The following is a 56,301-nucleotide window of genomic DNA, read 5'->3' as shown; positions in this document are numbered from 1 at the left end:
GAACAATTTCCTGACTCAGGCCGAATCCCTGAAGAGATTTCGACTTTAAATTATCGAGAATTAGTCGTAAACCCTTGCCGCGTTTTCTACAAAGTTGATAAGGATTTAGTTTATATTCTTCACGTGTTAAGGCAAGAGCGAGATTTACGAAAGTTTTTACTATCTGGCGAAAATGAAAACTAACTAGCGTTCAACTGAACTTCACTTGTTAAAATAACAAAAGTAAAAGCCGGTAGCGACGAGCGGCAATAAAGCACACAACGGGGTCAGGTCTTGCATCGTGCATATTGGTGACTAATACCTAACTAAGCCCATATTTTTAAGTTGATTTATTGTTATTTTTGATAGCCTTTCACAAGGCGTGTGTATTCTGTCACGATCGCTAAGAATCGAATTTTTAGGTGCGTTATATCGCTTAACTTCCAGAGGTAATGCGCACAATGCAAGACCTGACCTTTAAGTTCCTTTGACTCTTAAGTTCCTTAATCCTTCAAGTCATCTTACTTGCAAAACTCCGTCAATGACGTATATTGGTTGTCATGTTTACTATCATCGAAACCCCTACATTCGAAGCGGATGCCAGAAAAATCTGGACCGAAGAAGAGCGAAGCGCCTTCTTCTCTTGGTTGGCAGCCAACCCAGAGATTGGCGACCCTATTCCTGGTAGCGGCGGGTGTCGAAAGGTTCGATGGTCGGTAGCGGGTTCAGGGAAGCGTGGTGGAGTGCGAGTCATCTACTTTACCAGGTTGGCTAATGGTGAGATCTGGTTATTGGTGATCTACAAAAAGGCCGTTAAGGAAAACATACCCGCGCATATCCTGAAGTCTATTCGTGAGGTACTGGAAAATGATTAACGAGACTCTGAGTGCAGAGGAACTTGGCAACAAGTTGCTCCAATCTGTTAAAGAAATGAAAGCCGGAAAAGCTGCACGAATTAGTCGTGTTGAGCCTAACGAGGTTGCAGAGGCCCGCGGCAAAACTGGCCTGACTCAGATAGAGTTTGCTGAGGTACTGCATATCTCTCCGCGTACTCTGCAGGAGTGGGAGCAAGGTCGACGTAAACCCTCTGGTCCAGCAAAAGCGCTGATCGAGATTGCCTTTCGCCATCCAGAGGTAATTCGGGAAGATCTTGAACTAAGAGGTTAACAAGCGGCTGTTGCCGGACGCGCCTACGCTGGCGCTTCGGCACACAGAAAAGCAACGAACGGGGTCAGGTCTTGCATCGTGCATATTGGTGACTAATACCTAACTAAGCCCATATTTTTTAAGTTGGTTTACTGTTGTTTTTGATAGACTTTCACAAGGCGTGTGCATTATGTCAGACCGCTAAGAATCGAATTTTTAGGTGCGTTATGTCGCTTAACTTCCAGAGGTAATACGGAGAATGCAAGACCTGACCCTTAAGTTCTGCTGCAACGCTGGGTTTGTGCTTTATGTAGCACAAAGTAACTACGTTACGGTAGCTAATTTGGGCGTTAGTTTTCTTTGAAACGGAGTGATACTATAGTGATACATTTTAATCTAAGGTGTTACTATGAGAACTGAAGTTGTCTCGACGTTAAAGCGGCAAGCAACAAAGCTGCTCGCTGATCTGCATGAGTCAAAAGAACCTATTCTTATAACTGAGCATGGTCAGCCATCAGCCTATTTGCTTGACGTAGCTGATTACGAGTTAATGGTAGAACGGATGAAAATCCTGGAAGGTATCGCGAAAGGTGAGCAGGCTATCCGTGAAGGTCGAACAGTGGATATGTCACAAGCCAAAGAGAAGATGAGTAAATGGCTCAAATAATTTGGACTGAGCCGGCACTAGATGATCTGAACCACATAGCTGAGTATATTGCAGTGAGTCATCCGTTCGCTGCGAGGCAATTAGTAGAAAAAGTTTTCAATAAGGTGGAAAGGCTCGAACAATTTCCTGACTCAGGCCGAATCCCTGAAGAGATTTCGACTTTAAATTATCGAGAATTAGTCGTAAACCCTTGCCGCGTTTTCTACAAAGTTGATAAGGATTTAGTTTATATTCTTCACGTGTTAAGGCAAGAGCGAGATTTACGAAAGTTTTTACTATCTGGCGAAAATGAAAACTAACTAGCGTTCAACTGAACTTCACTTGTTAAAATAACAAAAGTAAAAGCCGGTAGCGACGAGCAGCAATAAAAGATTATATATCCCAAACCTTTCCGTCATATTTCCTTTCTGTGTGCTTTACATATTAGCAATATATCAATTAGCGTTTGTCTAAATAGTCACTTATTAAGCTTGATAGTGAAACTTATGGATCGAATAGGGATCAACATTTTCATATAAAGCTCAAAGTGGTCAATAGTCTCTCTTTGTGAACTAAACCGTTAGATATTGTGCTTCCAACATCTTAAGCGTCGTGATTAGCGGCCCTTTTTAAGGTGTCTAGGTAGATAATGGCACCTGTATAGCTTTTATATCGAGCGATACGTTATTTTTAGACTTTAAATTTGGCACAATGCCTAGGCCGGTAAAATTAATAATAAGGTTATTGGCCATGGCGCTTTGATCTTTCTATTCGCACGGTATCTATATGCAGAAATGTATCGCATTTGTTGGCAATATTCCCAATCATGAAAAGCAGTCTTGGTTGGCTAAAATAGGTCCATTGTTAAAGAATACTCGTCTTATACCGTTTGAAGAGCTATCCGCAACGGAGTGCTTAACTATTGAGGTTGCTATTGTTGCTAACCCCAATCCAAAAGAACTTGCTGAGCTTCCTAACCTACGCTGGGTACAGAGTGTATGGGCGGGGGTAGAGCGACTTGTTGCTGAATTACCTAATGCTCATTTTGATATAGTGCGAATGATCGACCCTAACTTAGCTTCGACAATGGCAGAAGCTGTACTTGCGTGGACGCTTTATTTGCATCGTGATATGCCTAAATATCGGTGTCAGCAAGACCGGCAAGTGTGGATGCAGCATGATTTAGTGGAATTAAAAGATCGTAAGGTAGGCATATTAGGCTTAGGCCAATTAGGCAAAGCAGCGGCAGAAAAGTTGGTTTTAAATGGTTTTAATGTTGCCGGTTGGAGTCGGCGCTCAACTGAGCTTGAGGGTGTAAAGTGTTTTAGTGGTGCAGAGGGGTTTAACCAGCTGTTGGCGGAAACGGATATACTTATCTGCTTGTTGCCTTTAACTCAGGACACCCATCATTTATTAAATAATAAAAGCTTAGGTTTCTTACCTAAAGGTGCATCGATTATTAACTTTGCGCGTGGGCCAATAATTGATGAAAATGCGCTGCTGTCACATTTAGAAAGCGGCCACATAGAACATGCTGTTTTAGATGTTTTTAAAACTGAGCCCCTACCTACCGATAGTGCTTTATGGACGGCACCCAATGTAACGGTTCTTCCCCATATCTCTGCCCCTACCAATATTCGAACAGCATCAAAAATTGTTGCGACTAATATAGCGAGATACTTTGAGAGCGGTGAGATCCCCGAGGCTGTGATACGTACCCGTGGGTATTGAATTTGAATGGCGGAGGATTTAATGTGCCGTAGGTGTTTGACTTGGACGTATTAATTATGTGAAAGCCGCTCTAATTTCTATTTTAGTTCAACGACTTAACAATTATCACATAACGGCAACTTTACATAGAGGGAATTATAATGGACGTAGGTGTCTTTAATCGTACGGAAACGAATGATCAGTTAATCAGTGCTTCAATGTACAATTTGGTTATCGGGTTAACCTTAATTTGGGGCTTTGCTATCAACTGGTGGATGGTGCAAAACGTCCCCGTTGAGTTGATAAGCAGTATTAATCCAATCGTCTTTTTTATTGGTTATTTTGCCTCCTGCTTTTTTGGTATTTATCTTTTTAAAAAATCGGATAGCCCCACAGTGAGCTTTATTGGCTATAACTTTGTTGTGGTTCCCTTTGGATTCATTATTAACCTGGTTGTAAGTCAATATGATCCATCTATTGTATTAGAAGCGATCAGAGTTACCGGTATGGTAACCTTTGTTATGATGCTTTTAGGTTCTATGTATCCTGCTTTTTTTCAGAAAATAATAGGCGGACTTTCTATTGCGCTGTTGTGTGTCATCGTGGTCGAGTTAATTGAGGTATTCATCTTTAATACCCATCACGATATCTTAGATTGGATCGTTGCTATTATCTTTTGCGGTTATATTGGTTATGACTGGGCGCGCGCTAATGCTATCCCTAAAACTTATGATAATGCTGTAGATAGCGCAGCTGCCTTATATATGGATATTATCAACTTATTTTTACGCATACTCCGAATTTTGGGTAGAAAATAGCCGAGCAACAAAACCGGTGGCATTAATAGCTAAGGGGATGGGTGATGTTTAGAGCAACGGCGTTTGTATTTTTACTTTGTTTGCTGGGTTGCTCCGACGCATCATCCTCTGCTGATCAGGAAGTAGGGCCGAACGGTGAGCCACCTAAAGCCCTTAAGCTTATCTATCAAAAACAGTTTGTTGCCGAAGAGAAAAACTACGTTCTGGCTTTCGGGTTTATCCATGCTTTTCTGGTTGAGAGACAGTTTTCTGTTAAATATTCTCGCTGTTTTGATGATGTGCTCGATGTGAGAAAACGTGGCAAAGGTTTCACTTGTCTTGCTCTACAGGCGGAACAAGGCCCTCCCACTAAGACCTATGTTCGGGTGAAAGTGGAAGAGGTTCTGTTTAACCAGTTAGATGGCAATAATAGGTTGAGCTTTTCCGTTGAAATTTATGTGCTTGATGGGTATGTGAAAAATGGGAAAGGGGCGCTGTTGGTGGATGGATTTACCACTGATGTCGAAACAGAGTTGGTATCGCTTTATAAAGGTAGATGATCTATATGCTGATTTTCTATTGAGAATAAAGGTTATTTATAGGGTTATAGCTTACGGGGATATTGAGTGATTATTTGGCCTGCGGTGATTAAATATGAGGGAGAAGGTGAGCTGGCTTTTGTCCCAAATGAATCTGAGTGGATATCGAATAGTGATTTGTATCTAGCATCTTATGTTGATGGGGATCTGTTAATTGATGCTATGGGAGCGATATATAGTTTACATGATAAAGCGAATACCCAGATCATGCCCAATTTTACAGGTCTATATTTTGATAAAGCAAAGGTGAACCAGATAGTTAAAGAGCATATGTCTTGTCTTGACCAATGCTGTGTTGCTAAGTTTTCTATCGACTCAATAGCCGAGGGCTGGTTAGCGGTGGGGTTAACGGTTGTCGATAATGCGCCTTGATAAATTTGTTTGCAAAAGTACTGAGCTAACAAAAACTGAGGCGATCGCGCATATTCATTCAGGTGCCGTGCGTGTGAATGATATTGTTACAACGCAGGAGGCGACTCAGGTTCATGAAAATAATCAGGTTACGTTAAATGGTCGTCGACTGAAGGCTCGGGATTTCCGCTATATATTAATACATAAACCTGCAGGTACTATTTGCTCTAATATAGATGAGCTCTATCCCTCTATTTTTAACTATCTTGATGTTGATAAAGTATCCGAGTTGCATATTGTGGGCCGTTTGGATGTAGATACCACAGGCTTAGTGTTGATGACGGATGATGGCCGCTGGTCATTTAATATTACGCGACCCGCTAAAGGGTGTTGCAAGGTTTATCGTGTACACTTGGCCAAAGAGATCTCTATTGAGGTCGTCTCTAAATTTAAAAGTGGCGTAAACTTACAAGGGGAGCAACAGCCAACCCTACCTGCGTTATTAGAGATCATTACACCTAAAGAGGTGCTTTTGACGATTACTGAAGGCCGATTTCATCAGGTAAAACGTATGTTTGCGGCGGTAGGTAATCGTGTACGTTCACTCCATCGAGAACAGATTGGCGATATTCGTCTTGATGTAGATGTAGGTCAGTGGCGTTACTTGTGCCATGAAGAGATTCAATCTTTTAGTAAATAACCCCATCTGTTGTTGTACAGTCACAATGGGCTAGCCTACCCACCAACAGATCAACTCACTTAATTGTCCAGAGTTATTAAAGCGATACCATGACGAGAAAAATATTAAGTTTGAAGGTAAAAAAGAATAAAGACGTTAAGCCTCAGGTTGAGGATCTTTTTCCTAATGATCCAGAAAAACGTTTTTTAAATGGTGTTGCTATTCATCCATCCCCACGTATCTGCTTAGAATCAGGCTCGCAGCAACTGTCTATGAGGGCGATGGATTTGATCACGCCTATAGGTATGGGGCAACGAGGATTAATTGTCGCACCACCGGGGTCGGGTAAAACGACTACGTTAAAACATATTTGTCAGGCGGTAGGTACCGCTTATCCAGAGATCAAACTGTATGCACTGTTGATCGATGAGCGGCCGGAAGAGGTGACTGACTTTAAGCGTAACGTAACCGCCGAGGTGCATGCGTCCTCTTCTGATGAGAGCTATGCTCAACATGTTCGTGTGGCCAATGAGTTGCTTGCTAAAGCACGTAAAGAAGCGGGCGAAGGGCATGATGTGATGATTGTTATTGATTCACTAACACGCTTGTCACGGGTTCATAATGCGGAGCAGAGAAGTAGTGGTCGTACTATGTCCGGTGGCGTTGATGCCCGAGCATTAGAGATCCCTCGCAAATTATTTGGTGCGGCTAGGAAGATCGAGAACGGCGGTTCGCTTACCATACTTGCGACTATATTGGTGGACACCGGAAGCCGGATGGATCAAGTGATCTTTGAGGAATTTAAAGGCACAGGGAATATGGAAATTGTTTTATCACGGGATGCCGCCAATTATCGAATTTTTCCTGCGTTGGATATCGCTAAAAGTAGTACCCGCCGTGAAGAGTTGCTGATCGATTCGAAAGATATTGCAAAGGTTAGGGCATTACGTCGTTCGCTTACTCAGCTTAAGCCTATAGAGGGTGCGAGGCGGCTGGTTGAACTATTAGAAAAATACCCTACTAATGCTGAACTATTACAGGCTTTTGCCGCTGAATAGTTTGGTTTAGTTAGGCTTGCTGGTAGGGTTGTTTTCTTTAATAAAAAAGAGCGCATTAGCCGCTCTTTTTTATATGTTTTAACCCCAAATATCTTTGTTTTTTCTATCTTCCGTTTTATGGCTTGTGTGTTTTTTCGTGCTTTTGTTTCTCGGTTTGGGCGCAGGCGCTTTGCTTTTGCGAACATAGTTTAAGATGGAAACCGGTACAACTTTTCTGACGGGAAAGCCTTCAATCTCTTTACGCTCGATTATATGGTTTAAACGGCTTTCAATCGCACAGAGGTTTTTAAAGTCCCCCATTGCGACAAAAGATATAGCTTCACCGGTGGCTCCTGCACGGCCAGTTCGGCCAATACGGTGGATATATTCTTCTGGTTTGAAGGGGAGGTCGTAATTGACCACACGACTAAGTTCGCCAATATCTATACCACGGGCAGCAACGCCGGTAGCGACTAAGTATTTTAGTGCGCCTGACTTAAAATCCGCTAAGATCTTTTCACGCATGGCTTGGCTTCTATCGCCATGAATAGCTTCTGCTACAATCCCGCGTTTTGCTAATTGGTCGACCAGCTTGGCTGCGCCGTGTTTCTTTTCAATAAAAATCAGTGCTTGATCCCATTGCTGATCCTTAATTAAATGACTCAGGAGTGCAGATTTAGTGTCTTTATCAACAGTGATTAGCCACTGATTTATGGTTGTAGCCGTTTTGTTTTTTGGTGAAACTGAGATCTTAACGGCAGGTTTAGCTACTTTACTCGCAGAAAAATCATCTGCGATGGCGCGAACGCCATCGCTCATGGTGGCTGAGAATAGGAGGTTTTGACGGGCTTCAGGTAAACGCTCGATGATCTTGTGTATCTCATCGCCAAAGCCCATATCGACCATTCTATCAGCCTCATCTAGCACTAAGACTTCCAGCTCATCAAAATGTAATGCGCGCTGGTGGGCCAGATCTAATAATCGGCCGGGCGTTGCTACAAGAATATCTGCACCTTGAATTAAGCGCTTTTTTTGTGGCTCGCTATCTACGCCACCATAAACGGCCATTGAGCTTAGGTTTAGGTGTTTACTGTATTCTGCAACATTGCCCGCCACTTGCACGGCTAATTCTCGTGTTGGGGTGAGAATGAGTACCCGTATGCGCTTGCCTCGAAGAGTGCGTTCTTTGTTGAGCTTTTCGAGTATAGGTAGAACAAAAGCAGCGGTTTTACCTGTGCCTGTTTGGGCTGTCGCAATTAGATCTTTTCCCGCCAAAATAAGGGGAATAGCTTGTTTCTGAATTGGCGTTGGCGCGGTATAGCCCAGATCGTTAATTGCTTGTAAAAGAGGAGTAGATAAACCAAGGTTTGAGAATGGCATAAAGGCTCGGATAGATTGTCATAAGGAGAGTAGGACGAAGTATAGCGTAAAACTTACTAGGGTTGCCCGGAAGGTTTAAAAAACCTATAGGACAGCGTAGGTTGATCGCTGACTTGGGCTCTTGTTTTAGTCAATCTGAGAAGGGGAAGATCGAAGGCGTTTTGGCATAGATTCGGGTAAGATAAGTCCGTGTTCGCCAGCGGATGGTGCTAAGTATGAGAAGGATGCTCACACGTTATGTCAGTGTTTTTCTTTGGATTCATCAATTGCTTTGGATCATGGCGTATTGATCATCGTTAATCTCATGGGAAAATAATGAAGAAGTTAATATTAGTCTGTTTAATTGGGTTTGGTCTGTATTCATATGTTCAGGAAAACCCGCAAGTTGCTCGGTATGTAAGTGAAGTCATTAATACTGAGGGGTCATCAAATCGTGCAGACTATTCATCCAGTGATAAGGCGTTACAAAGGGCATTTGATCATAGACAGAGCGATTTACAGGTTGGAGGCTCTGGCACCGTGATAAAAATATTAGCAGACGATTTGCAAGGTAGTCGTCATCAAAAATTCATCCTTAAATTGTCGACTGGGCAAACCTTATTGGTTGCCCATAATATTGATTTGGCGCCACGCATTAATGCATTAAGGGTAGGTGATCGAGTTAAGTTTTTTGGTGAATATGAATGGAATGCTAGAGGAGGGGTGGTTCACTGGACGCACCATGATCCACGAGGACGTCATGAAGGAGGGTGGCTGCTACACAATGGGAATATATATCAGTAGGGATGCTTTGGCTCTTAGCTGAGTATTATACTCAATAGGTGCGTCACGCGTATCCTCTGTACAAGTCGGGCGCATAAAATTACACTGTGCTCTTGTATTATCTGTGAGAGCCCTATGAAAAATACCTTAAGAAAACTTTTTGCGCCTATCTTAAATATTTTCGAATCCGGTGGAGGTGAATATAGCTATAAAGCGTCTCATCGTAAGATTTTGATGTATATGGGGCTCTTGTTTTTTGTGCTTTCAACGTTGTCAGGTATTACAGCCATCGCTTCCGACCAGTTAGGCGGTCTTATCCCTATTCTGGTCTTTTTCGTAATTGGTTTTGTGTGTTTGATTGTTGGTTTTTTAGGAAGTGATCGCGCGGTTTCTAAAATCTGGGGCAGTCGATAGTTAGCATTTAAGAGAGAAAACAGGATGGTTATAACTGGTAACTACCCTTACCCAATCTTCTTAGTGTCAATTTGCCCTATATTTTTTTCATCTATTCAAAACAGACTCGACTAATTAGTAGGGGCTTTGCTGCTACTAGGTTAGATCTCAGTGGCTGCAGGAATTTCTGCAAAAACGCTATTATCCATCCAACTATTGACATTATTCGTGAGTGCTCTCGGTCCTATGAGTTGTAGCTTTTGTGCACGAATCGCTGCCTTATAAGTAGTGTAGCCCATCCAAATCTCGATCATTGTACGCAGATCGGTGTTAAACCAGATATCAATCTCTTTGCCTGGATCAACGGTACAAATATCGACATTTTCATTAGTGACCACAATCCACCATTTGGCCATCTGGTTTTGATCAGTAAAATTAAACGAGATAATCGTACTTTCACCGGGTAAATTTTCTGGGTTAATGCTGCGTTCTAGGTAGAGCATAAGCAGCTCTATATCAAGTTCGGAGTCGGGAAGTTGACTTCGCGTCCAGCGCATTCCCCATTCACCTATCTGTTGAATAATAGGCGCTAACTCTTTACCCGATTCAGAAAGAAAGTATTCATATCCCCGTTGACCAGAAATTTTCTTACGGATCACAAGCCCATTTTCTGTGAGTTCATTTAAACGTTTGGTTAACATGGTTGGCGAGATAGCTGCCGTGCCCCGTTGAAAATCATTAAAGCGTTTCCCACCCATTAATAGCTCCCTAATAATTAGTAGGGTCCATTTTTCGCACAAGATTTCTGAGGCTTTGGCGAGAGGGCAGAATTGTAAATATTGCATAGTTTCACTCAATCAGGTTTTCTAACTACATAATCTGTAGTTTAGTGCTACAGTTTACATAGCATTTTTAAGGGGCAATTGATTTTAGTATCAGTGTACTAGATAACAACAAAAACATTATATGGAGTTCTTATACATGCCTAAGTTCATTATTGAGAGAGATATTCCGGATATAGGTTTGGCTGATGATGCAGCGTTAAGTGCCGCGGCCGAAAAATCAAATGAAGTGCTATCTGCTATGCAGTCAGAGCAAAAAGATATCAGTTGGGAAAACAGCTACGTTGTTGGAGATAAAACCTTCTGTATCTATAACAGCGCGGATGAAGCGTTAATTCATGAACATGCGGAGCGAAGTGGATTTCCGGCTAATACCATCTCAGAAATTAAAAGTGAGATAGACCCTACGACCGCAGACGCCTAACTAGGTATTTTGTTAAGTGTACGATAGGTTGTGGTTTTGTTGCCCTCCCATAGCTTATCGTGCGCTTAGCCCTATTCGAATACTTTCCCTCCTTATTCCTCTTAATTACAAATCAAGTCTGAGTAAGCTTTCCTAAGCTTAAGATTTTTAAGCGCTTATTTAATAGCGGCCTCCCTATTATCAGCAATAAATTGTTGCTGTTTGTCATATTTTTGTCATCTCTCGGTAGTCTAATAACACGCATTCGGAATTAATATTTCCGTAGGAAAAGGACGTTCATTTTTTAATCACATGTTGTAATGGCGTACAAATCTATGAAAATCTCTTTGCTAACTAAGCTCACCTCACTTGCTCTTTTCCTTATCCTTGCTGTGCTTACTATCTCTATAGTGTGGTCGCTTGATCGTCTAAACGATGCCTATCAGACCAGTACGAGCTATTACGAATATGAAGCGAGTACCCGTCACGCAATTGAAAAGCCTATAAACACCTACCTGCTGACAGGTGATGCAACGCTGCTTAGTAAAATTAGTAATGATATTAATGAACTGATTGGGGAAACACAGCAGAACCGATTATTGCCGTCAGACATTAAAACCCCTGCGGTGGAGCAGATGATATTGGTGCGAGATAATGCTTTGAGTACTTTACGAGAAGCGGGAAAATTATCTAATCCGGAGCTTTTGCTAGTAAATAGTGAGCGAGAAATGTTCGCCGAGATAACGGCAATAATGGAATATGTTGCTAAAGCGGAGAACGCTCCAAGCGATCTTAAGCAGAAGTACTTGAACTTGTCAGCTGAATTTATCAATTATCTAGTACCGACCATTTATGTGAGACAAAATAGCGCCTCAAAAGGCGATAGCTCAATATTAAAGAGCAGTGAAAGTTATTTAGTTGGCATGCAAGAGACGGCCGAAAAACTCTATGCTTTACCTCGTTTAGGTGTTTATAAAGAGGCTGAGGTTGAGGAAGATGAACTGGCTAGTGTATTAGGTTGGGATACCGAGGAAAGTAATGGCCCGGCAGAAGATATTGGTGAAGCATCTTTGCAAATTATTAAAAATTTAGCAGGACGCTACCCTAAAGAGTTAGATAATATCGCTAAATTTACTGAGCAAAAACAGCAAGGTAGTTTGGCCGCAAAGGAGCAAGTGCTCAAGCTTGAACAGTCTCTCCAAGGTTTAGAAGGTACTCTGGAAGAACACTATCAGAACATTTTACAGGATGTATACCTGTTACTGGCGGTCTGTGTTGTTTTGATCATTATTACAGGCGCCTGTATGTCGATGATTAAATACCGTCTGGCTGCCATTCTTCATCGTGCAACTGATTATGTAAGTCGCTTATCTGAAGGTGATTTAAAAATGCAGATGGATATGCCTAGTAAAATCAGTGAAGTAGCAACGTTACGTATCTCTATCAATAGTTTAAAAGATTACTTCTCTGACCTGCTGACGAACATTAAGCGTGAAACTGGCGTACTTAAAGAGCTAGAGTCCAATATGAACACTAGTGCAAAAAACCTTAGTTCTATTGTGGCTGAGCAACAAGCTAGTACACGCAGTACTGCAGAGCAGATGGAGCAACTAAAGAGCTCATTCGTCGAAGTGGCTGACCATGCGGCTCATACACGTGAATACACAAATCAAGCTAATGACCTGACCCAGAAAGGTATTCGGTTGATGAGAGGTACTCATAACAATATCGCCGAGCTTTCGAGTGATGTTGCGGGGACTAATGATGCGCTTGTTTCCTTGAAAGGGGATACGGAGTCAATCCTACAGGCGTTGTTAATCATCGAGGAGTTTTCGGATCAAACCAATTTGTTAGCACTTAACGCGTCAATTGAGGCGGCGAGAGCTGGTGAGATGGGACGAGGTTTTGCGGTAGTTGCTGATGAGGTGAGAAATTTAGCAGGAAATACTTCGCGTGCTGCGAGTGATATTAAGAAATTGACCAATAAGCTTAATGCAACCACCAATGATGTAGTGGAGCGCACTCAGCTCTATATGCAAAAAACTGAAGAAACTATGCAGATTGCAAATGAAGCGGAACAAGCGATTGGTGAAATAGCAGAGGCTAATTTGAGCATCAGCCAGATGAGTTCACAAATAGCTTCAGCAACCGAGCAACAGTCTCAATTAACGATGGAGATTGTTAATGCTATGTCAAAAAATACTGATCTAGCGAATAACAGCTTAAACGAAGCGGAAAATAATCGATCTTATGCGGATAATCTTGTTGTTATTAGTGGCAAGCTTAATCAGATGATTGTTCAATTTGAATAACCATTTATATTGCCTCAGGTTTTAATAGACTGTTTTTATCGCGGGTTACATGGTTAGTCTGTTTACAGGTCACTAAGTACCTGATGGCAATGAAGTCTCTGAACATTATCATTTTGTTATGTTAGGAATATGATTAAGGCTCTGAAGGAGGGCTATATTACCCCGGTTGAAATTAAAGCTGAAAAACCAATGTAGTGACATGATTGATGTTGGTGGTAGCGATATTAAACCTCTTTGTTTAGAATATTTTACGTTTTTATATAAATGCAGGATTTATAGCGCTGTTGGTATTGAGCTGTTAAATGAATAGGTAGTTTGTGACTCCGCTTCTATACTCTGTACTATGCTGAAAGGTTTACGTTATTTTATTCGTGAGGAAAATGCCATGGAATGCATCGAATATAAGAAAGGGTATAAATACCAGATAGTTGATGATTATGTAACGTCCATCCCATTTTTGCCGAGTAGCGATATTCGTTCGCCTTCGGGCTATATTGAGCTAACAAAGGATGGACTGCTTAGCATTAAAAAGGGATATGCGTGGGACGGCCCTTCAGGCCCGACTATTGATACGCGAGATTTTATGCGTGGATCGTTAGTTCACGATGCTTTATATCAATTAATGCGTGAGAACTTGTTGGATAAAGATGAAGATCGCGATGCTGCAGACCGGCTCTTACAACAAATGTGTCAAGATGATGGTATGTGGGCATTAAGGGCATGGTGGGTCTATATTGGGTTGAAGTTTTTTGGTGATCCGGCGGCAGACCCTGCGAACAAGCGACCCGTGACTAAAGCACCTAACCTATAACAATTAGCTTAGGTATACAAAAAAGAGGCCCGCACATAGGTGCGGGTTAGGAAAGTAGCGCACAGACCTTACGCATTAGAGCAGGATAATATAGAGCTTCCATTTTTACTTAAAATCGATCAGCTCTACTTCAAAAATAAGCGTTGATCCTGGGGTAATTATACCTGCTGAGCCATTGCCGTAAGCAAGTTCGCTTGGAATATAAAAGCGTGTTTTTTCTCCCACAACCATCAACTGTACACCTTCCGTCCAGCCTTTAATGACTTGGTTTAATCCGAATTCTATAGGTTCACCACGCTCTACTGAACTATCAAAGACTGAGCCGTCAATTAAGGTGCCGTGGTAGTGTACTTTTACTTTTGATGTGGCTTTTGGATGCTCCTCTCCCGTACCTTTTGTTAACACTTCGTACTGTAAGCCAGAGTCTGTTTGTGTAACGTTTTCTTTGGTTAAATTAGACGCTAAAAAAGTTTCTCCTGCTTCTAGGTTATAGGCCAATTGCTGCTTTGAATTTTGATGGTTTTTATAGAGAAAAAACAAGATGGCAATAATTAGGATAGGAAGCAGGTAATTTAGCATTGTATAGCTCCGTAGTAGGTGAGTTTATTTGGGGCTCGTTGATTATCTAGATCCTGAACAGTATGACATAGTGTTACTGGTTTTGATTGAAGTTGTCATTCCTTCTTCGGCTAGATAGTTTACAGTGAGTTTTTTAATTATCTATATGTGAGGCTGGGATGGATCTGGAAAAAAGTAAGTTACTATATAGCTGTTCAATCCCTGTTCGGTGGGGTGATATGGATGCCTATGGGCATGTCAATAATGCGATGTACATGCGTTATCTTGAAGAAGCGCGGGTGCAGCTTTTAGATAATATGAATGTGGAGCTTGACCCTAATGGGCTGGCCCCTGTCGTAATTGATATAGGCTGTTCATTTATTCGACCGGTGGTCTATCCTGATCAATTACGTATTGATTGCTATATTAGCGATCCAGGGCGTTCGAGCTTTATGACTTACTATAAGGTTTTCAGTCAGCATGATGACAAAGCTATTGTGAGCCACGGGCATGCAAAGGTGGTATGGATTGATCACAGGATTGAGAAATCAGTTCCATTGCCTGATGCTGTTCGTGCCTTATTTGATTAGAGGTTTTTTGGTCTATTTGTCGGGGATTAAATGCGTTTTTATAATGTGAAAATTTTGGATTCAATGGATGAATTTTAGCTAACGATAGAGTAATTATTAGCTAGAAGAGTCGTGACTATATCTTCCTCTACTGGTACAGGATCGTTGTTGATTGTTTTTGGGGTCTCTGATTCTTCAGCAGAAATTTGTGCAAGGTTAAAATATAGATAGTCCTGCATCCATTGCTGATATTGCTGTAGCCAATCACACATTAACTCCTCTAAAGATGTTTCATCAATGGTGAAACCCGCTTTTAAGTCTGTTTTTGTATATAACGAGCCTTTCAGTAAATCTTCGTGTGTGGGGTGGTTTTTAGAGTAGTACTCAAGTGTGACATGGCCTGATAGGCGGTTCTCTAATATGAAGCTTATACGATCAAGGCTTAAAGGGGCATAGTTGATCGCTTCTATCAGTGACTCTACTTTTTGATCAAAGCATAAAATGGTTGAATCGGTATAAAAAGCAGCAACAAGAATTCCATTGACTCTAAACAGGGCTTGAATTTGTTTCTCTTGCTGGGCTAAGTAATGTTTTTTTTGTGTAACAGGAGAAAACTGCTCGAGCATTGTTAAATAAAATTGATCCATCTGTTGGATAGAAAGAGCGCTCTTCGTTGCAGGCAGATGCTTTTTCAAAGGCTCATCAATAGGAATATGCGCCTGAGCATTAAATGATGCCTGTGTACTATGCATAGAGCTGATCTCCATAAGTTTACTGTACATAATCTACAGCAAAGGAAATGCCAACTATTTAACTCTATGTTTTTTAAGAGAGAAGTTATGTGAAAGGCGGTTTATTATCGTTTTTAAGGCAAAGGATTGCCGTAGAAACGGCAATACTTAGCGAGAAGGTATTTTAGGCCTAAAGAGAGTTGTTAATATGATAGCCAACGTCGTTGCACAAGCACAAAGGAGGTAGCTTGATGTGAATGATTCGCTTTGTTCTGCTAAATACCCGGCTAATGTTGGTCCTGAAATTTGGCCTATAGCAAAGAAAAAGGTGACATAGCCAAAGGCTTTGCCCGCAGCGGATATAGGTAAAATATCACTGATCATTGCAGCGATAATTGCGGGAATACTAAAGGCTGATATTCCAAATAATGTCATGGATAAAAATAGGGTGAATGTTCCTATTTCTGATGCTGCTAAAGAGTATGCAAGTGTTTGCAATATAAACACTAATATTAGGCCAAACCTGCGCCCAAACCGATCAGATAGACTGCCAAAAATAGCACCTGAGAAAATACTCAGAATGCCCATTGTCATCCATAGTGATCCAGCGTCACTTTCTGTGAAATGATATTGCTCAACCAGAGTTGTTACGATAAAGGTTGCATAAATCACATAGGTAAAACCAAATAAGAAATAGATTGAGCCTATATGAAGGATCAATTTACTGATGGATTTAGATGCTTGTTTATCAGATTCTAAGCCTGCGGGTTTGGAGGTAGCTTGCAACGGATCGGTAGAGGATGAAGACTCATATCCATAAGGTTTTAAATTTAGTTTAGTTGGGTTGTTACGAAAGAGAAACGCCGTGATACATGCGGCCAGAATGATGATTAATCCAAATGCTCCCCAGCCGACTTTCCAGCCATCGTCGAGCCATGTGCTATTTAGCCAAGGAATTAATGCGCCACTAGCAACAATGCCTAAGCCGTTACCCATGATCATAAATCCCGCTGCACGGCCTCGATGCTGCACAGTAAACCAATGGGCGACTAAGCTCATAACCGCTATGTTAGCAGTACCACTACCTATACCCGTTATGAAATATAGAAGTGTGATAATCATAAAATGGCTGCTGAAGCTGATTAAAAACATGCTTATGCCAACTAAGATTAAACCTAAGAATATGGAGTAGCGCGCGCCAAACTTATGAATAAGGTGATGACAAAGTAATACAGCGAATAGATAGCCAATAAAATTACCCGTACTGATAAGTCCCATCTGTGTATAGCTTAGTTGAAGGCTGCTGCCCATAGAGGGTAGTAACATACCGAGTGCAAAACGGCCTAGTCCTAAGCAAGCGAAGAGAGAGATCGCGCCAGACAGAACAATAGTCCAAGCATAGTGGAACTTATTAGTAAGCATCTATAGGGCCAATAAAAAATAGGAATTATTGATAATAACGAGTGTGTGAAATAAAGGTAAGAGGAGAGGATGTTATTCTAAATTATTGAAATAAAAAAGGACGCCGAAGCGTCCTTTTTTAGTCTGAAGTGCTTAACAATTAACCGAACTGGTTAGAGGTGTTTTTCGCACCGCCAGCTTTAAGCGCATTTTCACCCGCAAAGTATTCTTTGTGGTCATCACCGATGTCTGAACCAGACATGTTCTGATGTTTCACACAGGCGATACCTTGACGGATCTCTTCACGCTGAACATTCTTAACGTAACCCAACATGCCTTGCTCACCGAAGTACTCTTTCGCTAGGTTGTCTACAGACAACGCAGTTGTGTGGTAAGTCGGTAGAGTGATCAAGTGATGGAATACGTTTGCTTCACGTGATGTATCAGCTTGGAATGTACGTGTACGTTCATCAGCTACAGCAGACAATTCAGAATCGTCATACTCAGCGCTCATTAGGTTAGCGCGGTCGTATGCAGATACATCTTTACCTTCAGCAACCCAAGTATCGTAAGTTTGCTGACGGAAGTTTAATGTCCAGTTGAACGATGGAGAGTTGTTGTAAACCAATTTAGCATCTGGGTGAACTTTACGTACGTCATCCATCATGCCTTTGATTTCGTGTACGGTTGGTACAGCCGTTTCGATCCATAGAAGGTCTGCACCGGCATTGATCGCTTCAATACAGTCAAATACGCAACGCTCATGACCTGTACCTTGACGGAACTGGTATAGACCGGATGGTAGACGCTTAGGACGAACAAGCTTGCCGTCACGGTTGAAGCATACATCGCCTTCAGCCATATCAGCTACATCGATCTCTTCAACATCAAGGAAAGAGTTGTAAATATCGCCTTGATCGCCAGGTTCATTAACAACAGCGATCTCTTTAGTTAGGCCAGCACCTTCAGAGTCAGTACGTGCAACGATGATACCGTTGTCAATGCCTAGCTCAAGGAAAGCGTAACGTAGAGCACGTAGCTTAGCGTGGAAGTCAGCGTGAGGAACGGTTACTTTACCATCTTGGTGACCACACTGCTTCTCATCAGCAACTTGGTTTTCGATCTGCAGTGCGCAAGCACCGGCTTCGATCATCTGCTTAGCCATTAGGTAAGTTGCTTCAGCGTTACCGAAACCCGCATCGATATCTGCAACGATTGGCACAACGTGAGTCACGTGGTTGTCAATTTGGTCTTGGATCTTAGCTTCAGCAGCAGAATCGCCTGCTTCACGTGCAGCGTCTAGTTCACGGAATAGACCGCCTAGTTCACGTGCATCTGCTTGGCGTAGGAAGGTATAAAGCTCTTCTACTAAGCTAGCAACGGTTGTTTTCTCGTGCATAGATTGGTCAGGAAGAGGACCGAATTCAGAACGTAGTGCAGCTACCATCCAACCAGAAAGGTACAAGTAACGACGGTCAGTTTTGCCACCGAAATGTTTCTTAATGGAGATCATTTTTTGCTGACCAACAAAACCGTGCCAGCAACCTAAAGACTGCGTGTACAATGATTTGTCTTTATCAAATGCAGCCATGTCAGCACGCATAATGTCGGCAGTGTACTGAGCGATATCTAGGCCAGTTTTGAATTTATTCTGAGCGCGCATACGAGCTGCAGATTCTGGGTTAATAGCGTCCCAAGGGCTACCAGCAGCTGCTTTTGCAGCAGAGATAGTTTCAATGTCTTGGTTCAATGCGGACATGGTCAATCCTCTACAGAGTAATCTGTTCAATAAATTAAATTTTGGCGAGTCACAAGCCCAAGCCGGTAGTTCCCTTAACTCAACTTTTTTATTTGATTATCGTGCAGGTGATAATCAGACCAAACAGGCTGTTGAATACTCTGTATGGCTTGGTGGACTGAATAATGGGGGTATTTTGTGCCGCCGTCAAAGCTACTTTTTGTGCAGGTGCAAAAATGTAGTATTGCTACATGACCTCTCGGCATAAAGAGGTAAAATAACTACATAATATATAAAGGCCAAATCAGTAAAAAACCTTATATATCGGGGCTTCTGAGGTTCATTCCTAAGTACTAGCGACTTTGGTATAAGGCCGTATGTTCTTTATTTACAGGTTTTATAGTTATAACCAGGTTGTTTTATATTCCAATTGGGTCTAACGATTTTTGACTACAAAACGGTGCTTACTGCCCGATTTTAAAGGCGTTGGAGCTATTTTTAGTAAAAACGTCAAATAAGCCAGCGTAGAAAAAGATCGTTGTATCCAATTAGTCAGTAGGGTGGCCCAGGTTTGGGTGTGAATTTGTCGATGGAAATGATTTTTTATCATATTTTAATGGCTGTAGTGTTGTGAAATAGCGCGTTTACTCAGTCCATAATGAGCCGTTCATCGTGGCATTTATTCGTGAATATTACGCAGTTGCGGTACATGATTTTATCGATATCTCGCTTGTGTGTTTAGCGAAGCAGGGCGGGGCTATTTTCTAGGCGCGATATCCGGTTGGGCTCGGTATGATTTTTTGCGTTTTAGTTTGTGTTTTGTACTTAAAAAGATACTCTCTTGTTACTAGGTTTTTTGTTACCAAATGAGTGAGATTATAGTGAATTTAAAACGGAAATTTACACTGCATTTAGATGCATTGATCGTGATAGGGTTTTTATTTATTTGCTCTATCGGCTTTAATTTTGTTCAACTTCAGCAGGTGAAAAGTTTAAGTCAGGATGTAATTCGCTTAGAAAGTAAGGTATTAGTTCATGAACTAAACTTGAGTTCGCAGCAACAGTATATTGATAAGCTGAAGCGTAAGTATGAAGCTGAGTCTACTCAGTAGTTCGGCCGGTCACATGGGGGAACGGTGTAGACGTTGTAAGCGGGATGAGTGTTTTTGAACCAGACGTTTTATCACCCAAATAGCAAAAAAGGATGCGATGCATCCTTTTTTGGTTAGTCTGCTCTGATGACCCATAAATCACAGGGCTGGCAGATTATTGTCTGTTAGTCGCTGAGTGTTGTGACGTGAGCGGCATCGATATCAGCATTAAAATAGGCCATACCCAGTTTAGTGAGATATTCCATACGGTCAGCCTTCATTAAATCAATTTCGGGTGCATCAAACCCATTTTCTTGATAAATGCCTGCTAGATAGGCCATAAAATTTTCACCTTCTTTAACTAGCAATAAGCTTGCGGCACCGACATCGGGTTTTACTTGTGCATTAAGCTCTTCCGAAAGATTAACGGCAAGGACGACGGGCTGTTCATCTCCTTCGATTCGTACACTGCGGTCTCGAACGGTTTGCTGGGCCCAGTAAAAAGCTAGCTCTTTGCTTTGTGTTAAAAAAACCGGTTCAACTGATTCTGTATAGGCATTGCCGATTGTTGCCATGGTTTTCTTTGCCGCATCTTTCAGCGCTTGATCACCTGAGCGTTTTAACCCTTGTTCTTTTATTGAGTCGACCAGCGCCGATGATGTCCCATGATACCAAGTATTACCTGTAGTAAATCCTTGCTCAGTTAACAAATCTTTAGCATCTTTAAGAAAATCAGGTGTATCAGTCATATTCGAAATCACTTAATCAGTTTGCAGTAGAAAACGGGCTAGAATTTTAACGTAAAAAGCCATTCGAGTCTTTCGACAGATCTTAGAAATCTTATCTATAAAAAAGGCGGCCCTTGCTACAGGTGCCGCCTTATGCTCCAGTATAGGAGTCTGCCCTAATTAACGCTGGAAAATTAATTAAGGCAGTTAACGCTAATTAAGCTTAGTTAAACTGGTTAGAGGTGTTTTTCGCACCGCCAGCTTTAAGCGCATTTTCACCCGCAAAGTATTCTTTGTGGTCATCACCGATGTCTGAACCAGACATGTTCTGATGTTTCACACAGGCGATACCTTGACGGATCTCTTCACGCTGAACATTCTTAACGTAACCCAACATGCCTTGCTCACCGAAGTACTCTTTCGCTAGGTTGTCTACAGACAACGCAGTTGTGTGGTAAGTCGGTAGAGTGATCAAGTGATGGAATACGTTTGCTTCACGTGATGTATCAGCTTGGAATGTACGTGTACGTTCATCAGCTACAGCAGACAATTCAGAATCGTCATACTCAGCGCTCATTAGGTTAGCGCGGTCGTATGCAGATACATCTTTACCTTCAGCAACCCAAGTATCGTAAGTTTGCTGACGGAAGTTTAATGTCCAGTTGAACGATGGAGAGTTGTTGTAAACCAATTTAGCATCTGGGTGAACTTTACGTACGTCATCCATCATGCCTTTGATTTCGTGTACGGTTGGTACAGCCGTTTCGATCCATAGAAGGTCTGCACCGGCATTGATCGCTTCAATACAGTCAAATACGCAACGCTCATGACCTGTACCTTGACGGAACTGGTATAGACCGGATGGTAGACGCTTAGGACGAACAAGCTTGCCGTCACGGTTGAAGCATACATCGCCTTCAGCCATATCAGCTACATCGATCTCTTCAACATCAAGGAAAGAGTTGTAAATATCGCCTTGATCGCCAGGTTCATTAACAACAGCGATCTCTTTAGTTAGGCCAGCACCTTCAGAGTCAGTACGTGCAACGATGATACCGTTGTCAATGCCTAGCTCAAGGAAAGCGTAACGTAGAGCACGTAGCTTAGCGTGGAAGTCAGCGTGAGGAACGGTTACTTTACCATCTTGGTGACCACACTGCTTCTCATCAGCAACTTGGTTTTCGATCTGCAGTGCGCAAGCACCGGCTTCGATCATCTGCTTAGCCATTAGGTAAGTTGCTTCAGCGTTACCGAAACCCGCATCGATATCTGCAACGATTGGCACAACGTGAGTCACGTGGTTGTCAATTTGGTCTTGGATCTTAGCTTCAGCAGCAGAATCGCCTGCTTCACGTGCAGCGTCTAGTTCACGGAATAGACCGCCTAGTTCACGTGCATCTGCTTGGCGTAGGAAGGTATAAAGCTCTTCTACTAAGCTAGCAACGGTTGTTTTCTCGTGCATAGATTGGTCAGGAAGAGGACCGAATTCAGAACGTAGTGCAGCTACCATCCAACCAGAAAGGTACAAGTAACGACGGTCAGTTTTGCCACCGAAATGTTTCTTAATGGAGATCATTTTTTGCTGACCAACAAAACCGTGCCAGCAACCTAAAGACTGCGTGTACAATGATTTGTCTTTATCAAATGCAGCCATGTCAGCACGCATAATGTCGGCAGTGTACTGAGCGATATCTAGGCCAGTTTTGAATTTATTCTGAGCGCGCATACGAGCTGCAGATTCTGGGTTAATAGCGTCCCAAGGGCTACCAGCAGCTGCTTTTGCAGCAGAGATAGTTTCAATGTCTTTGTTTAGTGTAGACATGCTCATTCCTTCCATATGTTCGACAACGTTTTATGTTGCCCTTTGTAATAGTTTCGATGTGGATTTTAGTGTGTGGCGACGCATAATTGAAATAAATGGCTCTTATTTGCAGTATTTATTGTGTGAATGTAGATGTGGTATTATGAAATTTCTTCAGTGTTTATGCGGCGTTGCTATGAATTTGGATAAGATCGACTTAAATTTATTGGTGTATTTAGATATTTTATTACGTGAACGTAATGTCACTCGCTCTGCCAGTTTATTAGGTATAACCCAGCCAGCGATGAGTAATGGCTTACGTCGTTTGCGCGAAACATTTGGCGATCCTCTGCTTGTAAGAACCAGTGAAGGGATGGCGCCGACTGAGCGGGCCCAAAGTCTCCAGCCGCTATTACGACAGGTATTAGCCTCGGTTGAGCAGGTAATTGAGCCCGCAGCAAATTTTGATGCAGCTTCTAGTGATCGTGTTTTCCGCATTATGACCAGTGATTACGGAGAGTCGACGTTAATGCCGCGACTCTTAAACCGTCTAAGGGAAGAGGCCCCTAACATTGTATTGGATATTCTTACGCCGAGTGATATGAGCTTTCAGGAGGTAGAACAGGGGCTTGTGGACATAGTGATTAATCGGTTTGATACGATGCCACAGTCATTTCATCAGAAGACATTATGGCGAGATAGTTTTTCCTGTCTCTTTTCTGTTGATAATCCTATAGCTGATGATTTCCGTTTAGAAACTTATTTGCTTGCACGCCATGTTTGGGTTAGTAAAACAGGTATGGGGGCTGGTATGGGGATTACGCCTAAAGATACTAAACGCTTAGGTTGGGTTGATGAGGCATTAGAACAGTTAAATGCAAAGCGTCATATCTCTGTCTTTACGCGGCACTATCAATCAGCAGCGTTGTTGGCTGAAGAAAAGGGATTGATAGCTACTATACCGACTAAGGCGGCTTCTCAGTCCCAATCGAATAACTCTCGTTTAGTGATGAAAACACCCCCTTTTGAGGTGCCTGAATTTGAACTAAAAATGGCTTGGAGTCCTCTTTTACAACATAACGTGGCCCATCAATGGATACGCCGTGTCATCACTGAAGTAGCACAAAACCATACTGAATGACTTCTGATTTTAAGCGGATTACTACCGTTTTATCATCGTATAGTAGTGTGAAACTATTCCAAGCCTCAGGTAGTGAAGCTGAGGGGGGTAAGTTTTTAGATAAACATTCAATTAAAGATGTGCGGATCTTGGTTAATCTGTTATAAGTATATTTATATTTATATCTTTGAGATGGTGATTTATGGAGTTGGTTAAGGCTTTATGTTTGTTCATAAGCGTCTATCCAATTTAAGACCAAGACAATCTGTTGAGTGATTTGATTATTTAGGGTGAATATTGTGAAAAAAGGATTACAAAAAACACTATCGGTTGCTATAGCATGCCTATCGCTGAGTGCTAACGTGGTTTTAGCGGCACCTGATAAGGCATGGAGTTTAGAGGGTTTTGATGAGCCTGAATCGGTTTTAGTGCATCCAACAAAACCACTGCTTTTTGTTTCCAATGTCAATGGCGACCCTGCTGCTTTAAACGGTAAAGGTTATATTAGTCTGTTATCGGATGAAGGTAAGGTTATTCGTCATGTTTGGGTTAATGGAATGGATGCACCTAAAGGGCTCGCAATGGATGAGCAATATCTCTATGTTGCTGATATGCAGCAAATGCACATTGTTGACCATGAAAAAGGTGAGCTGGTTCAATCAATCAAAGCTGAAGACAGTGTTATGCTGAACGATATAGCTATTGATGATAAAGGCGTTGTTTACTTGAGTGATATTCTTGGCGGTGGTGTTTATCGTTATGAAAATGACACGCTGACTAAATGGATTTCAACTGAGGCGCTGCCCCATCCAAATGGACTTCTTTTTAATCATGGACAGTTAACAGTTGCTACTTGGGGGACGGGTCTTCATAAGGATTTTACAACGGATATTCTAGGCGGGCTTTCTATTATTGATAGAGATACGAAAAAAATAACATCTTATAAAAATGCAGAAGCCTTTGGTAACCTTGATGGTATCGCTGAGATAGATGGCGCGCTGTTTATTAGTGACTGGATGAATGGCAATATCTTTAAATATAAAGACCATACGCTGGAATTGCTTTTTAATGAACCTAAGAAGTTTACCGGCGATCTTTCCTCGAAAGGGAATCTCTTATTTGTACCGTTAATGTTCTCACAGCGTATCGATGCTTATCAGATTGAACCTTAACTAAGCGTTATTTAATTTGCCTGTTAGGTTACGTATAGGCAGATGATGAATAAGATCTAGAGGCCTGCTTGCAGGTCTCTTTCTTTATGCAAACAACGTCGTTATTAATAATCGAAAGGGGATATGTCGCCTAAATAGTCCAGGCTTTCTCCGCACTTCTGACAGTAACTTGCGTTGGCTTTTTCTTGTGAGTGGCAGGCGGGACAGCGCACTGTAATTGCATCGCGTTTCGCTCGATCAGAGATGACCTTCGCCATCTCTCCTTTTAGGTCCGATCTAGGATCTAACCCACTATCCTCAAATAGATTCCAGAGTGATTCTGTAATGATCGATAGGGTTTCTAGTTTCAATTCAAGTGCGTTTATACGGGCTGAATTGATCTCAGATTCTAAAGAGGGGTTAGATTCGACTACTTTCTCTTGTCGGTTGTTTTTTTCTGAGGTCATCGGTTTTGGTGCCCTAGTTTTTGTGTGCATCGGTTTACAGGGTAAAGTGTACTGGATTTTTTGTTCATAGATTTACTGTTGGGATGCCTTATAGCCAGATACTGGCAATAATAAGTGCTGAGATTATTATTGAAGAAGATGACAAGTAGAAACGCCAACCCTTGCAATTACCTAATACAACTAGATTTGCGATGTATGCACAACTAATAAGTAGTATAGGCAGTGCCATTTGAGCGGCCACATAGATAAAAGGATGGACGTCACTAAGTTGTTCGCTCGTGTAGTAGATCGAACAGGCAAGTAGGGGCACGAGGCAAATTACAGTGGCTTTAATCAGTATATTGGCTGATTTCATTTTATCCTTATTGCGTTAAGTTTGGCTTTTTAGACTAACTTCTTCATTTAGAAAGAATATTGTTAGGGTGAGATCACTCCTTATCAAAACTGTCGACGACAATAGCCCCCATTGAAGCTGGCATAGTGATTACAATAATACGTTTAAACGATGTTAGTGGATCTTCAAATAACGGAAGCTTGTTAAGACAAAACAGGACTAAGGCTACTACAAGCGCAGTCATAATATAGGCGATGGCGATTCGAGATATAAAGACAAGCTTTCTAGCCTTAACATCGGTTTGAAATACACTCTCATAGGTATAAAGGCCAAGAAAGGTGATGGATAGGGTAAACAGCATCAATAGGTTATAACCGGGTAGGGTTTCCCCTAAGCGCCAAGCTTCTTCAGAAAATGATATAGGTACGGCAAGCGCAAAAGCGCCTACAAATATCTGACTTGCGTCTTCAACGTTAAAGCTTAACTTCATGTGAGTTCCTATTGAATCGCTTAGCTACTGAGAGTGTGCACCTCTCAGCAGCTATTTATGGGCTATATGTTAACGATGGAGCTCGCCCGCTCGTTCTGGTTGGTATAATACCTCTGTTAACTTAACTTTCAGATCCCCACCACCAGGTTTTGGCCATTCGATTTCATCTCCTATAGATAGGCCTAAGAGGGCGCTACCAATGGGCGCTAATATAGAAATCTTTTGACCGTCTGCATCTACATCTTTGGGGTAAACAAGGGTTAGTTCAAATTCATCATTAGTTGATTCGATAACAAATTTAACGGTCGAGTTCATGGTAACGATTGTTGGCGGAACTTCGTCAGGCGCTACGACATTGGCCCGTTCAAGTTCAGCTTCTAGCTCCGTTTGGCCGGCAAAGCTGTTTTTTGGCAGGGACTCAATTAAATTATAGAGCCGATCTGCATCTAATGAAGTAATTGTTATTTCTGGCCTTGTGTTCATTTTTCTCTCTCAAAAATATTATTTTAAGCAACCTGTTATTAAATATTCACACAGATATATAAAAGCTTTTGTTCATCTTTTATGACCGCCCTCTATTCAATGTAATGACATACCATGACCTTGTATTAATAAGGTTAGGCAGTCCTATATCAGTTATCTATTTAGTCTCTTCTTTAGTATTAGTTTGATATCTGCTTTCTAAAAACAATTATGAAATAGCTATCAGGTTAATCTAAGAAACGGTAAGGCTAAGGATATGATATTTACATTATTAGTCAGATTTAACTCTATGTTTTTAATAAATTTTATTGTTAACTCTGTTTTCGATTCACAGAGGTTTTTGTGAATATAAGAGGATTGTTATTTTAATCTTACTCAACTCTAAGCTAGCTGATGTTGTGTTTAAAAGCTAGCTTAAAAGTGATGATTTGTTGAATATTTGAGTGGCCTTTTTAGAGCTCAGGGGAGGGAAGAGAACGAGAGACAAACAGTCTAGTAATGTTTGTCTCTAGCTAAGGTTGTACTCTCTATTCCTCTTCTAAGAAGTAGACCGAGCCTTGTAGAAGTAATGCCTTGAGTAGCTCAATATTTTCTTCGCTAGGCTCTATTTTTTCTTGGTATAAATTTGCACATAAACTTTCCGCTAATTGAATCTGACCTTGGCTACAGGCACAGCCTTTACCGTCGACGAAAAGAATAAAGTGATTATCTACTCTATTAAAAGCAAAACGAGAGCCTTCGCTTCGGCATAAAGGAGTCTCGTCATCTAGCAATTGCTTAATTTCAGCTTCATCTAGCTCGCAACTTTGATCTGCACCTTGTTCCTGGTTTTTGGGCTCTGTCATAAATTGACCAAACCAGTGGGAGAGGAGTTCAGGGCTGTCGATATATTCGTGCATAATCGCTTTTACGCGATCTAGCGCTTCGCAGGTGATTTCACCTGGATTATCTTGCTGTTTCAGATCAGCATCACTGTAGCGGTCTTCAGCGGTAGTTATATTGTCTAGATAGTCAGTGAAGTCTGCCATCATCTCTTGATGGGAGGGCGCTCTGAAGCCTACGGAGTAGGTCATACAGTCATCACCAATAGCGTAACCATTATGGCCAAGCCTCGGTGGTACGTAGAGCATATCACCGGGGTTTAAATCCCAGCTTTGTTCGGGGATCCATTCAGGGAGAATCATAACGGGGACATCGTTACGGCGGGGTGAGTCTTCGCCATAAGTGCCACCGACTTCCCAGCGTCGAGTCCCCGATGCTTGGATTAAGAATACATCGTAATTGTCGTAATGAGGGCCAACCCCGCCACCATCAGTAGCGTAACTTACCATAAGGTCATCAAGTCGCCAGTTCGGTACAAAGCGGAAATATTCTAATAACTCGTTAGCCTCGGGAATCCAATGATCGACCGATTGCACTAAGAGTGTCCAATGGCTATCCGGTAGATCTGTAAAAGTGCTTTCGCTCAGAGGGCCATGTTCAAGTTTCCAGTCTTTGCCATCTGGGGACTGGATAATTAAACGTGATTCTACTTCCTCTTCTAAGGCCATGCCTGCTAGCTCGTCAGGACTTACTGGGGCTTCAAAGTTAGGAAAAGCATTACGTATGAGCAATGGCTTTTTCTGCCAGTACTCGCGTAGGAAGGTTTCTACACTGATATCGCCAAATGGGGAGTTCACTACTTTATAAACTCCATTAACTCTTCAACGGCTTTCTCCATTTCGTCATAAACTTTACGTTTATCACGGTTAGCTAACGCTGCAATCTTGTTATTGCCTACTTTTTGGAGACACTTTTGGATAGTTTCGGCACTTTGGCGTATGCCTACGGCGTTGTAGCCCATCATTTTTGACTCATCTTGCATCTGTTTAATACCAGCACGTAGTTCATCCGCTTGTTTTAATAAAACGTCTAGTTGATCTTCCATCTTAGTTTGTCTCAATTTGTCAGTCGGTTATCTGGCTAGTATAGGAGTTATTTCTTTAGCCTTTCTACGGTCTCTTCAATCGAAGTTAATATACCTCGAAGCATATTAAGCTCTGTACGCTCTGGACGAGAGCGATTGAAAAAACGACGTAACTTATCTAGTACTTTACCCTCATGTTGAGGAATTATAAATTCCGTTGTGCGTAACACTTTTTCTAGATGGCTATAAAACAGAGTCATCTCTTTTTGGCGAGGGTATTCTTCTTCAATAGGGGTATAAGTTTTTTCTTCTGTTGCCACATAGACTTCATAGCAAAGCAGTTGGATCGCTTGGGATACATTGAGTACGGGATACTCAGGATTGGCAGGAATGTAAATATGAACATTGCATTGCTGTAGTTCATCGTTATGTAGTCCCATGGTTTCTCGGCCAAAAACCAGTGCTACATTGCCTTGTTCTGATTCTGCTACGATCCGCTCAGCGCCTTTTCTCGCATTGAGGAGAGGAAGGTCGAAGGTGCGTTTGGTTCGTGCGCTGGTACCTATCACTAACTGGCAGTCTGAAATAGCTTCTTCTAGTGAACTGACGATTACCGCATTGTCTAACAGATCTTTGGCACCCGCAGCTCGGGAATCCGCTTCAGGGCTTGGAAACTCTCTCGGCTCCACAAGGTATAAATTGTTTAGACCCATGTTTTTCATAGCGCGGGCTGCGGCGCCAATATTACCTGGGTGGAAGGTGTTGATTAGTACAACTCTAATGTTTGATAGCATTTCAGGAGATCTCACAAAGCATCAACAAAGCGGTTAAGGTCATAGATAAATTTATGTCTATGCCACAAATGGGGTGAGTGGTCCGCGCTAGGGTAGACAAGCAGTTCGGAATTTTCAATATGTTGATGAACCCAGTTTTGTAACTTTGCGCAATAAAATTGGCTTTCTTCACCATAAATTAGCAAGGTCGGTGTATTTATTGTAGGTAGAACATCACGATAATCCTGCTGTGTTATGTTTTCCCAACACGCGATAAGTAATGGCGCATTTTGCTTTTGTAAATAATCGCGCATTTTTTGAAAACTGTGGGAGTTTTGTTGGAAGTTTTGTAACGATTGATAGTGCATACCATAAGCAATGAGTTCTAAAACACTTTGAGTGAAGTCTTGTTTTAGTAGTTGGATAAAGGTTTCATTGTTTTTGCTGCTAAATTCACCATAAACACCATGATTCCATTCATCGTCGGTAAGTAGTTTCGGCGAGTGATCAACCATACATAATCCTGCAATACGGTCTTGGCCATATTTACGAATATATTCCCAAGTCGTTAAAGCGCCCAGAGAGTGGCCAATAATGACAGCTTCTTGAATATCTAAATAATTAAGTAGTGTATGAAGATCGTCAGCCATTTCGGGGAGTGTCATATTCGTGCCTTCGGAATAGGGGTGCCCTCCGTGTCCTCGTGCATCCCAACAGACGACTCGGTGCTGCTGGGCTAGCTCTGAGGCAAAGGGTAGCCATTCACGTACACAGGCGGTCCAGCCATGAAGGAATATTAAGGTTTTGTTTCCTTCACCAAGTGAGACGAAATGAATCTTAGTTAAGTCGGGGCGAGTAAGGTATTCCATAAGGCTTGATCCATAATAATAAAAACGGGGCCATAGCCCCGTTTTTAAAATCTAAATTGAGCCCAAAGCACCATTTTTAGATTTTCTTTGCCTGATCTACCGCACTACCAATATAAGTGTGTGGTGTTAATGCCTTAAGAGACTGTTTAGCTTCTTCTGGCATATCAAGCGTATCCACGAAGGCTAGAATGGTTTCTTTATTCATATCCTGACCGCGGGTTAGTGCTTTCAGCTTCTCGTAAGGTTCTTCGATAGCGTAACGGCGCATAACGGTCTGGATTGGTTCAGCAAGGACTTCCCAAGCATTTTCTAAGTCTTCATTTAGCTTAGCAGGGTTTAGCTCAAGTTTGCTGATCCCTTTTAAACTAGATTGATAAGCGATTAGGCTATAACCAAAGCCGACTCCCATATTACGTAGCACTGTAGAGTCTGTTAGGTCGCGCTGCCAGCGGGAAACGGGTAGTTTTTGTGCCAAGTGACCCATGATCGCATTTGCTATACCTAAGTTACCTTCGGAGTTCTCGAAGTCGATAGGGTTAACTTTATGCGGCATAGTAGATGACCCAACTTCGCCAGCAATTGTTTTTTGTTTGAAGTAACCCTGAGAGATGTAACCCCAGATATCACGATCGAAATCGATTAGGATAGTGTTGAAACGCGCAACAGTATCAAAGAGCTCAGCAATGTAGTCGTGAGGCTCGATTTGAGTTGTGTATGGGTTGAACGTTAAACCTAAGCTTTCAACAAAATTTTGCGCATTTTCAGCCCAATCAATATCGCTATACGCGGATAGGTGAGCGTTGTAGTTACCTACAGCACCGTTGATCTTACCTAAGATCTCTACAGCTTTTAGCTGTTTGATCTGACGTTGCATGCGGTAGGCAACGTTTGCAAACTCTTTACCTACTGTTGTAGGTGATGCTGTTTGACCGTGGGTACGGGATAGCATTGGTTGTTCTGCGAATTCGCGGCCAAGGGTTGCTATCTCATCAGTGACTTGTTGCATCTGTGGTAAAACAACATCTAAACCATGTTTAAGCATTAAACCATGAGATAGGTTGTTAATATCTTCAGAGGTGCAGGCAAAATGTACAAATTCATTAATTGCCATTAATTCGGCGTTATCTTTGAATTTATCTTTGATGAAGTATTCAACTGCTTTTACATCGTGATTTGTTGTACGTTCGATGTTTTTAACAGCTTCTGCATCCGCAGGGCCAAAATCAGTTACTATAGCGTTTAAAACAGAATTAGCTTCAGCGCTCAATGCTGGAACTTCACTAATCTGGGCGTGAGCCGCTAGTTTCTGTAGCCAACGTACCTCTACTTCTACGCGAAAGCGTATTAGGCCATATTCACTAAATACATCACGTAGGTCAGCTGTTTTGCTGCCATAGCGCCCATCAATTGGCGAAACGGCCGTCAGTGCGGAAAGCTCCATGAAACGATCTCTATCTTGATTAAAAAGAAGGCGCGCATTATACCTGAGTAGACGTCACTTTCGTAGGGCTAGTGCCGACAAATCCAGACAATAAAGTAATGCAGGGGTAGAACCTTATCAGGAACAACTTAACCCATTATATTTTTTAATGAGGGGCGAAGGCGTGATTTAAAAAAGAGTAGGTGCCAACGTTTTCCGCCTTTTTGGCGCCATAACATCGCACTGCGGATACCCGCAAGGAGTAGGGCGCGAATCTTTGCCGCATTTTCACTGTTCTGCAGATGCCTTGGGTCGCCTGTTACTTGGATACGGAAGCTGAACGAGCTAATGGTGTCTTGATAAAGGCTTGCTAGATTTGCGACAACATTAGGGTGGCAGTATGTTGATGGTGTTAAAGCGAGTTCATGCTCTGGCGCTAAATTAGCTTCAGAGTATTGGTTTTCGGAATTAAAGTATTTTGCTTGTTCTGTGACTTGCTTCAAACGGTGGCCAATCGTTTGAAGCATTTCGGGATTTGAGCTTAACTTACGCTCTAAATGCACCATGCTAAGTACGTAGCGAATAACATCTTTATTATGTTCAGCACGTGGCTTATCAACAATATCTTTTAGGTTTTGCAACCCAAGGTGGAGGTTATAGGGTAAGTCTGCAGCGCCACCGTAAATATCTTCAGAGCAAGCGGGATCGAGTTGCATAATGCTGTAGATAGAGGTTTCAAGGCTGTTTTGGGCAACCATTCCGCGTGTAGCTATCTGCTCGACTAAGGCTGCTGCTTGGAAAATTCCGGCCAGGCCTAATGTTTGTTCATCATGTTGACGTGACACCTTAAACCTCTCAGCTATCTAACGATTCATTCTTGCCAGTGTTTTCTATTACGCCACCACCCAAGCATACATCATCACTATAAATAACAACGGATTGGCCGGGTGTGACTGCTCGTTGGGGTTCATTAAAACGGATGAGGTAACCGGAATCACCGTGGCGTTCAATAATACACTCTTGATCAGATTGACGATAACGTACTTTAGCTTTGCAACGATAAGGTAGTGGTGGCTCTTCGTCATTTATCCAAAAAATCTCATCGGCGGTTAACCAATCGGTAAACAGTAGATCGTGCTGCTTACCTTGTACGGCGATAAGTACATTGTGCTCTAGATCTTTGCCCGCGACAAACCAAGGTTCTTCTGGGTAATCTTTAAGCCCACCAATATGCAGGCCTTGGCGCTGCCCTATGGTGTAATACATTAAGCCCGCGTGTTCGCCTATCTGGTCGCCTGTCGGTGTTTTTATCTTACCGGGTTGAGCTGGTAGATACTGTTTCAGAAAATCACTAAAGCGACGTTCGCCAATAAAGCAGATGCCGGTGCTGTCTTTTTTATTATGCGTAACCAGATCATGAGCTTCTGCGAGCTTTCTGACCTCTGGTTTTTCCAATTCTCCTACGGGGAAAAGGGTTTTCTCTATCTCCGGTTGGCCTACTTGATGTAGGAAGTAACTTTGATCTTTGTTGTTATCAAGCCCTTTAAGTAAGCGGGTTTTCCCCTCCCGTAGACCTCGGCGAACGTAATGACCGGTAGCGATCATATCCGCGCCCAACTCTATAGCGTACTCAAGAAAGGCTTTAAATTTGATTTCACGATTGCATAGAATATCGGGATTCGGTGTACGGCCCGCTTTATATTCTTCTAGAAAATGTTCAAATACATTGTCCCAGTACTCCGCCGCAAAGTTGGCGGTATGTAATTTAATACCTAGCTTATCGCAGACGGCTTGCGCATCAGCTAAATCATCTTTAGCTGTACAGTATTCAGTACCATCATCCTCATCCCAGTTTTTCATAAACAGGCCTTCAACCTCATATCCTTGCTGTATAAGGAGTAGGGCTGATACGGATGAGTCAACGCCGCCGGACATGCCGACGATCACTTTAGTCTGGCTATGATCAGTCATGGGTTTTTTTCGATTAGTTACTGTATTCGTGAATGAGTTCTAACGGGTATTGTTTGCCTGCAATATAGTCATCAATGCACTGTAACACCATTGGACTACGGAGTTTGTGCATATTGCTTGCAACTTCATCGCGGGTCATCCAAACCGTCTGGATAATACCTTCATCTAAGGTTCTATCCGCATCGTGTTTAATGGCTTCAGCGTAAAAACAGGCGCGATGATAAGTTTTGTTGTTAATACTCGATTTATAAACATAAAAACCGATAAGGTAGCGGGGTTTTACATGCCAAGCGGATTCTTCAAGTGTTTCTCTACAAGCCGCTTGAACAAAGGTTTCCCCTTCCTCAATATGGCCAGCTGGTTGATTGAATACAATTTCACCGGAAGATTGTTCTTCTATGAGTAGAAATTTTCCGTTTTTTTCAACGATGACAGCAACAGTGGCATGAGGATACCAATCCATCATATTCCTCAGAAATTTGATCGTAATTATTCGAATTCATACGTACAAAATAAGCGCCACACAATAGCATCAAATGCTGTTGTTTGATAGATAAAAACACTCGTCTATGGTGACGCATCTCTATGCGCCTTAGTGCTATGATCTGTGTTATTAGTTTAAGAGGCAAAGTGATATGGCAACGACTCAGGTATATGTCCAAACGGATGACTTTGATATAGGGGATCTTTCTGAACGTGTGAGAGCAAATGATGCGACTAGCGGTGCCATTGTTACGTTCACTGGTATAGTACGTGAATTAGCAACTACAAATAATACATTAGATGCGCTGTTTTTAGAGCATTATTCAGGCATGACTGAGCGGGCTTTAGAGGAAATTGCTGAGCAAGCACGGGAGCGTTGGAATCTAGGTAATATAGTGATTAGTCATCGTGTAGGGCGGCTTAGTCTTAATGAAAATATCGTATTTGTCGGGGTGGGTAGTGCGCATCGAATTGACGCTTTTGAAGCCGCTCAATTTATCATGGATTATCTAAAAAAGAGTGCGCCTTTTTGGAAGAAAGAGATCTCTTCTGGAGGGGAATGCTGGGTTGAGCAGAAACAGAGTGACTTAGATGCAGCAAAGAGATGGTAGCCGAGACAGCTATAAAGACTACGACTTAGCCTAAAAAGTTAGCGGCTAATGCTGAATAAATCGGTAACCTATACCGTGCACCGTTTGAATGACTTTAGGCGCTTTAGCATCGACTTCAATCACTTTGCGTAATTTAGAAATATGTTGATCTAGCGTACGACTGCTTGGTAAATAGTCTCTTCCCCAGCATTCGTTGAATAGCATGTCTCGATCAACAACTTTGCCCTGTTCGCGATGGAGGAGTTGGAGAATTTTAAGATCTCGCAAGCTTAATTCAAATGTGATCTCTTCACGCTGTGCTTGTAGTTGAGCCGGAAAAACGCGTAGATCATCCATCCAGAATGTTTCCGCTTCTTGTTGATCACTCGGCTGCTGCGTTTGTAGGCAGCGGCGTGTGACTGCTTTTATACGTGCGATGACTTCTCGGGTGCCAAATGGTTTTTTTATATAGTCATCAGCACCGAGCTCGAGTCCTAGAACTTGGTCGATCTCTTCTGATTTTGCCGTAATAAAGATCACTGGAACGGTTTCGTTAAGCTGGCGAATTTTCCTACACAGGGTGTAACCATCCATTTTGGGCATCATAATATCGAGTAAGATCAGGTCGGGTTGATGTTCAATATATAAGTGAAGGGCGCTCTCGCCATCATCGGCTTCTATACAAGTGTAACCTTCATTATCAAGTAGATCGAAAAGTCCCATCCTAATATTAAGATCATCTTCTGCAATAAGAATTTTCATAAACTACCTTTAGCGGGTGAATGGCTTAGGCTTACGGGTGTGTAGAGGCTAAGTAGGAAACTGGCGCCTTGAGTCGTTGATTCTAAAATCAGATCACCGCCATGCTTGCGTGCCAGTTCGCGCGCAATGCTCAAACCTATGCCGGTACCGCTAATACCATCAGTAAGTTTGTTACTGGCGCGATAAAATTGTTCAAAAATAGATCTTGATGAGTACTCATCTATACCGGGGCCGTTGTCATGGATGCGAATAAAACTGTAGTCACCTTCCTGCCAGCACTCTATCTGTAGAACACCGCTATCAGCTGCGTATTTCTCAGCGTTACTGAATAAGTTATTTAAAATCTGTTCAGTACAGTGAGGATCTAATAAAACGTTTGTGTCGCAGTGGCTGGTAAGCTTAGGGTCTATTCCTCGCTGAGCAAAGGCGGGGGCAAATGCCTCTAGCGTGTTATTAATACATTCTTGCACAGTAGCCATCTGCAGGTTTAGGTCTAAGCCGTCACGTTCTAACTTTGAAAAGCTGAGTACGTTATCGATTAAGCGTGTGAGGCGCTTGCTTTCGTTATTAATAATATTTAAGTAACGCTTTTGTTTAACCTGTTCATCATCAAGTTGGTTTTCCAGCATCTCGGTATACATGCGTACATTGGTCAGTGGTGTTTTTAATTCATGGGAGACCTGATTAACAAAATTTACCCGTTGGAGAGCTAAACGTGACTCGCGGGTTTGCTCTCTGTATACGAGCCAACCAAGTGCCGATAAAGCACTTAAGGTTATTACTATAATGAGCAGTTTTTCTAACCAGTTTTGCTGAGGTTTGCTAAGGCTGGTAGTGGTGTATTCTAATCGCCAACTACCTAAAGGGTGGCTCAGGTTTAATGTCTTAATCGGTGTTAGGTGATCGGCGTTTTCCTTTGTGCTGCCCCATTCGTAACTGACTTCACCACGACTGTTTTTGAGGGTGATAATTGAGTTGTTCAGAGGGTGCTCTGCTGTTATCTCTGACTGATCTGGGAGTAAATTAATTAAATCAGAGAGTAAGCGGGCACGGCTAATGGCAAATCCCATAACACGATTATCGGCTGTTGTTTGCCAGTAGATATGCTGAAGTTGGGTGTTGTTGTACCAAGCGATCCAACCGGAATCTGTAGGCTCTACCTGTTCTACTTGCTTGTCGCTAATATTGGAAGAAGCTATAGGGCTATCAGCAGCTATTGATGATGTTGCTTGGGAGCGACGACTGATAAGGGGAGCTATTTCAGTCTCAGCATTAATGCTTTTTTCTGTTGAGTGTGTTAACCGTTGTGTTTGTGGCACTGATTTCAATTGTGCGCTGTAAGGCGCTTGGGCTAATAGCTCTGGTGCATTAGCTTTTTGGGTTGTGGTATTGCTTTCTTGCGTGTGGGTAAAGAGAGAAGGGGTTTCCAATAAAGTTTTTGTTTGCTGAAGAAATTGGATTTCCTGAGCAGTAGCATTCGTTGGGGTGGGGTAGATGAGTTTTCTTGTTGAATCAAGAATGAAAACTTGCTCAATATAAGGACTTGATTTACTGAGTTGTCTAAGTGCTTGAGATGACGCGTTTTGGTTGAGTTCCGCCGCTTCTGATTGTAAGACCGCCTCTAAACGTTGGAAATGGCCTTGAAATAAGCCATCAACAGATTTTAATTTAACTTCCACTAAGGCTTGGAATTGATGCTGAATCAGCTGCTGTTGGTTTTGTTCTAGACGCACAGATAACCAGCCAAGAATAAGGATAGGTATCAAAATCAATCCACAGAGTAACAAGGCTGTTTTTTTCAAATCATTCTCGCTTTGCTTATTCAGCCCCCAAGATCTGAGGGCTGATTTATCGGTGATTAAACCTTTATGTGGTCAAATTAGCTTAGTAGCTTTGCTGCTTAGAGCGTTTGAACTGACGTTCTTTTAGCTCTTTACGTTTTTTACTCCATTCTTGCTCATCATCAAGTTCGTCTGCATCTTTAAGCGCTTCCTCTTTCTGCTCGATCAATTTGGGTGAAGCTAATGCTTGGCCTAAATTATCTAAGTAATCAGCGCTTTTTTGCAAGATGCTTTGTGCTCCTTGAATATCACCTTGATCTCTTTTTTCTACCGCCTCACGATTGAACTCATTTGCGACTTGTTCTGCCGCTGCTTCATAAGTTTCAGTATCTACCGCCTCATCAATCTGCTCTTGAGAGCGACTAAACTGTGCAACTACGTTACTCGATAATTGTTCGTTACGTTGATTAAATAGATCATTATAGCGGATATCAACATCGACAAGTTCTAAGTTGGAGCGATCTTCTTGGGCGGGGACCTCTACCTCTAGGATGATAAACTTCTCCTGTTCACTATAAAGCTGGTTCATTCGCGTGCTAACCATATTCCCGCTGATATCAGCCTCACGTCCTAAAACACGTAATGGGCGTACGCCGTTTTTACATTTTATGCGGATTTCAACGCTTTGCGCGACAACAGAGAGTACATCACCAAACTCATACTGAAAAACCTTGGCTAGATCTTCTGCCTTCTCTACAAAGGCATGGTTACCATCACTGAAGCCTGCAAGCTGGGTCATTAAGTCCTCGTTATAACCTAAGCCAAGACCAATCGTTGTAACACTAATCCCTTCTTTAGCAAGGGATAAGCCTAGTTTTCCAAGTTCATTAGGGGCGCTAGGCCCTACATTAGCTAAGCCGTCGGATAGAAGAATGACTCGGTTGACTTTGTTCATATCTAAAAACTTTCGAAGTTCTTGCGATCCTTTGCTTACACCGGCAAAGAGGGCTGTATTTCCACTGGCGTTGATCTGCTGAATTGAGTGAGCGATCAGTTCGGTATCGCCCGCTTTTGTTGCAGGTACGACAACATTGACACGACTGTCGTAACTGACCACTGAAACAATATCGTTAAGGCTTAATCGATTGATGGCCATGATAGCTGCTTTCTTTGCATGGTAGAGCTTGTCCCCCTGCATTGAACCTGATTTGTCCAGAACGATAGCAATATTGGCGGGAATACGTTTTTGTGGTTGATCTTGTTTGAACGCTTCTAAGGAAATCTTAATAAAAGCATTGTGTGTACGCTCAGCTTCCATAACGGGGGTGGCAAGATTAACTTGGAGGTCAATCTGTTTAGCTTGACTGAGTGGCGCAAGCGCTGCGCTAAAGCATAGTGCTAGTAGTAGGTGTTTAATATTTGTTAAGCGGTATCTGTTCATGGGGGTGTCCTCTATTGATCCCTTTGTTACCGATAATTTAGGGCAATACCGCAAGTGAAAAGTCAGATAGATATATAAATGTTGTAAAAGATTTGTAAAAACAGTTCAAGCCCTGATGCTGAAAGTCTTGCTTATAGGTGATGATGTGTAACTGAAAAAGGTTCATTATTCGACGTATAAGTTTTGTTACTGATTTATGTCAGTTACAAATTATGTGGCAAACAGGACTATGCTTAATTCTTCTGAAGAGGGATATGACTATGACTGTGACGAGCGAGTTAATTTGGCAGGATCAGCAACACCAAACTTTATTTCAGTTAATCGATGAAATTAAGGCTGAACAGGTTGATGTATCAACGTTCACTCGCCTGATTGATTACGCGGAACATCATTTTTATTTAGAAGAGTGTTATATGCAAGCACTCAATTATCCTGATTATGATGCTCATCTACAGGCGCATAATAAGTTTCGCAACGAGCTGATGAAGATGCTTGATGGTCATCAAGAGTACACGCCGGAACTTAGAGAGATGTTAGCTAGTTTCTTATCGGAGTGGCTCAAGCGGCATATATTTGGCATTGATAAGCGCTTAGAGCTTTATATTCTTGAATCTGAACGTAAGTAGTTTTTCGCTGTCTGCAATTTTTCTTAAATAGGATTGAGTTTATAGTGCAGTTGCTCTAAGTTTTCCTTATACCAAATTAGAGTGAGATTGTGGATGGCGCTTATCTGTATTAAATCATTGCCCTTTGAAGAGGATGTTGAGGTGCCGGCAATGATTAAAAGCATTACTGAAGATTTATCAAGAGGGACGGATATTAGTATTGAACATATAACGGTTACTTGGGAATTTATACCTTCAAGACAGTATGCGGTGGCGGGTTTGATGCCGAGTTCCCAGCCCCAAAGCGGGAGTCATCCGGTGCTTGTTGACCTGCATGTACCGAGTTTTCACAATATTAGTAGTATTGAGGCGATTATGGAATGTATAGCCTTTTCCATTTCAAAACGCAGTCGTGTCGCTTACAGTAATATCTTTATCAATTATCGTAAAATAAATTCCGGACATGTGTTTGATCATGGAAAGGTTTTGCGGTGGAAGTAGGTTTAGGTTGATGTTCTAAAAAAAAGAGGCGTTAAGCCTCTTTTTTAGTTAAAGCGAATCAATGCAGCTTCATTTTAGGCCGAACGACTTTACTAACTTTTTCGGCGATATAAACCAACATAGCTTTAAAGAAACCATGTATAGCTATCTGATGCATACGGTAAAGTGAGATATAGACAATACGTGCTATTTTACCTTCAATAAACATTGAGTCTTTAGTTAAGTTACCCATAAGGCTACCGACAGTACTGTAGCGACTGAGGTTGACCAGCGAGCCATGGTCTTTATAGGTAAATGATTTTAACGGTTTACCTTGTAGTTTCAGCTTAATATTCTCTTTGACAAGGGAAGCCATCTGGTGGGCAGACTGTGCTCTTGGTGGTACCCAGCTGTCATCTTCTTGTTTGCAGGCACAGCAATCGCCAATAACAAAAATATTATCGTGCAAGCTGCTTTGTAGCGTTGGCTTGACCAGAATTTGATTGGTTCGAGTGAGCTCAAACTTATAAAGATCAGCAATGAAATCAGGTGCTTTAACACCGGCCGCCCAGATCATCATGTCGGCCTCAATCAGATCGCCGTCTGCTGTCGTGAACCCTTCAGGAGTTGCGGATTTGATCATTGTATTTTCTGCGACCTGTACCCCTATATCTAAAAGCTCTTGGCGTGCTGAGCTTGATATACGTTCAGGTAAGGCGGGTAGTATGCGTGGACCCGCTTCAATCAAGGTGACTTTTAACTGCTGAGCGGTCATATTAGGTAAACCATAAGAGCGCAGCATATCAGTGACGTTATGTAATTCAGCTGACAGCTCTACCCCTGTGGCACCCCCACCAACAATAGCAATATTGAGTACACCATGATCTTGTTGATTGATGCGCATAAAGTTATTGATCAGGCTATTATGGAATCGTTCTGCTTGCTTTGCCGTATCTAAAAAATAGCAATGTTCAGCTACGCCAGGTGTTTTGAAATCGTTACTAACACTGCCGATACTTAAAATAAGTGTGTCATATTTTATATATCGCTCAGGTAAAATAACCCGCCCATTTTCGTCTACTTTTTCACTAAGCGTCACGGTTTGAGACTCGGTATCTAAGTCTGAAAAACTACCAAGCTGAAATTCGTAATGGTGCTTGACTGCATGGGCATGGTAAGTCACCGCATCAGTACTAGGATCAAGGGAGCCTGTGGCTACTTCATGGAGTAATGGTTTCCAAATATGGGAACGTTTTTGATCAACTAGGGTGACTGTGATATTTGGTTTTTTCCGGTAACGGTGGCCAAGTTGGGTAACAAGCTCTAATCCGCCGGCACCGCCGCCAATCACTAAGATTCGATGCGGTTCTGTAGATAGTGTCATGGGTTTAATCCTCAAAAAAATATGGGATTAACTACAGAGGAGATGTTTAATTCCTATAATTAATCCCATACTCATTTGTCTTAGTCTTTTTTCTCAGGGTAACTTTGGTACGAATTAACTAGAAAGTAAATCTATAAGACGTTTATTTAGCGCTAAAGAATGAAGCCGCCCGTTACAAGGTATGATACAGCTTTGCTACTTACAGGTTAAAGGCGGCTTTTAATAACGTACGTGTATATTCAGCTTGAGGGCTATTAAATATATCAGAAGCTTTGCCTTTTTCAACAATATTACCCTGGTGCATAACAATTAAGCTATGGCTTAAAGCTTTAACTACGGCTAGGTCATGGCTAATGAATAAATAGCTTAAGGCATATTTCTCTTGTAGGTCGCGGAGTAGTTCTACAATTTGCTTTTGCACCGTGCGATCAAGAGCAGAAGTGGGTTCATCCAAAATAATAAGTTCAGGCTTTAGCACAAGTGCACGCGCTATAGCGATACGCTGTCGTTGACCACCAGAAAATTCATGGGGGTAACGGTGACGGCTATCAGGATCTAAACCGACTTCGTTGAGTGCCTCTATTATTTGCGCTTCATGTTGATCTTTACTGTTAGGCTGGTGGATCTGTAATCCTTCTGCAATGATTTCAGAGATAGACATGCGTGGACTTAGGCTGCCAAAGGGGTCTTGGAAGACGATCTGGATACGACTGCGTAGCGGCTTCATTTGCTTTTGATCGAGCCGTTCGAGTTCCTGCCCCGCAAAGTTAATTCCGCCTATACTGCGAATGAGCTTAATGATCGCCAGTCCAAGCGTCGTTTTGCCTGAACCTGACTCGCCTACAATACCTAAGGTCTCACCCTTATTAAGAGTGAAACTTACATCGTTCACCGCTTTGATATGATCAACTGTGCGTTTTAGAAGCCCCTGTTTCACTGGGAACCATATTCTTAAATTATCAGTGCTGAGCAAGGGTTGATCTGTTAGTGACTGTTGCGAAGGCTGACCTGAAGGCTCTGCATCTAAGAGCATTTTGGTGTATGGGTGTTGTGGATTGGCGAACAATGAGTCAGTGTCTGAACTCTCGACCTGTTTGCCCTGATAAAGGACGCATACATGATGGGCGTAGCGCTTAACAATATTTAGATCATGGGTGATCAATAGTATTGCCATACCTAGTTTATTTTGCAGCTCTTGGAGTAACTGTAGAATCTGTTCTTGAATGGTAACGTCGAGTGCTGTCGTTGGTTCATCCGCAATCAGTAGCTCGGGATCATTGGCAAGCGCCATAGCAATCATTACACGCTGACGTTGACCACCGGATAGTTCATGGGGGTAGCTTTTTAGACGTTTTTCAGCATCTTTTATGCCGACTAGATCAAGCAGCTCTAATATACGTATTTGTGCTTGTTTACCGGTCATGCCCCTGTGGAGTAACAGGGTTTCACCAATCTGTTTTTCAATTGTATGTAGTGGGTTTAACGATGTCATTGGTTCTTGGAAGATGACACTGATTTTATCCCCACGCATTTTGCACATTTGGCGTTCGTTTAGTTGGAGAAGGTCTTCACCTTTATAGAGTATTTTACCTGAAGGATGATTCGCTTTAGGGTAGGGAAGTAGTTTCAGTATAGACATGGCTGAAACTGATTTTCCCGAACCTGACTCTCCCACAAGCGCAACAGTTTTTCCTTTAGGTATATCAAAATTAATCTGCTTTACTGCATCCACAGCTTGTTGATTGTCTTGTTCAAAACGAACGGATAGATCTTGGACGCTGAGAAGTACCTCAGGCTGAGATAATTGCGTATCACTATTGTTCATGTCGGTATTTGCTTCCATCATGAAACTTTCCTTGGGTCGAAGGCATCGCGTACGGCTTCACCAATAAATATTAGAAGGGTCAGCATTATGGATAGTGTCATAAAAGCGGTGATGCCTAACCATGGGGCGTGAAGGTTGGTTTTACCTTGAGAAACGAGTTCACCTAAAGAGGGACTTCCAGGGGGTAAACCAAAACCTAAAAAGTCGAGTGCCGTTAAGGTAACAACGGAGCCGTTAAATACAAAAGGCATAAAGGTAAGCGTAGCCACCATCGCATTGGGAAGAATATGTCGGAACATAATCATTCGGTTGTTTAAGCCCAGTGCTCTTGCGGCTCTAACATACTCAAGATTACGTCCACGTAAAAACTCAGCTCGTACTACGTCAACAAGCTGCATCCAAGAAAATAACAGCATAATGCCCAGTAACCACCAGAAGTTAGGCTCAACTATACTTGCTAGAATAATTAACAGAAAAAGTACGGGCAGACCTGACCATATTTCGATAAAACGTTGGAAAAATAGATCAACTTTACCACCGTAGTAGCCTTGGATTGCACCGGCGATCACACCGATAATTGAGCTAGCAATAGTGAGTATTAAGGCGAATAGAATCGAGATCCTAAAACCATAGATAACACGGGCTAAAACATCGCGGGCTTGATCATCTGTGCCCAGTAGGTTTTCTAGGCTAGGAGGTGAGGGGGCAGGTACAGGTAGATCATAATTGATCGTATTATAGCTATAACGAATAGGTGGCCATAGGATCCAGCCACTGCCTTTTTCTTCAATTAAACTTTGAATGTAGGGATCTTTGAAATCAGCGGGGCTTTCAAAGTCACCACCAAAGGTGAGCTCGGTATACTCAGTTGCAACAGGAAAATAGAGACTACCTTGATAGGAGACGACTAAAGGGTCGTCATTGGCAATTAATTCAGCAAAGAGAGACAGTAAAAACAGCGCAATAAATAACCATAAGGACCAATAGCCTCGGCGGTTATGCTTGAAGTTCTCTATGCGCCGTTGATTTAATGGGCTCATCTTACTAAAGGAAAATGGGTTTGATATTCGAGCCATGATTACAGCTCCCTGCTTTCGAAATCAATTCTAGGGTCAACTAATACATAAGTAATATCGCTGATCAATTTCAGAATAAGACCAAGAAGGGTGAAGATAAAAAGGGTGCCAAAGATAACTGGGTAATCTCTATTGATGACGGCTTCGTAACCGAGTAGACCTATGCCATCTAGGGAGAATATAACCTCTATCAGCATAGAGCCGGTAAAGAATATTGAGATCAGAGCCGCTGGCATACCCGCAATAATAATCAACATAGCATTACGGAACACATGGCCATAAAGCACTTGGTTTTCTTTCAGGCCTTTTGCCCGCGCGGTGAGTACATATTGTTTGTTGATCTCATCTAAAAACGAGTTTTTAGTTAGCATTGTCAATGTGGCAAAGCTACCAATCACTGATGCGATCACGGGTAAGGTGATATGCCAGAAGTAATCTTTTACCTGACCCCATAAGCTTAATTCATCGAAATTAGAGGAGGTTAATCCTCTCAAGGGGAACCAATCTAACCAAGTTCCGCCGGCAAAAATTACGATTAAAAGAATAGCGAATAAAAAGTTTGGTATAGCGTAACCGACAATAATTGCACTGCTGGTCCATATATCGAAAGGAGTGCCATCACGTACAGCTTTGCGAATGCCTAAAGGAATAGAAACCAAATAGGTGATTAAAGTTGCCCAAAGCCCTAATGATATTGATACCGGCAATTTTTCGATAATGAGATCGATAACTGATTTATCACTAAATAGGCTTTTACCAAAATCAAAAACGGCATAGCTTTTTAACATTAGCCAGAAACGCTCATGGGCTGGTTTATCAAAGCCGTATAGGGCTTCAATCTCTTTAACCAATTCCGGATCTAATCCACTGGCTCCACGGTAGGAGCTTTCACTGCTATTGGCTTTTGGCTGGTTAGTCGATAGGTCGCTTTGTGCGCCGCTGATTCTGGCCGTTGCGCCTATATTAATACCTTGTAACTCAGCAATTGTCTGTTCAACAGGGCCGCCTGGCGCCGCTTGAATAATTAAGAAGTTAATGGTCAATATGCCGAGTAAGGTTGGAATAATCAGCAGCAGGCGCCGCAAAATATAAGCGGCCATTATTTAACGTCCTTATCGGGCTTTATCCACCACGTATTGAAACCTAGCGCATATTTGGGACGTGTTTCTGGCATGGCAAATTTATCCCAATAAGCCACACGGTACTTATTGATATGGTATTGAGGAATAACATAATGATTCCACTGCAGCACACGATCCAAGGCTCTTGTTCTTAAAACTAGCTGTTCGCGGTCTGGTGATTGAATAAGTTGCTCTACCAAATAATCAATGGCCGGGTTTTGAATGCCTATGAGATTTCGGCTACCTTCTTTGTTGGCGCTAGATGAATGCCAGTAATCTCGTTGTTCATTACCCGGCGATGATGATTGTCCAAAACCGCTAACGACTATGTCAAAATCATAGCTTCGTAAGCGGGCTATATACTGGGATACATCGACTAAGCGAATATTAGCTTCTATGCCTAAACGTTCTAAATTACGTATAAAAGGTGAAACAACACGCTCAAATGCAGGCGAGTAAAGTAGCATCTCTACTTTTAGAGGTTTGCCTGATTCTGCATTGATCAACTTCCCTGATTTGAAGGCCCAGCCTGCTTCTTGTAATAACCGTTTTGCTTGGCGAAGTTGAGTGTAGATTTTACCATCGCCATTGGTTTCAGGTGCTTTATACACTTGAGTAAATACTTGTGGAGGCACTTGGTCACGTACAGGTTCAAGAATCTCAATCTCTTCTTTAGTTGGCAGTTTCGTTGCCGCCATTTCTGAGTTCGAGAAGAAGCTATGTGTACGTGTGTAAGCATTGAAGAATATATTCTTATTGGTCCACTCAAAATCGAACGCTAAAGCGAGTGCTTGTCTTACACGTGGATCAGAAAACTGTTCGCGGCGATTGTTGATGACAAAGGCTTGCATACCTGTAGGGTTTTGATGCTCTAGCTCTGCAATTTTAATTCGGCCATCGTCGAAAGATTGTCCGGTATAACTTGTCGCCCAGCGTTTCGAAGAGTTTTCTTGGCGGAAGTCATATTCACCCGCTTTGAATGCCTCCATCGCGACTGTACCATCTCGATAGTAGTCAAAAACTTGGATATCAAAGTTGTTATAGCCAACTTTCACTGGAAGATCTTTTGCCCAGTAGTTTGGATTACGCTTATAGGTAATGCTGCGACCCGCATCGTAAGAATCAATGATGTAGGGGCCTGATCCTATAGGAATATCTAAGGAGGGCTTTTGAAAATCTTTTCCCTGCCAATAATGTTTGGCAAGGATTGGGACTTCACCAACAATGAGTGCAAGCTCACGGTTAAGCGCATTTTTAAAGGTAAACTTAACGCGGTGTGGATTGAGCGCTTCAATCTTATCAATGTCGGCGTAGTAAGCTTTATAAAAGGGCGCACCTTCACTGCGGAGCTTCTCAAAACTAAAAACAACATCCTCAGCGGTTAGAGGATGGTTATCACTAAACGTTGCGGACTTACGTAGATTGAAAATAATCCAACTGCGATCCTTAGGTACTTCAATATTTTCTGCAATCAAACCATAGAGTGAGAAAGGCTCATCTAAGGCGCGACCTAGCAGCGTATCGTAAATTAGTCCTAGGCCATCTGCAGAGTTACCTTTAACGATAAATTGATTGAAACTATCAAATGTACCGATGGCGGATTGAGTTACTTTACCGCCTTTCGGTGCCTTGGGGTTGACGTAATCAAAGTGACTAAAGCCTTTAGGGTACTTAAGGTCACCATGCATAGAGATGCCATGGCTTACTTGGACCGCATCGGCATGGGATAATACGGGGGCTGATAAAATGCCTATGGTAAACCCGACGGCTGTAATTAGTTTTGTACTAAAACGTAAAGTCGCAACAGGTAAGTTTAACAATAGGGTTTCCTTTTTAATATGCTACTTGGACTTGCTATGCTAATCCAGCTAGGTGGATTGCGTTCTTTAATTGTTTCTTATTTAAAACCTTGTTGATCTATAACCACACTAAACTGATAAGACTCGTTAAGTGTTTTTTTGTTCAAACTGTTCTGCAAAATTAGTTAGTTGCTGGTGGAAATGTTTGCGCTTTATCTTTTGTTTAAGCAACTCTGCATGTTTATCTGTGAGAAAAGCATATTTCTCTTTGTTATCACCGGCTAAGCCTTTAATGAGGTCTTGATCCATCCATTTTTGAATACGTTTAAACAGCACTAGCTTAAAAATAATAGCGAGTCCGGTACTAACAACAATGATGATATAGGCTGTTGTGTCCATGATCTATCCTGTTTTGAGCAATCAAAATCTAGTTGGAGCGTGTAACATCGACATACAAGGTTAAGCTTTGTCCCAGTTTTAGATATTTTGCTTTATCTAAATTATTCCAATGTAAAATATCGGCGATACGCACATTAAACTTTTCGGCAATCCTTGAAAGAGAATCACCACTGCGAACTTTATAGCCAACTTTACGGATGATTTGTCGATCTGCGTTGTTTAATACTGTTTGAGTTGGTTTACTCCAAATAACCAGTCGTTTACCTATAGGCAAAGCATCATTAGGTGCCATGCTATTCCAGCTAGCTAATTGGCGTACACCCACTTGGTTTTTTTGAGCAATACTCCAAAAGCTATCACCTGATTTGACAGTGTAGTAGGTATCTTTTCTGTCGGTGCTTCTTGAAATAGTTTTTTGCTTTTGAATATGGCGTTGATGCTGACTCAGTGCATATTCACTTGCTTGCTGCGCTGCTGTTGGAACAAGAATCGTTTTGCCTGCGCGAATATTGTTGCCTTTGATATTATTCGTTTTACGAATTAGGTTTGTGGTTGTTTCGAATTTTTTCGCAATGGCGATCAGGGAATCACCTGATTTTATTTTATATCTTGTCCACTTTACACGCTCAGAAGCAGGAAGTTGAGCTAAGGCTTGATTAAACTGTACAGCGTTTTCTACAGGGATCAATAGACGGTGAGGGCCTTCAGGGGCTGTTGCCCAGCGGTTAAAACCTGGATTTAGCAGATACAGTTCTTTTGTGGTGATGCCAGCCATCGATGCGGCTTGGGCTAAGTCGATTTGGCTTTGTGTATCAACGGCGGTGAAGTAGGGCTTATTACTGATGGGACGTAGTGTAAGATCGTATTCTTCAGAGTTTTTAATTAACTCGGCAATCGCTAAGAGTTTAGGAACATAAGCCATTGTTTCTTTTGGTAAGTTAAGAGACCAATAATCAGTTGGCTTCCCTTTACGTTTATTGCGTTTTATCGCAAGAGATACATTACCGCCACCTGCATTATAAGCGGCTAATGCGAGCAGCCAGTCACCATTAAATCGTTTGTTTAATTGCGCTAAGTAAGTGTAGGCGGCATCAGTTGAACTGATAATATCTCGACGACCGTCATACCACCAATTCTGCTCTAAGCCGAAATGCTTTCCTGTCGAAGGTATAAACTGCCATGCTCCCGCTGCACGCCCATGGGAGTATGCGAAAGGATCAAACGCACTCTCCACTATAGGTAATAAGGCTAATTCAGTGGGCAGACCTCGCTCTAAGGCTTGGGTCAGAATATGGTAGTAATAAGGTTCCGCACGTTTAACGACCCTGTCGATATATTTTGGGTGTTTGCTATACCATTTTACCTGCGACTGCACTCGCTGCTTATCGATGCTTAGGTCTAGCGCCATATTCTCTCGGGTAATTTGCCAAAGGTCCGACGGTTTAGTGGCATTCGCTTGTGGTGGTTTTGTCTCTTCAGCCGTCACCGTATTTGGATAGGTATGGTCGGACGCTTCAGTAAATTCAATATCATTACTGCTTAACGATACGGGCTTCTCTGTGACCGTTTGACAACCTGTAAGTACTATACTTGACAGGATAAAGGAGAAGACCGCTTTGTTGGATATGTGCATATTGCTCCGAGTACGCTGGAGATGAAAATTGACCCATTCTAACAGTGGCCAACGGGCGGTCAATAGGGCGATGATTTTTGTTGTTAAATGTTATTTAGAATTGATTCTTCCATTCTCGGATAGAGGCAAAGACTTCTACTTCTGAATGTAGACGTTTTGCACCAAAAGCGCTGGCCGCGTTGATAACAGCATCTTGGTCTGTACGCATAAATGGGTTGGTTTTTTTCTCTTGGCCGATGCTTGTTGGGAGGGTTGGTTTATTTTGCTCGCGAAGGAGGGTGCAGTCTTTTATAGCGAGTTGAATCTCCTTGTTATCGGGTTCTACCGCTGCGGCAAAACTCAAATTTGCTAATGAGTACTCGTGAGTGCAGTAGACCTCAGTATCATCTGCTAATTGGGCAAAATAATGCATCGCTTGTAGCATCTGCTTTGCTGTTCCTTCAAACAAACGGCCACATCCTGCTAGAAATAAAGTATCACCACAAAAAATCTGTGCAGGCTCGCTTTCTACTAAATAACTGATATGGTCGAGTGTATGTCCTGGAATCTCACGTACTTTAAAGGTACTGCCTAGCAGCTCTATCTCATCGCCGTTACGAAGTGCTGTTGTTATACCTTTGAAGGGAGAGTTCGCTGGGCCGTAAATAGAAATATCACGATGGGCCGTTAATTCAGCTACGCCGCCAGTATGATCATTATGGTGGTGTGTAATTAATATGGCGGATAAGGTTAAGTTGTTTCTTGTTAGATATTGCTCTACTGCTTGCGCATCTCCTGGATCAACAACAATGATTTTATCGTCCCCATTCATCGAGATGGCCCAGATGTAATTGTCAGAAAAGGCTGGAATAGGGGTTACGGTAAACATTTTAGTACCTCAAACAAAATTGTGATTTGCAGTAGCGTAAAAGAGATATAATACTGCTTATATTATGTTGAACCAGTATTTATTTGGGAAAACTCATGAGCTTTCGAAAACAACCATCTATTGATCTATTAGTGCCTCAATTGAAAGAATGGTTCGATTCTGAGCTTGGCGCCGAATTTTTAAATGCAGAGAGGGCTGTAGTGGATCGCATCACTTCAACCTTATTTGGCATGCATTTGGCGCAATTCTCTGTGGATTCGCGGGTTAAGCTATTTGAAGAAAGCCCCGTTTCCCATTGCTTTTCTGTGGTTCCGGCAACTGAGTTAGGTTTGTCTGACAATAATATAGTAGCAAAAAATGATGAAATCCCACTTGCCCATGAGAGTGTTGATGTCGTTATTCTACATCATGCGTTGGACTTTACTGATTCTCCCCATCAGGTATTACGTGAGGCATCTAGGGTATTAAGGCCTGGTGGGCACGTTGTTATTATAGGGTTTAATCCGAATAGTTATTGGGGGATTAAGCATCTGTTTGGGTGTGGTAAGCACACCGCGCCATGGTGCGGTCACTTTATCAGTCACGGAAGGTTATCTGATTGGCTACAACTGTTAGAATTGACTGAACTACAACACCTTTCGGGTTATCATCAGCTGCCATTTGAAATGTTAAAATGGCGTAAGCGTTTTAGCTTCTTTGGTGGGCTGGCGAATTGTTTCCCAGGTCATCATGGTGCTTTTTCGGTTTTATTAGCTCGGAAAGATATCGCAGGTATGACGCCTTTACGTTCTGGTTGGGGACTTCGTCGTTTGATTTCAATTCCTGTCGTAGAGCCATCTACTAGGGGAACATTAAGGGAAACTCGTGAACATCGTTGAAATATATACTGATGGTGCCTGTAAAGGTAATCCTGGCCCTGGAGGTTGGGGCGCTGTTATGCGCTATGCGGATGCTGAGAAGCAGTTGTTTGGTGGTGAGCCAGATACGACTAACAATCGTATGGAGTTGATGGCCGCCATTATGGCACTTGAAACCTTAAATCGGCCTTGTGAGGTTGTTCTTACAACCGACTCACAATACGTTAGACAAGGTATTACTGAGTGGTTGGCTGGTTGGAAACGAAAAAGCTGGAAAAATTCGCAAAATAAACCAGTAAAAAATGCTGACCTTTGGAAGCGTTTAGATCTTGCTACGCAGTCACATAAAATTGACTGGCGTTGGGTTAAAGGGCACAGCGGCCACCCAGAGAATGAACTGGCTGATCAGTTGGCAAATAAAGGTGTGGAGGCGCTAAACAAAGTATGAGACAGGTTGTTCTTGATACGGAAACTACAGGCTTAGAACCATCTGAAGGTCATAATATTATTGAGATTGGTTGTGTTGAGATGTTTAACCGTCGCTTGACTGGGCGTACTTATCATCAATATATAAAACCTGATCATGCGATTGATGCTGGCGCTATGCAGGTTCATGGTATTACCAATGAGTTTTTGGCCGATAAGCCCAAGTTTCATGAGATTATGGATGAATTTGTAGAGTTTATTCGAGGAGCTGAACTTATTATCCATAATGCAGCGTTTGATATTGGCTTTATCGACACTGAATTTGAGCGTAATAATTTCCCTGAAAGGGTTAAGCACTTTTGTCCCGTAACTGATTCCTTATTATTAGCTAGGAAAAGGCATCCAGGGCAAAAAAATAACCTGGATGCGTTATGTAATCGTTACGGTATTAATAATGCCCATCGTGAACTTCATGGCGCTTTACTCGACTCAGAAATACTTGCAGATGTTTATTTAGCGCTAACCGGTGGGCAAACTAATCTGTCTCTAGGAGCAGAGCTAGATGGAGGAGAAGAGGGAGGGATAACCCGAATCTCAGGGGCGGATGATCTGCCTGTGATTCATCTATCGGAACAAGAGTTAAAGCTTCATACTGATTTTCTGCAAATGTTAGAGAAGAAAACAGGCGGGGAGTGTCAATGGCTACATAGTGACGAAGTAGCTGATAGTTAAGGATTTTCCGATATTCTAAGTAAATAAAAAAGCTCCGTAGATACGGAGCTTTTTATTTGTCACTAACTTTCTAGTTGAACTTACAATTTAGTGTGAAATCATCAGCGCAGTGTAGGCGGTGATACTCATCACTATAGTATAAGGCAGTGCCATTAGTACCATGCGTCCATAGGATAGACGGATAAGCGGGGCAATGGCTGAGGTTAGTAAGAACAGGAATGCGGCTTGTCCATTTGGTGTTGCAACGCTTGGTATGTTAGTACCTGTATTGATTGCGATCGCTAAAACATCAAAATGCTCACGGCTAATATTGCCTGCGTTATAGGCATCAACCACTTCATTTATATAGACCGTTGCAACAAATACATTATCACTAATGGCGGATAAAACGCCGTTAGCAATAAAGAAAACACCGGGTTGAGAGTCTGGGTCCATATCTAAAACGGCTTGAATAATTGGTTGGAACAAATGCTGATCATGAATGACGGATACAATCGAGAAGAAAACGACCAGTAGCGCAGTAAAGGGGAGGGCTTCTTCAAAAGCTTTTCCTATTTGGTGCTCTTCCACAACCCCGTTAAATGCGGTTAGTAGAATAATAACCGTCAAGCCAATGATACCTACCGCAGCCAAATGCAATGCCAATGCAATTACAAGAAAAACAGCAACAACTGCTTGGATTAGCAGTGTGGCTTTATCACGCATAGTACGTTTAGCATCTTCTTCGCCAGCATAATCCAATAAAACGTTACGGACATTTTCAGGTAGCAATGTGCCATAACCTAGAATTTTGAACTTTTCGAGCAACGCACAAGTGATCAGCCCTGCTACAAGTACCGGCATCGTAATAGGAGCCATTAAAACAAAGAACTGGATAAAGTCCCAGCCCGCTTTTTCGGCGATAAGTAGGTTTTGAGGCTCACCCACAAGGGTACAGACACCACCCAGTGCAGTACCTACTGCGCCATGCATCAGCAAACTACGAAGAAACTCTCGGAATTGCTCAAGATCTTGTTTATGGTTTTGTTGTACAGTATGGTCATCGGCGTGATCATGATCAGGATGATGGTAAGTTTTACCCGATGCCACTTTATGGTAAACCGCGTAAAAACCAACCCCCACGCTAATAAGTACAGCGGTTACTGTAAGTGCATCAAGGAAGGCTGATAGCAAGGCTGCGGAAAAGGAGAATAAAAGAGAGATCGTAATTTTAGATCTAACCTTAAGTAAAATTCTAGTGAAGACCCAAAGCAGCATGCTCTTCATAAAATAGATGCCAGCCACCATAAACATCAGTAGCAGTATGACTTCTAAATTGGCTTCTACCTCATGAGATACTGATTCTGGGCTTGCAAGGCCGATAACTATAGCTTCAATGGCAAGTAAGCCGCCGGGCTGCAGTGGATAACACTTTAAAGCAAGTGCTAAAGTGAAGATGAATTCAAAGATAAGCAACCAACCTGTTATCACAGGCCCCATAGTGAATAGGATAATAGGGTTGAGTACGAGAAACCCTATAATTGCTTGTTTGTACCAGACGGGGGAGTTACCCAGAAAGTTTTTAACTAATGCTTGTGGTAGCGTATTTGTCATTGAATGTTCTTCCCTATGCCAGAACAGCCAGTATTTAATAGTTATAATAGTTGAAATTATCACTGCGTTTGTTTTTTATAATGTGGCTAAGATTAACAGTTGAGCCCTTAAAGCAGAAGTCTAATGTACTGTCTTAACGCATGTTTTTGGTTTTTTAGGGAATAATAAAGGCTTGATTTTAGTTCCAGATGCTTATTTTTTTGGCTCGTTAATTTAAGAAGGTGCGCTCGTTGTCTGATTCTCATTGTGTATATTTATTAGCAACTAATGAACAATTAATCGGTACTGCGTCAGGTGTCCTGACATTTAGTGAGTCTGATTTAGTGAATACTCCTCTAATTGCGAGTTACCCTTTAGGATTACTTGAAAATGCAGATTATCGCGTTGCTATAGTTGCCGAGGGTGAACTGCCTGCTAGTGTCGATCCTGAGGCTTTATGCGGTTTAAGGACCATGCTGGCAGCGGTTGAGGACGAGAGTACTTACACGTTGCTTTCATCTGCAGCGCAGATTGTTACTTGGCATGAATCGTTTAAATACTGTCCCCGTTGTGCTGCTCCTTTGGAGGCGCATCAAAATGAACTAGCTAAAGTATGTGGTTCTTGTTTTCATCGACAATACCCTAGAATATCACCTTGTATTATTGTGTTAGTTCGAAAAGGCGATCAATGCTTATTAGCGCATGCGAGTAAGTTTGCTCCAGGGCGTTATAGCGCTTTAGCTGGTTTTATTGAGGCTGGAGAAAGTGCTGAGAATGCAGTGGTTAGGGAGGTGAAAGAGGAGGTGGGTATTCGTATAAAAAATCTTACATATTGTTTTAGTCAATCTTGGCCATTTCCACACTCTTTTATGCTGGGCTATATGGCTGAATATGACAGCGGCGAAATTACACCGGATGGAGAGGAGATACTTGATGCAGGCTGGTTCTCCGCGAGTGACTTGCCCGTACTCCCCCCCAAATTTACAATAGCACGCAGGCTTATTGACCGTTTCTTAATTGATATAGGTGAGAGCTTGCCTGAGGATTCAGCTTTGTTTTTCACGGCTGAATAGTTTACTCAGTTTTGTGGCAAGTAAGACGTTACCTTCCGCTCTTAACTTGCCTGACATAAAGGCACTCATACCATCTTTTTGGCCCGTAATAACTTCAACCATTGTTTCGGAGTCCATAATAAGAGTAACGTTTGGATCAGGGTGTTCTCCTAAATTTATGCTGCATTTCTCATCAGAGATGGTTATGTGGAAATCTTGATCATCATCAAGAGTAAATTGAAAGGTCGCGGAAAAATCTTGAGCATTTTCCTTAACGAAGCGACTTGGTAGCTTTTCAATAACGTTTACAACGGAGATATCCTGGCTCATGAAAGAGAAGTCTCAAACTGGGTGGGTAACGGATAGAAATATGATACATTAGCGCTCTTCAAACTTACTAGTTTATTTTGGAGTTTTCTCGGTGATTGAGTTTCTGAGTGATTACAGTCTTTTCCTTGCAAAATCAGTAACTATTGTCTTTGCCGTACTCGCTGTTGTGGCAGGTATTGCTGTAGTGTCAACACGCTCACGTAAAGATGCTAAACAGGGTGACATCGAGGTGATTCATTTTAATGATGAACTTACTGAGATGAAAGAAGCATTGGAAGGATCGATTCTTGATGAGTGTGAGCTAAAAGCTATGCTCAAAGAGGAGAAGAAAAAAGCGAAGGCGGATAAAAAAGCCCAGAAAAAAACACCGCCTGCAGATGATCAGCCGCGCCGCAAACGTATGTTTGTACTTGATTTTGATGGTGATGTTAAAGCCAGCGAAGTTGAGCCTTTACGCCAAGAAATTTCAGCTGTCTTATTGATGGCGGAGAAGCAAGATGAAGTACTAATTCGCCTTGAAAGCCCAGGTGGTATGGTGCATGAGTATGGTTTAGCTTCATCACAAATTGAGCGAATTAAACGTAAAGAGATTCCCTTAACAATCTGTGTGGATCGCGTTGCTGCCAGTGGTGGTTATATGATGGCATGCTTAGCTGATAAATTGCTGGCCGCACCTTTCGCTATCGTTGGATCTATTGGTGTTATTGCCCAGCTACCTAACTTCCATCGTTTGCTGAAAAAGAACGATATCGACTATGAAGTCTTAACGGCGGGAGAGTACAAGCGCACTTTGACTGTGTTTGGTGAAAATACAGATAAAGGTCGTGAGAAGTTTGTCGAAGAGCTAGAAGAAACTCACGAGCTGTTTAAGAACTTTGTTCATGAGTACCGCACTGAAGTTGATATAGATAAAGTTGCAACCGGCGAAATTTGGTTTGGTAAGCAGGCGCTGGATGTTCACTTAGTTGATGAATTGATGACTTCGGATCAATATATGATGGATGCTGCTGATAAGGCAGATATCTATATTGTTCGTTATGAGCAGAAAAAATCGTTACAGGAAAAAATCTCTGAATTAGCCGTTTCCTCAAGTGATAAAGTGTTGCTGAGATGGTGGGGACGTTTGACGCAATCAAAAATCTGGAGTCGCTAGGCCGACTGCTAGTGTTTGATTTCAATTTTAGCTATGGCTGATGTTTTTTGTCAGTCATAGCTGAATAAGTGAATGGATTTTTTCCTTATAATTTGTCACTATCTGTTTTAAACGCTAGTTTGGAGCTTGGATGAATCATAAAGGAACATCTGCGAGTATTATTAAGGCAGCAGAAATTCTATTTGCGGAGCAGGGATTTGCTGAGACAACCGTGCGCCAAATTACTAGCAAGGCTGATGTCAATTTAGCGGCAATCAACTACCATTTTGGTTCTAAAAAGGGGTTGATTCAAGCGGTGGCAGAGAAGTTTTTGACTCCGCTGTGTACTGAATTGACCTCGATGTTAGAGCATCGTAATCTATCCACTGATGCCGGTCAGGTGACTTTGGATGAGTTGCTCGAAATTTTGATGCGTACACTCTTAGTCGTTAATCATGACAATGTGAATGCCTTGGCGGTATTTATGCGTTTGCTTGAACTCTCC

At 42.1% G+C, this 56,301-nt stretch carries 62 protein-coding genes (2 of these 62 running past the window's edge); 30 read left to right on the top strand and 32 right to left on the bottom strand.

All coding sequences use genetic code 11. The annotated features are described in order from the left end of the window. The 11 genes from A3774_RS07585 to rho form a co-directional block, all read left to right on the top strand. A protein-coding gene (locus A3774_RS07585) for a type II toxin-antitoxin system RelE/ParE family toxin (protein WP_067865644.1) crosses the window boundary here: on the top strand, window positions 1-183 show its 3' portion. The gene continues 129 nt to the left of window position 1, outside the view; only the last 183 of its 312 coding nucleotides appear in the window; the start codon falls outside the window, past its left edge; the stop codon is at window positions 181-183. A gap of 356 nt (window positions 184-539) precedes the next feature. After that, window positions 540-854, top strand: coding sequence for a transcriptional regulator (locus A3774_RS07580; protein WP_067865655.1), 315 nt, complete (start codon window positions 540-542; stop codon window positions 852-854). Continuing rightward, window positions 847-1,146: a helix-turn-helix domain-containing protein gene (locus tag A3774_RS07575; RefSeq protein WP_067865650.1), complete on the top strand. Its 300-nt coding sequence runs from the start codon at window positions 847-849 to the stop codon at window positions 1,144-1,146. The genes A3774_RS07580 and A3774_RS07575 overlap by 8 nt, the downstream gene beginning before the upstream one ends. A 388-nt stretch (window positions 1,147-1,534) precedes the next feature. Next, on the top strand, window positions 1,535-1,792 hold the full coding sequence (locus A3774_RS07570; RefSeq protein ID WP_067865647.1) for a type II toxin-antitoxin system Phd/YefM family antitoxin: 258 nt from the start codon (window positions 1,535-1,537) through the stop codon (window positions 1,790-1,792). Then, window positions 1,780-2,091 carry a type II toxin-antitoxin system RelE/ParE family toxin gene (locus A3774_RS07565; protein WP_067865644.1) on the top strand — a complete coding sequence of 104 codons (312 nt, stop codon included), beginning with the start codon at window positions 1,780-1,782 and terminating at the stop codon, window positions 2,089-2,091. Before A3774_RS07570 ends, A3774_RS07565 begins: the two co-directional genes overlap by 13 nt. 466 nt (window positions 2,092-2,557) lie before the next feature. After that, window positions 2,558-3,502, top strand: coding sequence for a 2-hydroxyacid dehydrogenase (locus A3774_RS07560; RefSeq protein ID WP_067865642.1), 945 nt, complete (start codon window positions 2,558-2,560; stop codon window positions 3,500-3,502). A gap of 140 nt (window positions 3,503-3,642) precedes the next feature. Then, window positions 3,643-4,299, top strand: a complete 657-nt coding sequence (locus A3774_RS07555; protein ID WP_067865638.1) for a Bax inhibitor-1 family protein — start codon at window positions 3,643-3,645, stop codon at window positions 4,297-4,299. Window positions 4,300-4,343: 44 nt separating this feature from the next. Next, window positions 4,344-4,838, top strand: coding sequence for a hypothetical protein (locus tag A3774_RS07550; RefSeq protein WP_067865634.1), 495 nt, complete (start codon window positions 4,344-4,346; stop codon window positions 4,836-4,838). Between the two features lie 66 nt (window positions 4,839-4,904). Further along, entirely contained in the window at window positions 4,905-5,249 is a 345-nt protein-coding gene (locus A3774_RS07545; protein ID WP_067865631.1) for a DUF4144 family protein, read from the top strand. Further along, window positions 5,239-5,928 carry a pseudouridine synthase gene (locus A3774_RS07540; RefSeq protein WP_067865628.1) on the top strand — a complete coding sequence of 230 codons (690 nt, stop codon included), beginning with the start codon at window positions 5,239-5,241 and terminating at the stop codon, window positions 5,926-5,928. Before A3774_RS07545 ends, A3774_RS07540 begins: the two co-directional genes overlap by 11 nt. Window positions 5,929-6,017: 89 nt before the next feature. Next, complete coding sequence (gene rho, locus A3774_RS07535) at window positions 6,018-6,965, top strand: transcription termination factor Rho (RefSeq protein WP_067865625.1); 948 nt, start codon at window positions 6,018-6,020, stop codon at window positions 6,963-6,965. A 78-nt stretch (window positions 6,966-7,043) separates the two neighbouring features. Here rho and A3774_RS07530 read toward each other — a convergent pair whose 3' ends face one another. Then, window positions 7,044-8,324, bottom strand: coding sequence for a DEAD/DEAH box helicase (locus A3774_RS07530; protein WP_067865622.1), 1,281 nt, complete (start codon window positions 8,322-8,324; stop codon window positions 7,044-7,046). Window positions 8,325-8,639: 315 nt separating this feature from the next. Between A3774_RS07530 and A3774_RS07525 the strand changes: the two genes are divergently transcribed. Continuing rightward, complete coding sequence (locus A3774_RS07525) at window positions 8,640-9,107, top strand: DUF3465 domain-containing protein (protein WP_082792384.1); 468 nt, start codon at window positions 8,640-8,642, stop codon at window positions 9,105-9,107. 114 nt (window positions 9,108-9,221) lie between these two features. After that, window positions 9,222-9,500: a hypothetical protein gene (locus A3774_RS07520; RefSeq protein WP_067865619.1), complete on the top strand. Its 279-nt coding sequence runs from the start codon at window positions 9,222-9,224 to the stop codon at window positions 9,498-9,500. A gap of 140 nt (window positions 9,501-9,640) precedes the next feature. On the opposite strand, the gene A3774_RS07515 is transcribed toward A3774_RS07520, so the two are convergent. Further along, a complete protein-coding gene (locus A3774_RS07515) occupies window positions 9,641-10,324 on the bottom strand; it encodes a winged helix-turn-helix transcriptional regulator (protein ID WP_067865616.1) in 684 nt (227 codons plus the stop codon). Between the two features lie 136 nt (window positions 10,325-10,460). Here A3774_RS07515 and A3774_RS07510 point away from each other — a divergent pair, with 136 nt between their 5' ends. From A3774_RS07510 to A3774_RS07500, 3 genes are all read left to right on the top strand, one after another. Beyond that, on the top strand, window positions 10,461-10,745 hold the full coding sequence (locus tag A3774_RS07510; RefSeq protein WP_067865613.1) for a DUF4242 domain-containing protein: 285 nt from the start codon (window positions 10,461-10,463) through the stop codon (window positions 10,743-10,745). 314 nt (window positions 10,746-11,059) lie between these two features. Then, window positions 11,060-13,036 (top strand): methyl-accepting chemotaxis protein, encoded by a 1,977-nt coding sequence (locus tag A3774_RS07505; protein WP_197468032.1) that lies wholly within the window; start codon window positions 11,060-11,062, stop codon window positions 13,034-13,036. A gap of 385 nt (window positions 13,037-13,421) precedes the next feature. Continuing rightward, on the top strand, window positions 13,422-13,847 hold the full coding sequence (locus A3774_RS07500; protein ID WP_067865694.1) for a DUF1353 domain-containing protein: 426 nt from the start codon (window positions 13,422-13,424) through the stop codon (window positions 13,845-13,847). Between the two features lie 105 nt (window positions 13,848-13,952). On the opposite strand, the gene A3774_RS07495 is transcribed toward A3774_RS07500, so the two are convergent. Further along, window positions 13,953-14,426, bottom strand: coding sequence for an FKBP-type peptidyl-prolyl cis-trans isomerase (locus tag A3774_RS07495; RefSeq protein WP_067865607.1), 474 nt, complete (start codon window positions 14,424-14,426; stop codon window positions 13,953-13,955). A gap of 158 nt (window positions 14,427-14,584) precedes the next feature. Between A3774_RS07495 and A3774_RS07490 the strand changes: the two genes are divergently transcribed. Then, window positions 14,585-14,995: an acyl-CoA thioesterase gene (locus A3774_RS07490; protein ID WP_067865602.1), complete on the top strand. Its 411-nt coding sequence runs from the start codon at window positions 14,585-14,587 to the stop codon at window positions 14,993-14,995. 74 nt (window positions 14,996-15,069) lie between these two features. Here the strand turns inward: A3774_RS07490 and A3774_RS07485 are convergent, their stop codons facing one another. The 3 genes from A3774_RS07485 to A3774_RS07475 form a co-directional block, all read right to left on the bottom strand. Next, a complete protein-coding gene (locus A3774_RS07485; protein WP_156473680.1) occupies window positions 15,070-15,726 on the bottom strand; it encodes a hypothetical protein in 657 nt (218 codons plus the stop codon). Between the two features lie 147 nt (window positions 15,727-15,873). Continuing rightward, window positions 15,874-17,127: an MFS transporter gene (locus tag A3774_RS07480; RefSeq protein ID WP_067865596.1), complete on the bottom strand. Its 1,254-nt coding sequence runs from the start codon at window positions 17,125-17,127 to the stop codon at window positions 15,874-15,876. A gap of 139 nt (window positions 17,128-17,266) precedes the next feature. Continuing rightward, window positions 17,267-18,865, bottom strand: a complete 1,599-nt coding sequence (locus A3774_RS07475; RefSeq protein WP_067865593.1) for an isocitrate lyase — start codon at window positions 18,863-18,865, stop codon at window positions 17,267-17,269. Here A3774_RS07475 and A3774_RS07470 point away from each other — a divergent pair. Both A3774_RS07470 and A3774_RS07465 read left to right on the top strand, forming a co-directional pair. Continuing rightward, entirely contained in the window at window positions 18,843-19,112 is a 270-nt protein-coding gene (locus tag A3774_RS07470; protein WP_156473679.1) for a hypothetical protein, read from the top strand. The two genes, A3774_RS07475 and A3774_RS07470, sit on opposite strands and share 23 nt — an antisense overlap. Window positions 19,113-19,710: 598 nt before the next feature. Continuing rightward, the gene (locus A3774_RS07465) at window positions 19,711-19,956 is read left to right on the top strand and encodes a hypothetical protein (protein ID WP_067865586.1); all 246 of its coding nucleotides are present in this window, start codon (window positions 19,711-19,713) and stop codon (window positions 19,954-19,956) included. A 164-nt stretch (window positions 19,957-20,120) separates the two neighbouring features. Here A3774_RS07465 and A3774_RS07460 read toward each other — a convergent pair whose 3' ends face one another. Next, on the bottom strand, window positions 20,121-20,684 hold the full coding sequence (locus tag A3774_RS07460; protein ID WP_067865583.1) for a hypothetical protein: 564 nt from the start codon (window positions 20,682-20,684) through the stop codon (window positions 20,121-20,123). A 202-nt stretch (window positions 20,685-20,886) separates the two neighbouring features. Further along, window positions 20,887-22,485 (bottom strand): isocitrate lyase, encoded by a 1,599-nt coding sequence (locus A3774_RS07455; RefSeq protein WP_067865579.1) that lies wholly within the window; start codon window positions 22,483-22,485, stop codon window positions 20,887-20,889. A gap of 175 nt (window positions 22,486-22,660) precedes the next feature. Between A3774_RS07455 and A3774_RS07450 the strand changes: the two genes are divergently transcribed. Beyond that, a complete protein-coding gene (locus tag A3774_RS07450; protein WP_067865576.1) occupies window positions 22,661-23,605 on the top strand; it encodes a LysR family transcriptional regulator in 945 nt (314 codons plus the stop codon). A gap of 278 nt (window positions 23,606-23,883) precedes the next feature. After that, window positions 23,884-24,756, top strand: a complete 873-nt coding sequence (locus A3774_RS07445; protein WP_067865573.1) for an NHL repeat-containing protein — start codon at window positions 23,884-23,886, stop codon at window positions 24,754-24,756. A 104-nt stretch (window positions 24,757-24,860) separates the two neighbouring features. Here the strand turns inward: A3774_RS07445 and A3774_RS07440 are convergent, their stop codons facing one another. The 11 genes from A3774_RS07440 to A3774_RS07390 all read right to left on the bottom strand — a co-directional run bounded on the left by A3774_RS07440 (window position 24,861) and on the right by A3774_RS07390 (window position 33,914). After that, window positions 24,861-25,202: a zinc ribbon domain-containing protein gene (locus tag A3774_RS07440; RefSeq protein WP_067865570.1), complete on the bottom strand. Its 342-nt coding sequence runs from the start codon at window positions 25,200-25,202 to the stop codon at window positions 24,861-24,863. A 428-nt stretch (window positions 25,203-25,630) separates the two neighbouring features. Continuing rightward, a complete protein-coding gene (locus A3774_RS07435; protein WP_067865567.1) occupies window positions 25,631-26,026 on the bottom strand; it encodes a DUF2391 family protein in 396 nt (131 codons plus the stop codon). A gap of 69 nt (window positions 26,027-26,095) precedes the next feature. Then, window positions 26,096-26,509: a nucleoside diphosphate kinase regulator gene (rnk, locus tag A3774_RS07430; RefSeq protein ID WP_067865564.1), complete on the bottom strand. Its 414-nt coding sequence runs from the start codon at window positions 26,507-26,509 to the stop codon at window positions 26,096-26,098. Between the two features lie 527 nt (window positions 26,510-27,036). Next, window positions 27,037-28,188, bottom strand: coding sequence for a cupin domain-containing protein (locus tag A3774_RS07425; RefSeq protein WP_067865561.1), 1,152 nt, complete (start codon window positions 28,186-28,188; stop codon window positions 27,037-27,039). After that, a complete protein-coding gene (locus A3774_RS07420; RefSeq protein WP_067865560.1) occupies window positions 28,188-28,436 on the bottom strand; it encodes a hypothetical protein in 249 nt (82 codons plus the stop codon). The genes A3774_RS07425 and A3774_RS07420 overlap by 1 nt, the downstream gene beginning before the upstream one ends. A 47-nt stretch (window positions 28,437-28,483) precedes the next feature. After that, entirely contained in the window at window positions 28,484-29,209 is a 726-nt protein-coding gene (trmJ, locus tag A3774_RS07415; RefSeq protein ID WP_067865556.1) for a tRNA (cytosine(32)/uridine(32)-2'-O)-methyltransferase TrmJ, read from the bottom strand. An 11-nt stretch (window positions 29,210-29,220) separates the two neighbouring features. After that, window positions 29,221-30,057 (bottom strand): alpha/beta fold hydrolase, encoded by an 837-nt coding sequence (locus tag A3774_RS07410; RefSeq protein ID WP_067865553.1) that lies wholly within the window; start codon window positions 30,055-30,057, stop codon window positions 29,221-29,223. Between the two features lie 76 nt (window positions 30,058-30,133). Beyond that, window positions 30,134-31,498 carry an adenylosuccinate lyase gene (gene purB, locus A3774_RS07405; protein ID WP_067865550.1) on the bottom strand — a complete coding sequence of 455 codons (1,365 nt, stop codon included), beginning with the start codon at window positions 31,496-31,498 and terminating at the stop codon, window positions 30,134-30,136. Between the two features lie 128 nt (window positions 31,499-31,626). Further along, on the bottom strand, window positions 31,627-32,322 hold the full coding sequence (locus A3774_RS07400) for a lysogenization protein HflD (RefSeq protein ID WP_067865547.1): 696 nt from the start codon (window positions 32,320-32,322) through the stop codon (window positions 31,627-31,629). 10 nt (window positions 32,323-32,332) lie between these two features. Continuing rightward, window positions 32,333-33,448 carry a tRNA 2-thiouridine(34) synthase MnmA gene (gene mnmA, locus A3774_RS07395; RefSeq protein ID WP_067865544.1) on the bottom strand — a complete coding sequence of 372 codons (1,116 nt, stop codon included), beginning with the start codon at window positions 33,446-33,448 and terminating at the stop codon, window positions 32,333-32,335. Window positions 33,449-33,461: 13 nt separating this feature from the next. Continuing rightward, window positions 33,462-33,914, bottom strand: a complete 453-nt coding sequence (locus tag A3774_RS07390) for an NUDIX hydrolase (RefSeq protein ID WP_331709317.1) — start codon at window positions 33,912-33,914, stop codon at window positions 33,462-33,464. A 169-nt stretch (window positions 33,915-34,083) separates the two neighbouring features. On the opposite strand from A3774_RS07390, the gene moaE reads away from it, so the two are divergent. After that, a complete protein-coding gene (gene moaE, locus A3774_RS07385) occupies window positions 34,084-34,542 on the top strand; it encodes a molybdopterin synthase catalytic subunit MoaE (RefSeq protein WP_067865538.1) in 459 nt (152 codons plus the stop codon). 45 nt (window positions 34,543-34,587) lie between these two features. On the opposite strand, the gene A3774_RS07380 is transcribed toward moaE, so the two are convergent. The 3 genes from A3774_RS07380 to A3774_RS07370 all read right to left on the bottom strand — a co-directional run bounded on the left by A3774_RS07380 (window position 34,588) and on the right by A3774_RS07370 (window position 38,505). Further along, on the bottom strand, window positions 34,588-35,283 hold the full coding sequence (locus A3774_RS07380; protein WP_067865535.1) for a response regulator transcription factor: 696 nt from the start codon (window positions 35,281-35,283) through the stop codon (window positions 34,588-34,590). After that, the gene (locus A3774_RS07375) at window positions 35,280-37,085 is read right to left on the bottom strand and encodes a sensor histidine kinase (protein ID WP_067865532.1); all 1,806 of its coding nucleotides are present in this window, start codon (window positions 37,083-37,085) and stop codon (window positions 35,280-35,282) included. The genes A3774_RS07380 and A3774_RS07375 overlap by 4 nt, the downstream gene beginning before the upstream one ends. An 82-nt stretch (window positions 37,086-37,167) precedes the next feature. Beyond that, a complete protein-coding gene (locus A3774_RS07370; RefSeq protein WP_082792383.1) occupies window positions 37,168-38,505 on the bottom strand; it encodes a vWA domain-containing protein in 1,338 nt (445 codons plus the stop codon). A 260-nt stretch (window positions 38,506-38,765) separates the two neighbouring features. On the opposite strand from A3774_RS07370, the gene A3774_RS07365 reads away from it, so the two are divergent. Together A3774_RS07365 and A3774_RS07360 are read left to right on the top strand one after the other, a co-directional pair. Next, window positions 38,766-39,131: a hemerythrin family protein gene (locus A3774_RS07365; protein ID WP_067865529.1), complete on the top strand. Its 366-nt coding sequence runs from the start codon at window positions 38,766-38,768 to the stop codon at window positions 39,129-39,131. Window positions 39,132-39,224: 93 nt separating this feature from the next. After that, entirely contained in the window at window positions 39,225-39,611 is a 387-nt protein-coding gene (locus tag A3774_RS07360; RefSeq protein WP_067865526.1) for a tautomerase family protein, read from the top strand. Window positions 39,612-39,669: 58 nt separating this feature from the next. Here the strand turns inward: A3774_RS07360 and A3774_RS07355 are convergent, their stop codons facing one another. The 8 genes from A3774_RS07355 to gloB all read right to left on the bottom strand — a co-directional run bounded on the left by A3774_RS07355 (window position 39,670) and on the right by gloB (window position 49,695). Then, complete coding sequence (locus A3774_RS07355) at window positions 39,670-40,974, bottom strand: NAD(P)/FAD-dependent oxidoreductase (RefSeq protein WP_067865523.1); 1,305 nt, start codon at window positions 40,972-40,974, stop codon at window positions 39,670-39,672. Between the two features lie 199 nt (window positions 40,975-41,173). Then, a complete protein-coding gene (locus A3774_RS07350; RefSeq protein ID WP_231867960.1) occupies window positions 41,174-42,820 on the bottom strand; it encodes an ABC transporter ATP-binding protein in 1,647 nt (548 codons plus the stop codon). Continuing rightward, the gene (locus A3774_RS07345) at window positions 42,817-43,875 is read right to left on the bottom strand and encodes an ABC transporter permease (protein WP_067865520.1); all 1,059 of its coding nucleotides are present in this window, start codon (window positions 43,873-43,875) and stop codon (window positions 42,817-42,819) included. The genes A3774_RS07350 and A3774_RS07345 overlap by 4 nt, the downstream gene beginning before the upstream one ends. 2 nt (window positions 43,876-43,877) lie before the next feature. Then, entirely contained in the window at window positions 43,878-44,975 is a 1,098-nt protein-coding gene (locus tag A3774_RS07340) for a microcin C ABC transporter permease YejB (RefSeq protein WP_067865517.1), read from the bottom strand. Next, on the bottom strand, window positions 44,975-46,816 hold the full coding sequence (locus tag A3774_RS07335) for an extracellular solute-binding protein (protein WP_231867959.1): 1,842 nt from the start codon (window positions 46,814-46,816) through the stop codon (window positions 44,975-44,977). Before A3774_RS07335 ends, A3774_RS07340 begins: the two co-directional genes overlap by 1 nt. Window positions 46,817-46,942: 126 nt before the next feature. After that, window positions 46,943-47,194 carry a hypothetical protein gene (locus A3774_RS07330; protein WP_067865513.1) on the bottom strand — a complete coding sequence of 84 codons (252 nt, stop codon included), beginning with the start codon at window positions 47,192-47,194 and terminating at the stop codon, window positions 46,943-46,945. Between the two features lie 28 nt (window positions 47,195-47,222). Next, window positions 47,223-48,827 carry a lytic transglycosylase gene (locus A3774_RS07325; RefSeq protein WP_067865510.1) on the bottom strand — a complete coding sequence of 535 codons (1,605 nt, stop codon included), beginning with the start codon at window positions 48,825-48,827 and terminating at the stop codon, window positions 47,223-47,225. Between the two features lie 94 nt (window positions 48,828-48,921). Further along, window positions 48,922-49,695 (bottom strand): hydroxyacylglutathione hydrolase, encoded by a 774-nt coding sequence (gloB, locus tag A3774_RS07320; RefSeq protein ID WP_067865506.1) that lies wholly within the window; start codon window positions 49,693-49,695, stop codon window positions 48,922-48,924. A 95-nt stretch (window positions 49,696-49,790) separates the two neighbouring features. On the opposite strand from gloB, the gene A3774_RS07315 reads away from it, so the two are divergent. From A3774_RS07315 to dnaQ, 3 genes are read left to right on the top strand one after another with little or no spacing between them, the layout of a single operon-like run. Then, complete coding sequence (locus A3774_RS07315) at window positions 49,791-50,573, top strand: class I SAM-dependent methyltransferase (protein WP_067865503.1); 783 nt, start codon at window positions 49,791-49,793, stop codon at window positions 50,571-50,573. Next, on the top strand, window positions 50,560-51,000 hold the full coding sequence (gene rnhA / locus A3774_RS07310; protein WP_067865500.1) for a ribonuclease HI: 441 nt from the start codon (window positions 50,560-50,562) through the stop codon (window positions 50,998-51,000). Before A3774_RS07315 ends, rnhA begins: the two co-directional genes overlap by 14 nt. Continuing rightward, entirely contained in the window at window positions 50,997-51,710 is a 714-nt protein-coding gene (dnaQ, locus tag A3774_RS07305) for a DNA polymerase III subunit epsilon (RefSeq protein WP_067865497.1), read from the top strand. The genes rnhA and dnaQ overlap by 4 nt, the downstream gene beginning before the upstream one ends. Before the next feature lie 87 nt (window positions 51,711-51,797). Here dnaQ and nhaB read toward each other — a convergent pair whose 3' ends face one another. Continuing rightward, entirely contained in the window at window positions 51,798-53,303 is a 1,506-nt protein-coding gene (gene nhaB, locus A3774_RS07300; RefSeq protein WP_067865494.1) for a sodium/proton antiporter NhaB, read from the bottom strand. 230 nt (window positions 53,304-53,533) lie between these two features. Between nhaB and nudC the strand changes: the two genes are divergently transcribed. Next, a complete protein-coding gene (nudC, locus tag A3774_RS07295) occupies window positions 53,534-54,355 on the top strand; it encodes an NAD(+) diphosphatase (protein WP_067865491.1) in 822 nt (273 codons plus the stop codon). Here the strand turns inward: nudC and A3774_RS07290 are convergent. After that, on the bottom strand, window positions 54,329-54,664 hold the full coding sequence (locus A3774_RS07290) for an SCP2 sterol-binding domain-containing protein (RefSeq protein ID WP_156473678.1): 336 nt from the start codon (window positions 54,662-54,664) through the stop codon (window positions 54,329-54,331). The two genes, nudC and A3774_RS07290, sit on opposite strands and share 27 nt — an antisense overlap. Before the next feature lie 91 nt (window positions 54,665-54,755). Here A3774_RS07290 and sohB point away from each other — a divergent pair, with 91 nt between their 5' ends. After that, window positions 54,756-55,817, top strand: a complete 1,062-nt coding sequence (gene sohB, locus A3774_RS07285) for a protease SohB (protein WP_197468031.1) — start codon at window positions 54,756-54,758, stop codon at window positions 55,815-55,817. A gap of 130 nt (window positions 55,818-55,947) precedes the next feature. Next, on the top strand, window positions 55,948-56,301 hold the 5' portion of the coding sequence (locus tag A3774_RS07280; protein ID WP_067865488.1) for a TetR/AcrR family transcriptional regulator. It continues 306 nt past the right edge of the window; the window shows 354 of its 660 coding nt (coding positions 1-354); its start codon is at window positions 55,948-55,950; the stop codon falls past the right edge of the window.

This window comes from Neptuniibacter marinus (genome assembly GCF_001597725.1).
Lineage (GTDB): Bacteria > Pseudomonadota > Gammaproteobacteria > Pseudomonadales > Balneatricaceae > Neptuniibacter > Neptuniibacter marinus.
Note: the sequence above shows the minus strand (reverse complement) of the source record. Positions and strands in the feature narration are given on the sequence as shown.

What these genes read in the sequence shown, in the direction of transcription:
- A3774_RS07575 (WP_067865650.1), top strand. Translation starts at nt 847, where the DNA reads ATGATTAACGAGACTCTGAGTGCAGAGGAACTTGGCAACAAGTTGCTC.
- A3774_RS07465 (WP_067865586.1), top strand. Translation starts at nt 19,711, where the DNA reads ATGAGTGAGATTATAGTGAATTTAAAACGGAAATTTACACTGCATTTA.
- A3774_RS07580 (WP_067865655.1), top strand. Translation starts at nt 540, where the DNA reads ATGTTTACTATCATCGAAACCCCTACATTCGAAGCGGATGCCAGAAAA.
- A3774_RS07505 (WP_197468032.1), top strand. Translation starts at nt 11,060, where the DNA reads ATGAAAATCTCTTTGCTAACTAAGCTCACCTCACTTGCTCTTTTCCTT.
- A3774_RS07315 (WP_067865503.1), top strand. Translation starts at nt 49,791, where the DNA reads ATGAGCTTTCGAAAACAACCATCTATTGATCTATTAGTGCCTCAATTG.
- A3774_RS07565 (WP_067865644.1), top strand. Translation starts at nt 1,780, where the DNA reads ATGGCTCAAATAATTTGGACTGAGCCGGCACTAGATGATCTGAACCAC.
- A3774_RS07460 (WP_067865583.1), bottom strand. Translation starts at nt 20,684, where the DNA reads ATGACTGATACACCTGATTTTCTTAAAGATGCTAAAGATTTGTTAACT.
- A3774_RS07370 (WP_082792383.1), bottom strand. Translation starts at nt 38,505, where the DNA reads ATGAACAGATACCGCTTAACAAATATTAAACACCTACTACTAGCACTA.
- A3774_RS07500 (WP_067865694.1), top strand. Translation starts at nt 13,422, where the DNA reads ATGGAATGCATCGAATATAAGAAAGGGTATAAATACCAGATAGTTGAT.
- A3774_RS07390 (WP_331709317.1), bottom strand. Translation starts at nt 33,914, where the DNA reads ATGATGGATTGGTATCCTCATGCCACTGTTGCTGTCATCGTTGAAAAA.
- A3774_RS07450 (WP_067865576.1), top strand. Translation starts at nt 22,661, where the DNA reads ATGAATTTGGATAAGATCGACTTAAATTTATTGGTGTATTTAGATATT.
- purB (WP_067865550.1), bottom strand. Translation starts at nt 31,498, where the DNA reads ATGGAGCTTTCCGCACTGACGGCCGTTTCGCCAATTGATGGGCGCTAT.
- A3774_RS07350 (WP_231867960.1), bottom strand. Translation starts at nt 42,820, where the DNA reads ATGATGGAAGCAAATACCGACATGAACAATAGTGATACGCAATTATCT.
- A3774_RS07520 (WP_067865619.1), top strand. Translation starts at nt 9,222, where the DNA reads ATGAAAAATACCTTAAGAAAACTTTTTGCGCCTATCTTAAATATTTTC.
- A3774_RS07490 (WP_067865602.1), top strand. Translation starts at nt 14,585, where the DNA reads ATGGATCTGGAAAAAAGTAAGTTACTATATAGCTGTTCAATCCCTGTT.
- A3774_RS07515 (WP_067865616.1), bottom strand. Translation starts at nt 10,324, where the DNA reads ATGCAATATTTACAATTCTGCCCTCTCGCCAAAGCCTCAGAAATCTTG.
- A3774_RS07475 (WP_067865593.1), bottom strand. Translation starts at nt 18,865, where the DNA reads ATGTCCGCATTGAACCAAGACATTGAAACTATCTCTGCTGCAAAAGCA.
- A3774_RS07435 (WP_067865567.1), bottom strand. Translation starts at nt 26,026, where the DNA reads ATGAAGTTAAGCTTTAACGTTGAAGACGCAAGTCAGATATTTGTAGGC.
- A3774_RS07410 (WP_067865553.1), bottom strand. Translation starts at nt 30,057, where the DNA reads ATGGAATACCTTACTCGCCCCGACTTAACTAAGATTCATTTCGTCTCA.
- A3774_RS07525 (WP_082792384.1), top strand. Translation starts at nt 8,640, where the DNA reads ATGAAGAAGTTAATATTAGTCTGTTTAATTGGGTTTGGTCTGTATTCA.
- A3774_RS07550 (WP_067865634.1), top strand. Translation starts at nt 4,344, where the DNA reads ATGTTTAGAGCAACGGCGTTTGTATTTTTACTTTGTTTGCTGGGTTGC.
- A3774_RS07470 (WP_156473679.1), top strand. Translation starts at nt 18,843, where the DNA reads ATGTCTTGGTTCAATGCGGACATGGTCAATCCTCTACAGAGTAATCTG.
- A3774_RS07480 (WP_067865596.1), bottom strand. Translation starts at nt 17,127, where the DNA reads ATGCTTACTAATAAGTTCCACTATGCTTGGACTATTGTTCTGTCTGGC.
- A3774_RS07570 (WP_067865647.1), top strand. Translation starts at nt 1,535, where the DNA reads ATGAGAACTGAAGTTGTCTCGACGTTAAAGCGGCAAGCAACAAAGCTG.
- dnaQ (WP_067865497.1), top strand. Translation starts at nt 50,997, where the DNA reads ATGAGACAGGTTGTTCTTGATACGGAAACTACAGGCTTAGAACCATCT.
- A3774_RS07540 (WP_067865628.1), top strand. Translation starts at nt 5,239, where the DNA reads ATGCGCCTTGATAAATTTGTTTGCAAAAGTACTGAGCTAACAAAAACT.
- trmJ (WP_067865556.1), bottom strand. Translation starts at nt 29,209, where the DNA reads ATGCTATCAAACATTAGAGTTGTACTAATCAACACCTTCCACCCAGGT.
- A3774_RS07345 (WP_067865520.1), bottom strand. Translation starts at nt 43,875, where the DNA reads ATGGCTCGAATATCAAACCCATTTTCCTTTAGTAAGATGAGCCCATTA.
- A3774_RS07340 (WP_067865517.1), bottom strand. Translation starts at nt 44,975, where the DNA reads ATGGCCGCTTATATTTTGCGGCGCCTGCTGCTGATTATTCCAACCTTA.
- gloB (WP_067865506.1), bottom strand. Translation starts at nt 49,695, where the DNA reads ATGTTTACCGTAACCCCTATTCCAGCCTTTTCTGACAATTACATCTGG.
- A3774_RS07510 (WP_067865613.1), top strand. Translation starts at nt 10,461, where the DNA reads ATGCCTAAGTTCATTATTGAGAGAGATATTCCGGATATAGGTTTGGCT.
- A3774_RS07440 (WP_067865570.1), bottom strand. Translation starts at nt 25,202, where the DNA reads ATGACCTCAGAAAAAAACAACCGACAAGAGAAAGTAGTCGAATCTAAC.
- A3774_RS07420 (WP_067865560.1), bottom strand. Translation starts at nt 28,436, where the DNA reads ATGGAAGATCAACTAGACGTTTTATTAAAACAAGCGGATGAACTACGT.
- rho (WP_067865625.1), top strand. Translation starts at nt 6,018, where the DNA reads ATGACGAGAAAAATATTAAGTTTGAAGGTAAAAAAGAATAAAGACGTT.
- nhaB (WP_067865494.1), bottom strand. Translation starts at nt 53,303, where the DNA reads ATGACAAATACGCTACCACAAGCATTAGTTAAAAACTTTCTGGGTAAC.
- A3774_RS07495 (WP_067865607.1), bottom strand. Translation starts at nt 14,426, where the DNA reads ATGCTAAATTACCTGCTTCCTATCCTAATTATTGCCATCTTGTTTTTT.
- A3774_RS07325 (WP_067865510.1), bottom strand. Translation starts at nt 48,827, where the DNA reads ATGCACATATCCAACAAAGCGGTCTTCTCCTTTATCCTGTCAAGTATA.
- A3774_RS07360 (WP_067865526.1), top strand. Translation starts at nt 39,225, where the DNA reads ATGGCGCTTATCTGTATTAAATCATTGCCCTTTGAAGAGGATGTTGAG.
- A3774_RS07455 (WP_067865579.1), bottom strand. Translation starts at nt 22,485, where the DNA reads ATGTCTACACTAAACAAAGACATTGAAACTATCTCTGCTGCAAAAGCA.
- A3774_RS07365 (WP_067865529.1), top strand. Translation starts at nt 38,766, where the DNA reads ATGACTGTGACGAGCGAGTTAATTTGGCAGGATCAGCAACACCAAACT.
- A3774_RS07555 (WP_067865638.1), top strand. Translation starts at nt 3,643, where the DNA reads ATGGACGTAGGTGTCTTTAATCGTACGGAAACGAATGATCAGTTAATC.
- A3774_RS07290 (WP_156473678.1), bottom strand. Translation starts at nt 54,664, where the DNA reads ATGAGCCAGGATATCTCCGTTGTAAACGTTATTGAAAAGCTACCAAGT.
- A3774_RS07330 (WP_067865513.1), bottom strand. Translation starts at nt 47,194, where the DNA reads ATGGACACAACAGCCTATATCATCATTGTTGTTAGTACCGGACTCGCT.
- moaE (WP_067865538.1), top strand. Translation starts at nt 34,084, where the DNA reads ATGGCAACGACTCAGGTATATGTCCAAACGGATGACTTTGATATAGGG.
- A3774_RS07530 (WP_067865622.1), bottom strand. Translation starts at nt 8,324, where the DNA reads ATGCCATTCTCAAACCTTGGTTTATCTACTCCTCTTTTACAAGCAATT.
- A3774_RS07380 (WP_067865535.1), bottom strand. Translation starts at nt 35,283, where the DNA reads ATGAAAATTCTTATTGCAGAAGATGATCTTAATATTAGGATGGGACTT.
- mnmA (WP_067865544.1), bottom strand. Translation starts at nt 33,448, where the DNA reads ATGACTGATCATAGCCAGACTAAAGTGATCGTCGGCATGTCCGGCGGC.
- A3774_RS07560 (WP_067865642.1), top strand. Translation starts at nt 2,558, where the DNA reads ATGCAGAAATGTATCGCATTTGTTGGCAATATTCCCAATCATGAAAAG.
- rnk (WP_067865564.1), bottom strand. Translation starts at nt 26,509, where the DNA reads ATGAACACAAGGCCAGAAATAACAATTACTTCATTAGATGCAGATCGG.
- A3774_RS07485 (WP_156473680.1), bottom strand. Translation starts at nt 15,726, where the DNA reads ATGCATAGTACACAGGCATCATTTAATGCTCAGGCGCATATTCCTATT.
- A3774_RS07355 (WP_067865523.1), bottom strand. Translation starts at nt 40,974, where the DNA reads ATGACACTATCTACAGAACCGCATCGAATCTTAGTGATTGGCGGCGGT.